Origin of the sequence: Pelagibacterium lacus (genome assembly GCF_003345525.1) — a bacterium.
GTDB lineage: Bacteria > Pseudomonadota > Alphaproteobacteria > Rhizobiales > Devosiaceae > Pelagibacterium > Pelagibacterium lacus.
Map to the genome: position 1 here is coordinate 1 of NZ_QQNH01000022.1, position 45,806 is coordinate 45,806.

49 protein-coding genes and 1 other RNA gene are annotated in these 45,806 nt (G+C 65.5%); 16 read left to right on the forward strand and 34 right to left on the reverse strand.

The features are described from left to right. Positions 1-73: 73 nt before the first annotated feature. From DVH29_RS12825 to DVH29_RS12835, 4 genes are all read right to left on the reverse strand, one after another. Positions 74-1,696 (reverse strand): ABC-F family ATP-binding cassette domain-containing protein, encoded by a 1,623-nt coding sequence (locus DVH29_RS12825; RefSeq protein ID WP_114646587.1) that lies wholly within the window; start codon positions 1,694-1,696, stop codon positions 74-76. A gap of 74 nt (positions 1,697-1,770) precedes the next feature. Beyond that, a complete protein-coding gene (locus DVH29_RS12830; protein ID WP_114646588.1) occupies positions 1,771-2,883 on the reverse strand; it encodes a THUMP domain-containing class I SAM-dependent RNA methyltransferase in 1,113 nt (370 codons plus the stop codon). Between the two features lie 89 nt (positions 2,884-2,972). After that, a complete protein-coding gene (locus DVH29_RS16435) occupies positions 2,973-3,110 on the reverse strand; it encodes a hypothetical protein (protein ID WP_158541665.1) in 138 nt (45 codons plus the stop codon). Between the two features lie 51 nt (positions 3,111-3,161). Next, positions 3,162-3,593 (reverse strand): DUF4168 domain-containing protein, encoded by a 432-nt coding sequence (locus DVH29_RS12835; protein ID WP_158541666.1) that lies wholly within the window; start codon positions 3,591-3,593, stop codon positions 3,162-3,164. A 258-nt stretch (positions 3,594-3,851) separates the two neighbouring features. On the opposite strand from DVH29_RS12835, the gene DVH29_RS12840 reads away from it, so the two are divergent. Further along, positions 3,852-5,024: a benzoate/H(+) symporter BenE family transporter gene (locus DVH29_RS12840; RefSeq protein WP_114646631.1), complete on the forward strand. Its 1,173-nt coding sequence runs from the start codon at positions 3,852-3,854 to the stop codon at positions 5,022-5,024. Between the two features lie 37 nt (positions 5,025-5,061). Here the strand turns inward: DVH29_RS12840 and DVH29_RS12845 are convergent, their stop codons facing one another. From DVH29_RS12845 to tolQ, 13 genes are all read right to left on the reverse strand, one after another. Further along, positions 5,062-5,784 (reverse strand): outer membrane protein, encoded by a 723-nt coding sequence (locus DVH29_RS12845; RefSeq protein ID WP_147276089.1) that lies wholly within the window; start codon positions 5,782-5,784, stop codon positions 5,062-5,064. Positions 5,785-5,888: 104 nt separating this feature from the next. Then, a complete protein-coding gene (glmM, locus tag DVH29_RS12850; protein WP_114646591.1) occupies positions 5,889-7,232 on the reverse strand; it encodes a phosphoglucosamine mutase in 1,344 nt (447 codons plus the stop codon). 94 nt (positions 7,233-7,326) lie between these two features. Then, complete coding sequence (locus DVH29_RS12855) at positions 7,327-8,178, reverse strand: class I SAM-dependent methyltransferase (protein ID WP_114646592.1); 852 nt, start codon at positions 8,176-8,178, stop codon at positions 7,327-7,329. Positions 8,179-8,256: 78 nt separating this feature from the next. Then, positions 8,257-10,029 (reverse strand): methyl-accepting chemotaxis protein, encoded by a 1,773-nt coding sequence (locus DVH29_RS12860; RefSeq protein ID WP_114646593.1) that lies wholly within the window; start codon positions 10,027-10,029, stop codon positions 8,257-8,259. 169 nt (positions 10,030-10,198) lie between these two features. Beyond that, the gene (locus DVH29_RS12865; RefSeq protein WP_158541667.1) at positions 10,199-11,188 is read right to left on the reverse strand and encodes an ABC transporter substrate-binding protein; all 990 of its coding nucleotides are present in this window, start codon (positions 11,186-11,188) and stop codon (positions 10,199-10,201) included. A 128-nt stretch (positions 11,189-11,316) separates the two neighbouring features. After that, entirely contained in the window at positions 11,317-13,254 is a 1,938-nt protein-coding gene (gene ftsH / locus DVH29_RS12870; RefSeq protein ID WP_114646595.1) for an ATP-dependent zinc metalloprotease FtsH, read from the reverse strand. 161 nt (positions 13,255-13,415) lie between these two features. Continuing rightward, positions 13,416-14,654 (reverse strand): tRNA lysidine(34) synthetase TilS, encoded by a 1,239-nt coding sequence (gene tilS, locus DVH29_RS12875; RefSeq protein WP_158541668.1) that lies wholly within the window; start codon positions 14,652-14,654, stop codon positions 13,416-13,418. After that, the gene (ybgF, locus tag DVH29_RS12880) at positions 14,648-15,613 is read right to left on the reverse strand and encodes a tol-pal system protein YbgF (protein WP_147276090.1); all 966 of its coding nucleotides are present in this window, start codon (positions 15,611-15,613) and stop codon (positions 14,648-14,650) included. The genes tilS and ybgF overlap by 7 nt, the downstream gene beginning before the upstream one ends. 156 nt (positions 15,614-15,769) lie before the next feature. Next, positions 15,770-16,273, reverse strand: a complete 504-nt coding sequence (pal, locus tag DVH29_RS12885) for a peptidoglycan-associated lipoprotein Pal (RefSeq protein ID WP_114646598.1) — start codon at positions 16,271-16,273, stop codon at positions 15,770-15,772. A gap of 176 nt (positions 16,274-16,449) precedes the next feature. Next, the gene (gene tolB, locus DVH29_RS12890; protein WP_439331625.1) at positions 16,450-17,775 is read right to left on the reverse strand and encodes a Tol-Pal system beta propeller repeat protein TolB; all 1,326 of its coding nucleotides are present in this window, start codon (positions 17,773-17,775) and stop codon (positions 16,450-16,452) included. A 155-nt stretch (positions 17,776-17,930) separates the two neighbouring features. Further along, positions 17,931-19,115, reverse strand: a complete 1,185-nt coding sequence (gene tolA / locus DVH29_RS12895; RefSeq protein WP_114646600.1) for a cell envelope integrity protein TolA — start codon at positions 19,113-19,115, stop codon at positions 17,931-17,933. A gap of 3 nt (positions 19,116-19,118) precedes the next feature. Further along, a complete protein-coding gene (gene tolR, locus DVH29_RS12900) occupies positions 19,119-19,577 on the reverse strand; it encodes a protein TolR (RefSeq protein WP_114646601.1) in 459 nt (152 codons plus the stop codon). Then, the gene (gene tolQ, locus DVH29_RS12905) at positions 19,577-20,281 is read right to left on the reverse strand and encodes a protein TolQ (RefSeq protein WP_114646602.1); all 705 of its coding nucleotides are present in this window, start codon (positions 20,279-20,281) and stop codon (positions 19,577-19,579) included. Before tolQ ends, tolR begins: the two co-directional genes overlap by 1 nt. Before the next feature lie 303 nt (positions 20,282-20,584). On the opposite strand from tolQ, the gene DVH29_RS12910 reads away from it, so the two are divergent. Next, positions 20,585-21,013, forward strand: a complete 429-nt coding sequence (locus DVH29_RS12910; protein ID WP_114646603.1) for a CHRD domain-containing protein — start codon at positions 20,585-20,587, stop codon at positions 21,011-21,013. A gap of 30 nt (positions 21,014-21,043) precedes the next feature. Here the strand turns inward: DVH29_RS12910 and ybgC are convergent, their stop codons facing one another. Genes ybgC through ruvC form a run of 7 tightly spaced genes read right to left on the reverse strand, consistent with a single transcriptional unit; the run spans position 21,044 to position 24,840 of the window. Then, positions 21,044-21,478, reverse strand: coding sequence for a tol-pal system-associated acyl-CoA thioesterase (ybgC, locus tag DVH29_RS12915; RefSeq protein WP_114646604.1), 435 nt, complete (start codon positions 21,476-21,478; stop codon positions 21,044-21,046). Continuing rightward, positions 21,475-21,978, reverse strand: a complete 504-nt coding sequence (locus DVH29_RS12920; RefSeq protein ID WP_245944981.1) for an NUDIX hydrolase — start codon at positions 21,976-21,978, stop codon at positions 21,475-21,477. Before DVH29_RS12920 ends, ybgC begins: the two co-directional genes overlap by 4 nt. Continuing rightward, a complete protein-coding gene (gene ruvB, locus DVH29_RS12925) occupies positions 21,971-23,011 on the reverse strand; it encodes a Holliday junction branch migration DNA helicase RuvB (protein WP_114646605.1) in 1,041 nt (346 codons plus the stop codon). Before ruvB ends, DVH29_RS12920 begins: the two co-directional genes overlap by 8 nt. Next, positions 23,008-23,412: a type II toxin-antitoxin system VapC family toxin gene (locus tag DVH29_RS12930; RefSeq protein ID WP_158541669.1), complete on the reverse strand. Its 405-nt coding sequence runs from the start codon at positions 23,410-23,412 to the stop codon at positions 23,008-23,010. Before DVH29_RS12930 ends, ruvB begins: the two co-directional genes overlap by 4 nt. Beyond that, positions 23,399-23,662, reverse strand: a complete 264-nt coding sequence (locus DVH29_RS12935; protein ID WP_114646607.1) for an AbrB/MazE/SpoVT family DNA-binding domain-containing protein — start codon at positions 23,660-23,662, stop codon at positions 23,399-23,401. Before DVH29_RS12935 ends, DVH29_RS12930 begins: the two co-directional genes overlap by 14 nt. A 60-nt stretch (positions 23,663-23,722) precedes the next feature. Beyond that, entirely contained in the window at positions 23,723-24,340 is a 618-nt protein-coding gene (ruvA, locus tag DVH29_RS12940) for a Holliday junction branch migration protein RuvA (protein WP_114646608.1), read from the reverse strand. After that, complete coding sequence (gene ruvC, locus DVH29_RS12945; protein ID WP_114646609.1) at positions 24,337-24,840, reverse strand: crossover junction endodeoxyribonuclease RuvC; 504 nt, start codon at positions 24,838-24,840, stop codon at positions 24,337-24,339. The genes ruvA and ruvC overlap by 4 nt, the downstream gene beginning before the upstream one ends. Positions 24,841-25,029: 189 nt before the next feature. Between ruvC and DVH29_RS12950 the strand changes: the two genes are divergently transcribed. After that, positions 25,030-25,848 carry a GGDEF domain-containing protein gene (locus DVH29_RS12950; protein ID WP_158541670.1) on the forward strand — a complete coding sequence of 273 codons (819 nt, stop codon included), beginning with the start codon at positions 25,030-25,032 and terminating at the stop codon, positions 25,846-25,848. 40 nt (positions 25,849-25,888) lie between these two features. Here DVH29_RS12950 and DVH29_RS12955 read toward each other — a convergent pair whose 3' ends face one another. The 6 genes from DVH29_RS12955 to DVH29_RS12980 form a co-directional block, all read right to left on the reverse strand. Next, positions 25,889-26,635, reverse strand: coding sequence for a YebC/PmpR family DNA-binding transcriptional regulator (locus DVH29_RS12955; protein ID WP_114646611.1), 747 nt, complete (start codon positions 26,633-26,635; stop codon positions 25,889-25,891). 106 nt (positions 26,636-26,741) lie between these two features. Beyond that, positions 26,742-27,560: a TIGR00282 family metallophosphoesterase gene (locus DVH29_RS12960; RefSeq protein ID WP_114646612.1), complete on the reverse strand. Its 819-nt coding sequence runs from the start codon at positions 27,558-27,560 to the stop codon at positions 26,742-26,744. Next, positions 27,557-28,147: a 5-formyltetrahydrofolate cyclo-ligase gene (locus DVH29_RS12965; protein ID WP_245944982.1), complete on the reverse strand. Its 591-nt coding sequence runs from the start codon at positions 28,145-28,147 to the stop codon at positions 27,557-27,559. Before DVH29_RS12965 ends, DVH29_RS12960 begins: the two co-directional genes overlap by 4 nt. Before the next feature lie 26 nt (positions 28,148-28,173). Beyond that, positions 28,174-28,330, reverse strand: a non-coding RNA gene (gene ssrS, locus DVH29_RS12970) — 6S RNA. 78 nt (positions 28,331-28,408) lie between these two features. Next, a complete protein-coding gene (locus DVH29_RS12975) occupies positions 28,409-28,798 on the reverse strand; it encodes a cell division protein ZapA (protein ID WP_114646613.1) in 390 nt (129 codons plus the stop codon). Continuing rightward, positions 28,791-29,087, reverse strand: a complete 297-nt coding sequence (locus DVH29_RS12980) for a DUF4164 family protein (protein WP_158541671.1) — start codon at positions 29,085-29,087, stop codon at positions 28,791-28,793. The genes DVH29_RS12975 and DVH29_RS12980 overlap by 8 nt, the downstream gene beginning before the upstream one ends. Positions 29,088-29,279: 192 nt before the next feature. Here DVH29_RS12980 and tkt point away from each other — a divergent pair, with 192 nt between their 5' ends. Both tkt and gap read left to right on the forward strand, forming a co-directional pair. Next, positions 29,280-31,259 carry a transketolase gene (gene tkt, locus DVH29_RS12985; protein WP_114646615.1) on the forward strand — a complete coding sequence of 660 codons (1,980 nt, stop codon included), beginning with the start codon at positions 29,280-29,282 and terminating at the stop codon, positions 31,257-31,259. A gap of 73 nt (positions 31,260-31,332) precedes the next feature. Beyond that, complete coding sequence (gap, locus tag DVH29_RS12990) at positions 31,333-32,340, forward strand: type I glyceraldehyde-3-phosphate dehydrogenase (RefSeq protein ID WP_114646616.1); 1,008 nt, start codon at positions 31,333-31,335, stop codon at positions 32,338-32,340. Positions 32,341-32,373: 33 nt separating this feature from the next. On the opposite strand, the gene DVH29_RS12995 is transcribed toward gap, so the two are convergent. Further along, positions 32,374-32,856 (reverse strand): hypothetical protein, encoded by a 483-nt coding sequence (locus tag DVH29_RS12995; RefSeq protein ID WP_114646617.1) that lies wholly within the window; start codon positions 32,854-32,856, stop codon positions 32,374-32,376. A 119-nt stretch (positions 32,857-32,975) separates the two neighbouring features. Here DVH29_RS12995 and DVH29_RS13000 point away from each other — a divergent pair, with 119 nt between their 5' ends. From DVH29_RS13000 to DVH29_RS13040, 9 genes are all read left to right on the forward strand, one after another. Next, positions 32,976-34,181 (forward strand): phosphoglycerate kinase, encoded by a 1,206-nt coding sequence (locus tag DVH29_RS13000; protein ID WP_114646618.1) that lies wholly within the window; start codon positions 32,976-32,978, stop codon positions 34,179-34,181. A 131-nt stretch (positions 34,182-34,312) separates the two neighbouring features. Beyond that, the gene (locus tag DVH29_RS13005; RefSeq protein ID WP_114646619.1) at positions 34,313-35,335 is read left to right on the forward strand and encodes a class I fructose-bisphosphate aldolase; all 1,023 of its coding nucleotides are present in this window, start codon (positions 34,313-34,315) and stop codon (positions 35,333-35,335) included. A gap of 107 nt (positions 35,336-35,442) precedes the next feature. After that, positions 35,443-35,988 carry a thiamine phosphate synthase gene (locus tag DVH29_RS13010; protein ID WP_158541672.1) on the forward strand — a complete coding sequence of 182 codons (546 nt, stop codon included), beginning with the start codon at positions 35,443-35,445 and terminating at the stop codon, positions 35,986-35,988. After that, positions 35,985-37,055 carry a tetratricopeptide repeat protein gene (locus DVH29_RS13015; protein ID WP_114646621.1) on the forward strand — a complete coding sequence of 357 codons (1,071 nt, stop codon included), beginning with the start codon at positions 35,985-35,987 and terminating at the stop codon, positions 37,053-37,055. The genes DVH29_RS13010 and DVH29_RS13015 overlap by 4 nt, the downstream gene beginning before the upstream one ends. A gap of 102 nt (positions 37,056-37,157) precedes the next feature. Further along, positions 37,158-37,721, forward strand: a complete 564-nt coding sequence (gene efp, locus DVH29_RS13020; RefSeq protein ID WP_114646622.1) for an elongation factor P — start codon at positions 37,158-37,160, stop codon at positions 37,719-37,721. Positions 37,722-37,765: 44 nt separating this feature from the next. Continuing rightward, positions 37,766-38,557 (forward strand): inositol monophosphatase family protein, encoded by a 792-nt coding sequence (locus DVH29_RS13025; protein ID WP_114646623.1) that lies wholly within the window; start codon positions 37,766-37,768, stop codon positions 38,555-38,557. A gap of 149 nt (positions 38,558-38,706) precedes the next feature. After that, complete coding sequence (locus tag DVH29_RS13030; RefSeq protein WP_114646624.1) at positions 38,707-39,714, forward strand: flagellar motor protein MotA; 1,008 nt, start codon at positions 38,707-38,709, stop codon at positions 39,712-39,714. 9 nt (positions 39,715-39,723) lie between these two features. Beyond that, positions 39,724-40,746, forward strand: a complete 1,023-nt coding sequence (locus DVH29_RS13035) for a peptidoglycan -binding protein (RefSeq protein WP_114646625.1) — start codon at positions 39,724-39,726, stop codon at positions 40,744-40,746. A gap of 23 nt (positions 40,747-40,769) precedes the next feature. Then, on the forward strand, positions 40,770-41,162 hold the full coding sequence (locus DVH29_RS13040) for a GFA family protein (RefSeq protein ID WP_114646626.1): 393 nt from the start codon (positions 40,770-40,772) through the stop codon (positions 41,160-41,162). Positions 41,163-41,338: 176 nt separating this feature from the next. Here the strand turns inward: DVH29_RS13040 and DVH29_RS13045 are convergent, their stop codons facing one another. Beyond that, positions 41,339-43,174 carry an ABC transporter transmembrane domain-containing protein gene (locus tag DVH29_RS13045; protein WP_114646634.1) on the reverse strand — a complete coding sequence of 612 codons (1,836 nt, stop codon included), beginning with the start codon at positions 43,172-43,174 and terminating at the stop codon, positions 41,339-41,341. 176 nt (positions 43,175-43,350) lie between these two features. On the opposite strand from DVH29_RS13045, the gene rpmE reads away from it, so the two are divergent. Then, positions 43,351-43,575 carry a 50S ribosomal protein L31 gene (gene rpmE / locus DVH29_RS13050; protein WP_114646627.1) on the forward strand — a complete coding sequence of 75 codons (225 nt, stop codon included), beginning with the start codon at positions 43,351-43,353 and terminating at the stop codon, positions 43,573-43,575. Between the two features lie 59 nt (positions 43,576-43,634). On the opposite strand, the gene rcdA is transcribed toward rpmE, so the two are convergent. Both rcdA and DVH29_RS13060 read right to left on the reverse strand, forming a co-directional pair. Continuing rightward, complete coding sequence (rcdA, locus tag DVH29_RS13055) at positions 43,635-44,150, reverse strand: protease adaptor protein RcdA (protein ID WP_114646628.1); 516 nt, start codon at positions 44,148-44,150, stop codon at positions 43,635-43,637. A 303-nt stretch (positions 44,151-44,453) separates the two neighbouring features. Then, positions 44,454-44,636: a DUF1192 domain-containing protein gene (locus DVH29_RS13060; protein WP_114646629.1), complete on the reverse strand. Its 183-nt coding sequence runs from the start codon at positions 44,634-44,636 to the stop codon at positions 44,454-44,456. Positions 44,637-44,700: 64 nt separating this feature from the next. On the opposite strand from DVH29_RS13060, the gene DVH29_RS13065 reads away from it, so the two are divergent. Beyond that, positions 44,701-45,702 carry an NAD(P)H-quinone oxidoreductase gene (locus tag DVH29_RS13065; RefSeq protein WP_342769896.1) on the forward strand — a complete coding sequence of 334 codons (1,002 nt, stop codon included), beginning with the start codon at positions 44,701-44,703 and terminating at the stop codon, positions 45,700-45,702. The last annotated feature ends 104 nt before the right edge of the window (positions 45,703-45,806 follow it).

Here is a 45,806-nt window from a genome sequence, read left to right on the forward strand (position 1 = left end):
CGCGCGACCCACTTCCTAAGCTTCTTGCAACTCGCCGCAGCAATGCTGTGGATGCGATGAATGTCGATTCAGCCTAGTGCCGCAGGCCCGGGGCCTCCTGTCCCGTGCTGGCGACATATTCGCGATAGCCGCCGCCGAAGGTGCGGATGCCATCGGGGGTGACCTCAAGCACGCGATTGGACAATTCGGACAGGAAATGCCGGTCGTGGGAGACGAACAGCATGGTGCCCTCATAGGTCGACAAGGCCTCGATCAGCATCTGCTTGGTGGCGATATCGAGATGGTTGGTGGGCTCGTCGAGGACGAGGAAATTGGGGGGATCGAACAGCATCATCGCCATCACCAGCCGGGCTTTCTCGCCGCCCGACAACACGCGGCACTTCTTTTCCACCTCATCGCCGGAAAAGCCGAAACACCCCGCCAAAGCGCGCAAGGGGGCCTGCCCGGCCTGGGGGAATTCGGCCTGCAGCATGTCGAAGATCGAAAGATCGCCCTCCAGCCGGTCCATGGCATGCTGGGCGAAATAGGCCATCCGCGTGCTGGGCCCGCGCGAGACGCTGCCCGCATCGGGCTCGGCCGCCCCGGCCACCAGCTTCAGAAGGGTCGACTTGCCCGCCCCGTTCACCCCCATGATGGCCCAGCGCTCCCGGCGCCGCACATGGAAATCGAGCCCGTCATAGATGACCTTGTCGCCATAAGCCTTGGAGACGCCCTTCAAAACCGCCACGTCCTCGCCCGAACGCGGGGCGGGGCGGAACTCGAACACCACGCGCTGGGCGCGCTTGGGCGGCTCGACCCGGTCGATCTTGTCGAGCTTTTTCACCCGGCTCTGCACCTGCGCCGCATGGGAGGCGCGCGCCTTGAAGCGCTCGATGAAGGCGATCTCCTTGGCGAGCATGGCCTGCTGGCGCTCGAACTGGGCCTGCTGGTTGCGGTCGGCGATGGCCCGCTGCTCCTGATAGAATTCGTAGTCGCCGGTATAGGAGGTGAGCGTGCCGCCATCGATCTCGATGATCTTGTTGACCACCCGGTTCATGAAGGCCCGGTCGTGCGAGGTCATCAGGACCGCGCCGGGGAAGGACTTGAGGAACTCCTCCAGCCAGATGAGGCTTTCCAGATCGAGATGGTTGGACGGCTCGTCCAGCAGCAGCGCATCGGGCCGGGCGAGGAGAATGCGAGCCAAGGCCACGCGCATCTTCCAGCCCCCCGACAGCGCGCCCACATCCCCATCCATCATGGCCTGGGAAAAGCCCAGCCCGTCGAGCACGTCCCGCGCCCGCCCGTCCAGCGCATAGCCGTCGAGCTCCTCGAACTGCTCGGTCACCTCGCCATAGCGGGCAATGATGGCGTCCATGGCGTCGGCCTTATCGGGATCGCCCATATCGGCTTCGAGCTGGCGCATCTCGGCGGCCAGCGCCGCCACCGGACCGGCCCCCTCCATGGTTTCGGCCACCACCGAGCGGCCAGACATCTCGCCCACATCCTGGGAGAAATAGCCGATGGTCGTGCCGCGATCGATGGAGACCTGCCCCTCATCGGGGCTTTCCTCGCCGGTGATCATGCGGAACAGCGTGGTCTTGCCCGCCCCGTTCGGCCCCACAAGCCCGATCTTTTCCCCCTTCTGGAGCGCCGCCGACGCCTCGATGAAAACGATCTGCCGGCCGTTCTGCTTGCCGATATTTTCGAAACGGATCATGGGAGCCTCTGGGCGGACGGAATTGCGCCCGCCCGTAAATCATCTCCGGAACGGCAACGCAACAGGGCTGTTGCCTATGGCAGGGGATCGGTGCGGTAGAGCGCGATGCGCAGCCCGTTATTGTCGATGCTCTGGCCCGGCGGGTGGAAGGGCAGACCCGTCGCCCGCACCAGCCCGGCATCGGTCGCCACCAGCCCGACGCGCCAGCCGGAAAACCGGCGCAGCAATGTATTGCCCAGAGCGGCATAGAGCCCGCCGAGCTTGCCCTTGCTGCCCAGGCGCGCGCCGAAGGGCGGGTTGACGATGACGAGGCCGGGCGGGCTGTCCGGACGCTCCAGGTCCTTGACCGGCATGTGGAGAAAGGCCGTGGTGCCGCTGACCCCGGCCCGCTCGGCATTGGCGAGACTCATGCGGATGGCGCCGGCGTCGCGATCGCTGCCGCGATGGACGATGTCGCTGGCGCGCTCCTCATGGGCGGACCGGATGGCAGCGAAGGCTTCGGGATTAAAACTCCGGAAGTGCTCGAAGGCGAAGGCACGGGCCCGGCCGGGCGCCAGACGGCGCGCCATCTCGGCGGCCTCGATGACGAAAGTGCCCGATCCGCACATGGGGTCGAGCACCGGCTCGGTGCCGCGATAGCCGCATTGGCGCAGCAGCAGCGCCGCGGTGGTCTCCCGCATGGGGGCAGCGTTGACCTCCGGCTTGGCGCCGCGCTTGTGCAGCGGCGCGCCGGAGGTGTCGAGGCTGAGCGTGCACAGATCGTTTTCGATCCGCACCATGACGCGCAGGCCCTCCTTGCCGCTCTGCGCGCCGATGGCGTCGATGATGGCCCCTTCGATGCGCTGGGCGGCGGCCCCGCTGTGATAGATCTTCGATTTGCGGCAGCTCGCTTCCACCGCGATGACGGCGCCGGCCGGCAGATAGCCCGCCCAATCGACCCGCCGCGCCTTCTTGTCGAGCTGCGCCAGATGGGTAACCGGGAAGCGGGCGATGCGCGCCAGCACCCGCACCGCGCCGCGCAGCAGGTAATTGGCGCGCCAGATCTCGGGCCATCCGCCCATGAGGACGACGCCGCCCGTGACGGCCTCGGGGGCGGGAAAGCCGGCTTCGACGGCCTCGGCGCGCAGGGCGGCCTCGAGGCCGGGAGCGGCGACGAGGAAAATCTCGAAAGGATCGGAATGGGTCATGGCGCTGTCTTAACCATAGCGCCGACGACAATCGAGCGCTTAATCGCACGCCCAAAAGCAAGAAAGGCGCCCGAAGGCGCCTTTCCAAATCAGAGAGCCGGGGTTTCCGGCGCCGGCGTGGTCACGCCGGGGTCCGCGGGCGGCACACCGCCATCTGGCGGCGGCGCATCGCAGGCCGCAACGGCCAGCATGAGGGGCAGAGCAAGAACTGCAAGAAACTTCTTCATTTCAGTCTCCATTGTTTCAGGGGTTAAATGAACAGAGTGCGCGCGGGTTCCCTATTGCGCGACATTTGCATCGACTTCGGCCTGAATCCGGTTCGCCAATGCTTCGTCGGACTGGGCCGCAGTCAAAATCGCGTTGTAATCATCGACTGAGAGCCCCTCGACACCCTCGACGGCGGCCGCCATCTGCTGCTGGGCATCCATTTGCAGCGTCATCCGCTCCTCGTCCGAGGCGGCGGCCTGCATCTGCTCGTCGAACGACATGCCGATCTGCATCACCTGCACATAGGCAGCGGCGAAGGCAGTAATCTGGCTATCGCTGAATTCGGCGCTGGGCGCCGGGGTTTCCAGATCGAGCGGCGCCAGCGGCGCTTCCTCGGCTGGGGGCGCGGGAACCTCGACGTCCTGCGCGATGGCGGCAGCACCCCCGGCCACACTGAGGGCCAGGGCAGAAATCACAGCCGTCATCTTGGTCTTGATGGTCATTACTCGTCCTTTTCCGTTCGGTTGGAACGCCTCTCGGAGACGAACACCTTTCGATCGTGCGCGTTGTTTGCGTTGACGGGGAGCAGCCTGCTCATGCACGATGACGAAAATGTGATCATTTGTTTTTTGGTTTGTTATCATGCCTTTAGAAGGTCAGACTGGCGGGGACGGCGCGGGACTCAAGCCGTTTTGCCCCCGATGGGGCAGGAACGTGGCAGCGCGCCGGACGGGGGAGAATTCGTGACCGCACGCAACAAGATGACGCTCATCCAGCCGATCTTCGCCGGCATCCTCGCCTCGACCGTGGGCTTTGCCAGCACCTTCGCCGTGGTGCTGCAGGGGTTCGCCACGGTGGGCGCCTCGCCGGAACAGGCCGCCTCGGGGCTGTTCGCGCTCTGCCTCGCCATGGGCCTGCTCGGCATAGGGCTCAGCTTTGTGACCAGGATGCCCATCGCCATCGCCTGGTCGACCCCCGGCGCCGTGCTGCTGATCTCCACCGGCGCCGTGGAGGGCGGGTTCGCCGCGGCCACCGGCGCCTTTATCGGCGCGGCCGTGCTGATGGTGGTGAGCGGGCTGTGGCGGCCGTTCGGGCGCGCCGTCGCCGCCATCCCCATGCCGCTGGCCGCCGCCATGCTGGCCGGCATCCTGTTCGAGCTCTGCCTCGCGCCGGTGAAGGCGGTGGCCGAACTCCCCCTCCTCGCCCTGCCGGTGGTGCTGGTGTGGATCGTCCTGTTGCGGGTGGCGCGGCTCTGGGCCGTACCCGCCGCCGTGCTGGTCGCGGCCATTGCCATCGCCATGACCTCGGATCTGCCGCCGGACGTCTTCTCGGGCGCCTTCCCGACCCCGGTCTGGGTGACGCCGGTCATCACCATCGACGCCATGATCGGCATCGCGCTGCCGCTCTTCGTCGTGACCATGGCGTCCCAGAACATTCCGGGCCTCGCCGTGCTGCGCAGCAATGGCTACGACCCCGAGCCGGCGCCGATTTTCGTCTCCATCAGCGTGGCCAGCGGGCTGGGGGCGCTGATCGGCGGGCACATGATCAATCTCGCCGCCATCACCGCGGCGCTCTGCGCCGGGCCCGACGCCCATCCCGACGTCAAAAAGCGCTATATCGCCGCCATCGCCGGGGGAATGTTCTACGTGGCGCTGGCCTTCGGCGCCGGCGTGGCGGCGGCCTTCGTCGCGGTGGCCCCGGCGATCCTCATCGAAGCGGTGGCCGGGCTGGCGCTGATCGGCAGCCTCGCGGCGGCGCTGCAGGGGGCGGTGGCCAATGAGGAGTTCCGCCTCTCAGCCGTGGTGACTTTCCTCACCGTCGCCTCCGGCCTCACCCTGTTCGGGATCGGCGCCGCCTTCTGGGGCCTGGTGGCCGGCGGGGCGGTGCATATGCTGCTCGCCTACAAGGGCAAAAAAGAAAGGGACGGCCGATGAGCCGTCCCCCAAATAGTCGATCGCAGGTCGGAAATATTCAGAACCGATAGCGCATCGTGGCCCGCACTTCGTGGAACAGGGCATTGTCCACGGTGTAGCGGGGCGTCGAATTGGCATTGGCGATCTGATGGATATAGAGGCCGCGATAGCCCAGATCGGCCACCAAAGCACCGAAATCATAGCCCACGCCCGCCATGCCGGCCGCCGCGAGGCTGGTGTTGGAGCCGCGCGGCCCCCAGGCGCCATCGGAAACCCGCGATTCGTTGAAGGCGGCGCCAACGCTGGCGCCCACATAGCCGAACATGCCGCCGGCGGCGGTCAAGCCCTGCCCGCCTAAGCCGAAATCATAATAGGCGTTGGCCAGCACGATGGTCGAGCGCAGTTCAAGCTCGTGATCCACGCCGGCCACATCGGCAATCATGCCGTTATTGGCCAGGTAGTCGCCGGTGACGTCGACGCGCCAGCCATCGCCGCTTTCCCAGCCCGCGCCGATGCCGGCGCTGTAGCCCCAGCCCAGCGAGGTGATGGAGAACACGTCCCCGGTATCGGGATGGTTGGCTTCCCAGGCCCAGCCCGCATTGCCCGCCACGCTGCCGCGCAGATAGAACGAGCCCTTGAGCCCTTCATCGACCGGTGGGATATAAGGGGGAATATAATCCTTATAGACCGGATAGTCGAACGAAACAGGATCGGCAGCGAAAGCTGCGGTGGACAATATTGCCGAAAGACCTACGGCAAATGCGGCGGTCAGCTTTTTCATTGCACTTCCCAAGCAAGACGGATCAACCGATTTGTCTTCAACTTAGGACAAGTGTGTTAAAACGCGCTTAACCGTAAGGCTTAACCCTAAATGCCGGGAAATCGTCAGGCAACCCGCCCGATCGCGGTGACGATTTCGTTAACCACCTGGGAAACCAGCGCCGCGTCGTCCCCTTCGCCCATGACGCGGATGACCGGTTCGGTGCCCGATTCGCGGATGATCAGGCGGCCCGACTTGCCCAGCCGCGCCTCGGCCTCGAGGATCAGCTCCTTGACCGATTTGTCTTCCAGCGGCTTGCCGCGCTGATAGCGGATATTCTGCAGCAATTGCGGCACCGGATCGAAGCGGTGGCAGACTTCGGAAACCGGCTTGCCCTCCTGCTTGACCACGGCCAGCAATTGCAGCGCCGCCACCAGTCCGTCGCCTGTGGTGGTGAAGTCGGAAAGGATGATGTGACCCGACTGCTCGCCGCCCACATTGTATCCCTTGCCGCGCATGGCTTCGAGCACGTAGCGGTCGCCCACCTTGGTGCGCTCGAGCAGCAGCCCCTGCCCTTCGAGATAGCGCTGCAGGCCCAGATTGGACATCACCGTGGCGACGATGCCGCCACCCACCAGCTGGCCGCGCTCATGCCAGGAGGTGCCGATCACCGCCATCACCTGATCGCCATCGACCTTGCTGCCCTTCTCGTCGACGATCAGCACCCGGTCTGCATCGCCGTCCAGCGCGATACCGATATCGGCGCGCAATTCCTTGACCTTCTCGATCAGCGCGCCCGGAGCGGTGGAGCCGCAATTGTCGTTGATGTTGTAGCCATCGGGGTCGTCGCCGATGGTGATGACCTCGGCGCCCAGTTCCCACAGCACTTCGGGCGCGGTCTTATAGGCCGCGCCATTGGCGCAATCGACGACGACGCGCAGGCCGGTGAAATCGATGTCGCGCGGCAGGGTACGCTTGGCATATTCCACATAGCGCACCCGCGCCTCCTCGACCCGGCGCGCTCGACCGATCCGCTTGCCGCGCGCCAGGCGCTCGGTGAGGTCGGAATCGATCAGATTCTCGATCTCCGCCTCGAACCCGTCGGAGAGCTTGAACCCGTCGGGCCGGAACAGCTTGATGCCATTGTCCTCGAACGCATTGTGCGAGGCTGAGATCATCACCCCCACATCGGCGCGCATGGAGCGGGTCAGCATGGCGACGGCGGGGGTCGGCATGGGCCCGAGCAGCAGCACATCCATGCCCACGGCGGTAAAGCCCGCGGTCAGCGCGTTCTCGATCATATAGCCCGAGCGCCTTGTATCCTTGCCGATCACCACGCGATGGGCGTAGTCGCCGCGCTTGAAGGCAAGACCTGTCGCCATGCCGACCCGCAAAGCGAGCTCGGGGGTCAGCTTGGGTCCGTTGGCCAGGCCGCGAATACCATCCGTGCCGAAATATTTCCGTGCCATGGGGAGAGAACTCCGTCTGTCGATTGCGGCCGATACTACACCCAGGCGGCAGGCAAGAAAAAGCCGCAGCCGAAAACGCGGTAAAGAGCGGCGATCAAGCGATGCTTTTGAGCAACAAGAACCGGTAGGTATTGACCTTCTCGAACGCTTCCGGCGAGCGATAATCGGCCTTGAGGCGGGCGATTATGTTCTCGCGCTCGGATGCGGGGACGAAAATCTTGTAGAGCCAGCCGGCGATGCGATAGAGGATTGGCCGCTTCGTGGCCAGCAAGTCCTGGATCTGGGCGATCGCAGGAGCGAGAAAGCCGCGATAGACCTGCTGGTCGACCGCCATGGACTGGGCCGCGCTCCAGGTGACGTCGTGATCCTCGACGATGTCGAAGCCGTGCCGGGCGATGGCCTCGAGAAACCGCGAATAGCGGTGCCCGCCGCCCGGCTGGCGTCCGCCCTCATAGGCGTCGGACCGGAAGCAATCGGCGATGACCACATGGCCGCCGGGGACGAGGATGGCCTTGAGCTTGGCAAGGCTCGCATCCAGGTCGACATATTGGAAGCTCTCGGAAAACAGGCAGATGTCGAACGGACCGGTGCCGGTGAAATCCTCGAACCGGGTTTCGTGCACCGGCGCGGCGGGGCCGAGCTTTTCCGCCGCGACTTCCGCCTGGAGATGACTGGGCGTGATCATTTCGAGCGCATAGCCCTTTTCGACCAGCACCCTGGCCATCTCTCCGGTGCCCCCGCCGATATCGAGCAGCCGGGCCGGCGGCGGCGGGATGAGGCTCAGGAGCTTCTCGACATAGCGCTCCTGCGCCATGCGCAATTGCGGAATATTGGGGCGTTCGCCCGGCTCCCACAGCCCGTAGTGCAGCCAGGGACTGTCGGCGAAGGTCCGGGCCACATGGACATAGAGGTCCAGCCCTTCGGTCTTGGTATCGATCTTTGCCACGCATGCGTCTCCGTTTGGCCCTCTGGGTAAAGGTCCAATGGGGCAAAGACAAGATGGCTGCGAGGCGTTTGCGCCGCTTTAGAACTCGTTCCACTCGGCCTGCACGGCCGCATTGCCATGGGTCATCAGCTTGACGCGCTTGGCCGGGCGCGCCTCGGGCACGGGGGAAGCCAGCGGGGAATCGGGCAGGCTGAACACCGCCACAATGCCGTCGAGCGCCATGGCCTGCCCCTCGGTCTGCTCCACCGCCGCATTGGTTTGTTCCACCAGCGCCGCATTGTGCTGGGTCATCTCGTCGAGTTGGCGCACCGCGACATTGATCTCCTCGATGGCTGCCGACTGTTCGGCGCTGGCGGTGGCGATGGCCTCGACCAGTTCCGAACTCTGCCGCGCGGCATCGAGGATGCGCCCCAGCCGCTCGGCCGCCTGCTCGACCAGCCGCGTGCCGCCGGTGACTTCGCCGACGCTGGCTTCGATCAGCGCCTTGACCTCCGAGGAGGCGTCGGCGGCCGATTGTGCCAGCCGGCGCACTTCCACCGCCACCACGGCGAAGCCCTTGCCGGCTTCCCCGGCCCGCGCCGCCTCCACCGAAGCATTGAGCGCCAGGAGATTGGTTTGGAAGGCGATGTCGTCGATCATGCCGATGATGTTGGAGATTTTCGCCGAGGAGGCCGAAATCCGCTGCATGGCGGCATTGGCTTCCGCCATCACCGCGCCGCCCTCCGTGGCCGATTGCGACAGCGCGCGGGTGTTTTCCGCCGCGTTGCGGACATCCTCGGCGCTGCCGGATACCGCGCTGGCCAACTGGTCCATGGTGGCCGAGGTTTCCTCGATGGTCGCCGCCTGGCGCGTCGTGCGCTCGGACAGGTCATTGGCGCCCGACAGCAGCTCGCTAGTGGCGGTCTTGACCGTGCGCGAGGTCGAGCGCAATTGCGCGACGATGTCGATGAGCCGGGCCAGCGTCGTATTGTAGGCGACGCGCAGGGCCTCGTATTGCCCGGAGAAGCTCTGGTCGACCCGACCGGAGAGATCGCCCTCCGCCATGCGTTCGAGGCTGCCGGTCAGGAGGTCGATGATCCCCTCGGCCCGCTTGCGCTCGGTGATGTCGGTGGCGAACTTGATGACCCGGACCGGCCGGCCCTGCGGATCAAGGACCGGATTGTAGCTGGCCTGAATCCACACCTCCCGGCCGCCCTTGCCGAGCCGCTTGAATTCGCCGGCCACATATTCCCCTTCCCGCAGCCGGGTCCAGAAGCGGGCATATTCGGGGCTGGCGGCATAGTCGGGGTCGCAGAACATGGCGTGATGCTTGCCGGCGATCTCGTACCTGGCATAGCCCAGCGTCGAGAGGAAATTCTCGTTGGCGCCGATCACCATGCCGTCGAGGGTGAATTCGATCACCGCCTGCACCCTGCCGATGGCGGCGACCTGCGCCGCATGGTCGGCGGCGAGCAGCTTGCGCGCCGTGATGTCGGTGGCGAACTTGACGATCCTGGTCGGCTTGCCGGCCTTGTCGAGCACCGGATTGTAGCTGGCCTGAATCCAGATCTCCCGCCCGCCCCTGGCGATGCGCTGGAACTCGTCGGCGTGGAAGCGCCCCTCGGCCAGATGCTTCCAGAACATCCGATAGGCCTCGCTCGCCGCGTGCTCGGGCGTGACGAACAGGGAATGGTGCTTGCCGACGATCTCGTCGAGCCCATAGCCCATGACGGAGAGGAAATTGTCATTGGCCCACAGGATGGTGCCGTCGAGGGTGAATTCGATCACCGCCTGCGAACGGTTGATGGCGTCGAGCTTGGCCTGTGCCTCGGCCGGATGGGTCGGGCCGCGTCTGGTAAAAGGTGTAAACATTGAAAGTTCCCCCCGAGCCCTGCCGGGCTGTTTACTGCTCTCGTCCCTCGCTCAAGAGTTACCCATGATCGTTAAACCGCGGTTTACGGATGGAATTCGCATATTTACTTAAGTTGCATAAAAAAAGGGCCGCACGGGGCGGCCCTTCGAAACGCGTGCATGGAGGCCGTCATTCGGCCTGTGTGGCGGGGTCCCCATCGGCTGCGGCAGCGAGTTGCGCCGGGAGGATATCGAGCAGATAGCCCAGGGATAAGGGGGTTTGCCAGCTCATGGCGGCATAGGCGAGCCCGTCGCCGTCATCGAGCCAGACCGTGCGGCCCTCGCGGGCGATATCGAGGCTTTGATAGACCGGCATGGCCTCGAGCACATGCTGCTCGCTGTCGGCGGGATTGGAGATCGGGAATACCGCGACATCCATTTCCAGGAGGTCGATGTTTTCCGCGCTGATGTCGATACGGTTGTCCTCCTGCGCCAGCGCCTCCAGCGCCGGCGGGAACACCAGCCCCAGATCGGTCAGGAACGTGCTGGCCAGATCGTTAGGGCCCCAGGCGGTGAAGGTGCCGTCGCCATTGTAATAGATATTGGTGCCGGTCTTGCCTTCGAGCTCGGGATATTGCGCCCGCACCTCGGCATAGCGCTCGGCAAATTCGGCGACGATGGCGTCGGACTTCTCGGTATTGCCCGAGGTCGCCTGATCGATGATGGCCAGCTCGGCCTGCCAGGGCGCGGCCCAGGCATCAAAGCCGGCCGGATTGGCGACCACCGGGGCGATGGCCGACAGGCGCTCATAGATGTCCTCGTCCAGCCAGTAATAGGTGGCGACGATCAGATCGGGGTCTTGGGCGAGAACCCATTCATAGTTGATGCCGTCCCCGCTCATCACCTCGGGCTCTGCGCCCAGTGCGATCCGCGCCTCGTCGGCCCATTCGAAGGTGGCGAAGGGCTTGTTGCGGAACCATTCCTTGACCCCGACCGGGGCGATCCCGAGCGCATAGAGGAAATCCTGTTCGTGCAAGCCCACCGAGACGACGCGCTGGGGCTGCTGCTCGATGGTGGTGCTGCCATAGAAATGGTCGATGGTGACAGGGAAATTCTGCGCCAGAGCCGGAGCGGCCAGGGCGGTGAGCGCGACCAGAGCGGCGCCCGCGATCTTGAACATGAAAGGCTCTCCCAAAGATAGGCCCACTTTCATGATTATTATGACTGGAGCTGTCAAGATAATTGCGCCGCAATGAAAAAGGGCCGCCCTTGCGGACGGCCCTTTTCCGGAACACGGAACGGATGGGGTCAGGTGCCCGGCTGCGGCTCGAAACCGGCATCGGGCTCGTCCTGCTCGCCGGTCTTTTTCTTGTGCGACTTGCCGGCCTTGGGCACGCCGGTCGATTTGGGCGTGTTGTCGGCGTCGATGTCGCGCACCGGCTGCTTGCCGTCCATCAGCCCGCGCAATTCGTCGCCGGTGAGGGTTTCGAATTCCAGCAGCGCCTGGGCGATGGCCTCGAACTGGTCGAGATTGTCGCGGATCATGTTGCGAGCCGTGGTCTCGCCCTCTTCCACCAGCTGGCGCACTTCCTCGTCGATCAGCTTGGCGGTTTCATCCGACATGTGCTGGGACTGGGTGACCGAATGGCCGAGGAACACTTCCTGGTCATTGGACTTGTAGCGCACCCGGCCGAGCCTTTCGCTCATGCCCCATTCCATGACCATGGCCCGGGCCAGATTGGTCGCCATCTGGATATCGCCCGAGGCGCCGGAGGTGACCTTTTCGGCACCGAACTTGTAGATTTCGGCCTCGCGCCCGCCAAACGCCATGGCCAGTTGCGCCACCGCCTTTTCGCGGCTGAAGGAATAGGTGTCCTTTTCCGGCAGCGACATCACCATGCCCAGCGCGCGGCCACGCGGAATGATGGTGGCCTTGTGGATGGGGTCGAGGATCTTGTTGAATTTGAGGCTGATCAGCGCATGGCCGGCCTCATGATAGGCCGTGAGCTTCTTTTCCTCGTCGGTCATCGCCATGGTGCGGCGCTCGGCGCCCATCATGATCTTGTCCTTGGCATCCTCGAACTCGGCATGGGTGACGAAGCGCTTGTTGCGCCGCGCCGCCATCAGGGCCGCCTCGTTGACGAGGTTCATGAGGTCCGCGCCGGAAAAACCGGGCGTGCCGCGGGCCAGCACTTTGAGATCCACATCGGGAGCCAGCGGAACCTTACGGACATGCACCTTGAGGATACGCTCGCGCCCGCCGACATCGGGATTGGGCACCACGACCTGACGGTCGAACCGGCCCGGACGCAGCAGCGCCGGATCGAGAACGTCGGGACGGTTGGTCGCCGCGATGAGGATTATGCCCTCATTGGCCTCGAACCCGTCCATCTCGACCAGCAACTGGTTGAGCGTCTGTTCGCGCTCGTCATTGCCGCCGCCGAGACCCGCGCCGCGCTGGCGCCCGACCGCGTCGATTTCGTCGATGAAGATGATGCAGGGCGCGTTCTTCTTGGCCTGCTCGAACATGTCGCGCACGCGGGACGCGCCGACGCCGACGAACATCTCGACGAAGTCGGAACCCGAAATGGTGAAGAAGGGCACATTGGCCTCGCCGGCCACCGAACGGGCCAGCAGCGTCTTGCCGGTGCCCGGAGGGCCGACCAGCAGCACGCCGCGCGGAATGCGCCCGCCAAGGCGCTGGAACTTGCCCGGATCGCGCAGGAACTCGACGATCTCCTCAAGGTCCTGCTTGGCTTCCTCGACGCCGGCCACGTCCTCGAAGGTCACCTTGCCCGAGGCCTCGGTCAGCATCTTGGCGCGGCTCTTGCCAAAGCCCATGGCGCCGCCGCGTCCACCGCCCTGCATCTGGCGGATGAAGAAGAACCAGATGGCGATGAGGACGATGAAGGGCAGCCAGCTCGACAGCAGGATCGACCAGAAGGGCGAGCCTTCCGGCGCCCGGGCGGTGATCTGCACATTGTGGTTTTCCAGCCGCTCGACCAGATTGGCCCCGGCCGGGATGGTCACCTCGAACCGCGTGCCCTCATTGGTGCGGCCTTGCACGACATTGTCGACGATGGTCACCTCGGCCACGCGGCCATTGTCGATATCGGTGATGAACTGGCTATAGGTCCGCTCCGTTGTGGAAACCGTCCGGGTCGAAGATTGGAAGACCTGGAACAGCCCCAACAGCATGAAGAGGATCACCAGCCAGATAGCCAAGTTACGAAAATTTCCGTTCATCAATCCTGTCCTGTCGGGCGGGGGACGCCCGTGGGGGTTGTGGCGCCGGTCGCGAGCGGCGCATGGCACACCAGTGCACGCAATAGGTTGTCATCGAATGTAAGGCCGTCATTCAGGCGATACAAGGGCGCCGATCCTGCTTGGTTCCGTTTGCCGCAGTTTCAATGCCAAGCGGTTAACATCGGCCCTGCAATCGAAAGGCCGGCCTCAAAAACATGGCTTCCGATGGCGAGAATGGCGCCGTCCTCGGCGCGCACCACCGGCGCCGCATGCAGCGCCGCCACCGGCACCGCCAGCGGCTGGGCGAGCAGGTCCTCGAAGCGCTCCCGCGTCAGGAGCGCGGCCGGCGTGACGGTTACGGCGCGCGCGGGGGCGGTGACCGTGAAGCGGTTGTCCCACCGTCCCGACTGTCCCGGCGTGAGCAAGAGGGAGCCGGCGTCCATGCGCCCGGCCTCGCGGTAGACGAGAATGGCGTCGGCGCGCGGGGCGATGACGGCTCCGCCGAGGGTCAATGCCGTCCCCGGCTCATTCCGCAGGCGCGCGGCCATCGCCTCGACGGGCGCGAGGGCGCGCAAATCCTGCCCCGAGGCGGCGGCGATGGCGACAGCCAGGGCGCGGATGGCGGTTTCCGCATCCGCAGCGCCAAAAGCCTCGCGGGCGATATGGGCCACGCCCAGGAAATCGACATGGCAATGGGCGGCGATGAACTGGCGGGCCGCCGATTGCGCCTGCGCCTCGATCCGCGCCATGCGGCCGGCAAACTGCGCCAGCCGGGCGTCGGTGAGCCCCAGACGGCCCAGATCGGGGAGGATGTCGCGCCAGCGGGTGCGCTCATAGGCGCGATCGAAATTGGACGGATCGCGGGCCGGGACGAGGCCGGCATGCTCGACCAGGGCGGCAAGGGCGTCGGGATCGGTGTCGAGCAGGGGGCGGAACAGCGCCACCGCTTCCACCTCGGCGAAGGGCGCCATGCCGGCCAAGCCGGCAACCCCGCTGCCATGGGCGAGGCGCATGAGCACGGTTTCGGCCTGATCGCGGCGATGATGGGCGGTGAGGAGAAGCGTGCTGCCATCCTGCGCCATCGCCTCCCCCATCAACCGGTAACGCGCCTCGCGCGCCGCCGCCTGACGCCCGGTGGCGGGCTTCGGCGCGTCCCAGACGAGGATGCGGGCTTCGAGCCCCAGCCGCTCGGCTTCGCGCGCCACCATGGCGGCCTCTTCCGCCGCCTCGGGGCGCAGCCGGTGATCGACGGTGTAGACCACCGCCCGGGGCTTGCCCTCCGCCGGCGCCCATTCGGCGAACAGCAGCATCAGGGCCAGGGAATCCGCGCCCCCGGAGACCGCGAGCGCGATGGATGTCTCACGCCTGATGGGCGCGAAAATCCGAGCCGGGTCTAGCACCCGGCCGTGGCCTGCTCGGCGACGACCCGGTCGCGGAACACCTGCGGGGCGTCGGGATAGCGGCGCAGCACTTCGCCATAGGTGCGGCAGGCGGTGTCGAATTCGCCGGCCCCATGCAGCGCCACGCCCAGATTGAGCAGCAGGTCGCGGGCCCGGGTCGAGGTGGCATAGGTCTCGAAGCCGGTCAGCAACACCTCGGTCGCTTCCCCATAGGCCCCGCGCTGGATTAGCGTTTCGCCCAGCCAATAGGTGGCATCGGGGGCCTGCGGATGATCGGGGAAGGCGTCGACGAACTGCCGGAACTGGTTCTCGGCAAAGGCATAGTCGCCCTGCACCACCGCCTCGTAACCCGCCATGTACTGGGCGTTGGCATCGCCCTCGTTGAGCGGGGTGGCGTTGGGGTCGAATTCGAGGTTGAGCGGCGCGGAGGGCTGGGTGGAGCCCAGGGGGCCTTCCGGCGCGCCGAGCACCGGCCCGCTCTCGCCGAACACGTCCGAGGCGTAGAGATTGTTCTCGTCGCCCATTTCCTCGGGGCCGATCAGGTCGGAATCGCCGACCAGCGGATCGATGACCGTGGGAACCGAAGGCTGGGGCTCGATGGAACCGGCCGGACCGGTCTGCGGCGACGCCGGGGCAGCGCTTTCGCTGCCCACTGGGGCCGCCGCGTCAGCTTCCCCCGAGCCACCGCCTTCCAATTGCTGGAAGCGGAATTCATTGTCCTGCTGCAGGCGTTCGAGCAGGCTCTGGAGCTGGGTGAGCTGGAACTGCAGGCCCTCGATCTGGCCGGAATTGACCCGCGCCTGCTCCTCGAGCTGGTCGAGACGAATCTGCAGCGTGGCGAGGTCGTTGCCCTGGCCCTGCCCCACCACCGTCATCGAGACGGTCAAGAGCCCTGCCGTGGCGGCGATGATGGCGCCCCGGCGCCATCGGGCGCCCAGCGCTGATAAAGTGTGTAGCACGTCTAAAATCTCCTTCTGCGAGCCATGTGGCCAACGCGAACCGGGCAATCAAGGATGCGCCATTAAAACAGTTTTCTACCAAAGAAGAAGCGCCGGGACCTTATACGCGGTCCCGACGCCCCATGCCTCCAGTTTGGCGGAGCGGTATGTGGCCGCTCAGTTTGTCAAAACCGTGACGGCGCGCCGGTTCTGGCTCCAGCACGAAATGTCGTTGCAGATCGCCACCGGCCGTTCCTTGCCATAGGACACGGTGGAGAGGCGGTTCTGCGGAATGCCGAGCGAGGCGAGGTAATTGACCACCGCGCTGGCGCGGCGGGCGCCGAGGGCGATGTTGTATTCGCGCGTGCCGCGCTCGTCGGCATGGCCTTCGATCACGATGCGGTATTGCGGATATTGCTGCAGCCACTGGGCCTGCTTTTGCAGGGTGGACTGGGCATCAGATGTCAGGAGCGAGGAATCGGTCTCGAAGAACACCCGGTCGCCGACCGAGACGAGGAATTCCTGCTGGCTGCCGGGGGTGCCGGCCCCCATGCCGCCCTCGCCGGGCGCCATGTTGCCGACACCGGTGGTCGGGGTTCGGGCACAGGCGGCGACGGCAACGAGCAAGACCGCCATGAGCAGGCCTTTGCCAAAACGAAGAAGGGGCAGGGTCGTACCCATAGCGAGGAGCTCCAGAAAAGGAAAAATCGTAGTTACCGGATTTACCACGCGTTATCTTAATAGCGCGTGATCTCCTATGGTTAATCAACGCGTAATCGGGCGCAATTGCGGCATCCAGACAGCAGGGCCGCGTCCCGAATGGAGACGCGGCCCGACTGTTGCGCAAATGCAATCGCTTAGCTCAGCAGCGGCCCCCAGGCCGGGTCCGAGGCATAGCCCTGGGTGGCGACGCGCCGCTCGTTGCGCCCCCAGATGTCGATGGCATAGAGCGAGGGGCCGTCATTGCCGCCCGGATCGCGGAAATACATCAGCACCCGGCCATTGGGCGCCCAGGTCGGGCCCTCCGCATGGTAGGAGCTGGCGAGAATCCGCTCGCCCGAGCCGTCCGGCGCCATGATGCCGATCTGGAACTGGCCGCCCGACTGGCGCGTGAAGGCGATGTAATCGCCCTTGGGCGACCAGACCGGGGTGGAATAGGAGCCGTTGCCGAACGAGATGCGGTCTCCACTCCCGCCGCCGGCGCCCATCACGTAAATTTGTGGCCGCCCGCCGCGGTCGGATTCAAAGACGATGCGCGATCCGTCCGGCGAATAGGAGGGGCCGGTATCGATGGCCGAGCCGGTGGTGAGCTGTTGCGGCTGACCGCCGGCCAGGTCGATGGCATAGATATTGGTCGCGGCGCCATTGGTGACCGAGAAGGCCAGCCGGCGCCCGTCGGGCGAAAAGCGCGGCGCGAAATTCATCTGCCCGAACCGGCCCAGCGCCTGGGTCTGCCCGGTGCCCAGGTTGAGGATGAAGATGCCCGAGGAGGTGGGGCCGTCGAACACCATATAGGCGCAGAGCTGGCCATTGGGCGACAGCCGCGGGGTGATGGCCGGCCGCGAGCCATCGGTCAGATACTGCACGTTGGCGCCATCCTGATCCATGATGGCGAGGCGCTTGACGCGGTTGGCCTTGGGGCCGCTTTCCGCAACGAAGATCACCCGGGAATCGAAATAGCCCGATTCCCCGGTCAGCCCGGTATAGATGGCGTCCGACGCCATATGGGCGATGCGGCGCCAGGAATTGGGATCGGTGCCATAGGATTTTCCGGTGACCTGCGCCCCCGCCGTGGTGTCCCACAGGCGCAGGCTCGACTGGATCTGGCCGGCCCGCTCCACATTGCCCATGACCAGCGCGTCGGCGCCCGTGGTGCGCCAGGCGTCGAAGGCCGGGGTCTGGTTGGGATCGCCCACCTGCTGGGGATAGCCGGCCGGATCGATGAGACGGAACAGGCCCGACCCGGTGAGGTTGTTGCGCACCACCTGCGCCACCTCGGCCCCGAAGGAGGGGTCGCCCGAGGCGAAATTGGGCACCGCGATGGGCATGGGGGTGAAATTGCCCCCGGTCACGGTGATCTGAAGCTGGGCGAAGGCGGGGCTCACGGCCAGCATCGCGGCGCTGGAGAGCCCCAATTTGAGCGCGGCTCTGCGGGTCATCACATTCATACACTCAGTCTCCATGTTGGGCGGCGCCTTCGACGCCGTCTGCCTGCGATCCGGAGGTCCAACCGGAGAGGCCGTTCAAGGTTGCGCCGCCTAAAACCAAATCGTGTCCGAATGGCGATAGGCGGGATGATTTACGCATCACTATGGCTTTTTGATCACGCTTGCTGTCCTCACATCGCCACATCGCGCGGATCGAATGTCACGTCGACCTCCTGCCAGCTATCGTATTTCTCGGCCGGCAGCATGGTGTAGGGGCTGCACTGCTGCACGGCGCGCTGTGCCGAGAGCGCCGTCGCCCGGGTCAGCTCGTCCGACAATTGCGACAGGATCTGGGGCGTGCCGCTGACCGATCCGTCGCGATTGAGGTTGACCAGCAGGCGCACCGTGAGGCCCGGCGTCGACTGGGTGGCGATCGGCGGCTGCCAGCACCGGCGCATGGCGGCGGCCAGCGCCGCGGCCTCGGACTGGGTCAGCGTCGCCGAGGTGCCGGTGGGTGCGCCAAGCGATTGCTGCCCGCCCTGCCCCGTGGTGGTGCCGCGCGAGGTCTCGTTGTTGATGATGTCCTCGATGCGATCGGCGACATTGGTCGAGCTCGGGCTGGTCGGCTGGTTGGGCGGCGTCGGCGGCGTGGGGCGCGGTTGCTGCTGCTGTTGCTGTTGTTGCTGCTGCTGGGCAGCCGCGGCGGCGCGCGCGGCTGCGGCCTGCTGCTGGGCGAACTGCTCGCGCAACTGGGCGATATTGGTGGCGCGCGGCGGAACCGGCGCCGCCGGCTGCGGCTCGGGCTCGGGTTCCGGCTGAGGGGCCGGGGTCGGCTCCGGCGTGGGCTCGGGTATGGGTGCGGGGGTGGGCTCGGGTTCCGGCACAGGCTCGGGCGCCGGCACGGGCTCCGGAACCGGAGTGGGCTCAGGTTCGGGCGCCGGCTCGGGTTGCGGCTGCGGCTCGGGACGCGGAATCGGGGTCGGCGCCGGAGCGGGCTCAGGAGCCGGCTCGGGCTCGGGAACCGGCTCGGGCTCGGGTTCCGCCTGCGGCTCGGGCGCGGGGGCGGATTGGATGGTCGGGGCGGGCGAAGCGTCCGGGGTGATCTCGGGGGTCGGCTGGTCTTCCGTCGTATTGCCGGTCCGCTCGGCGATCTGGGCTTCGATTTCGGTCTCCACCGCCGACGGGGTCTCGAGATCGACGGTCTCGCTTTGCAGCGTGCCCACGGTGATGTTGGAAAATTCGTCGATCGGGACCAGGTCGACCGAGATCGCCGATTCCATGCTCGGATTGAGCCGGTCCACGCTCGACAGATGCACGAGGCTGAGCGCAAGGACGGTCACATGGCCGATAACGGAAACGGTGGTCCCGACCCGCATGGATTATTGACCCGTGTTCGAGGAGTCGGCCTGCTGCGTGATCAGCCCGATCCGTGAATAGCCGGCCGAGGAAAGCGTGCCCATGACGCGCATCACCGAGCCGTAATCGGCCGAGGTATCGCCGCGGACATAGATGCGGTCCTCGGTGCTTTGCGCCAGCGCGGCGACGGCGGCGACCAGCCCCGAGGCTTCCACCGCGTCCTCGCCCACAAAGATTGCCCCATCGGGGGTGACCGAGACGGTGATTGGGGTGCGCGGGGTTTCCATTTCGCCGGCCGAGGACTGCGGCAGGTCGACGGCGACACCGGCCGTCATCATCGGCGCGGCGACCATGAAGACGATGAGCAGCACCAGCACCACGTCCACGAACGGGGTGACGTTGATCTCGCTCATCATCTTATTGCGCTGGCCGCGACGCCGGCGTCCGCCGCCCCCGCCCCTGCCTGCAACACCCATGCCCATTACTTGCGGCTCCGCGCTTCGAGCTGGCGGCCCAGAATGGCCGAGAATTCATCGGCAAAGCCTTCGAGCCGGCCGATGAGCTTGTTGGCGTCGCCCGAAAGCTTGTTGTAGGCGATCACCGCCGGAATGGCCGCCACCAGCCCGATGGCCGTGGCGAACAGGGCCTCGGCAATCGGCCCGGCCACGACGCCAAGGCTGGCGCTCTGCGAGGCGGCGATGGAGGAAAAGGCGTTCATGATGCCCCAGACGGTGCCGAACAGCCCGACAAAGGGCGCCGCCGATCCGACCGTGGCGAGAAAGGGCAGCCGGCTTTCGAACTGCTCGCTCTCGCGGGCGATGGCCACGTCGAGCACCTTGTCGAGCCGCGCCTGCACGCCGACATAGCTCGACGCCTGCTGCTCATGGCTGCGCTTCCACTCCTTCATGGCGGCGACGAATACCGAGGCGAGCCCGCCCGTGGGGCGCTGCGAAAGCGTCTGGTAGAGCTCTTCCAGCGACTGCCCCGACCAGAAGGTGCGCTCGAACTGGTTCATGTCGCGCCGGGCGCGCGTGAACATCAGGGATTTGTCGATGATGATCGCCCAGCACCAGATGGAGGCGGCCAGGAGCCCCAGCATCACGAATTTCACGACGATATCGGCCATCAAGAACAGGCCGAGGGGCGAAAAATCGGTATGCGCGGCCGCGCTGCCCACTGCGTCCATAGCTTCCATATTCACTCTTCCTCGGAGAAAAATCCTTGCCGATGGGTGCCCCGCCGCCAGCAATACCCCGATGCGATGACGGTCAAATTTGTCAAAAGTGAGAGACAAATGCCCGCCATCGCCCGGCTGCGGCGCGGCGCGAGCCAAACGCCATATTTATGGTCAAGGAATGGTTAACAAACCCTCATGACCCGGCAGCGGCTCGCACAGATGTGAGAGGAACGCTGCAATCGGTGCCGCGTTTATCGGATGCGCCGGGGTGCTGTCGCGCACGGCGCGCCTTTCACCATGAGGAGGATAATCATGAAAATCGCCCCCATTCTCGGTGCCGGCCTTGCCGCACTGATGCTTTCGGCCGCTCCGGCCTATGCCGAAGTGACCAATTTCACCGCCCAGCTCGCCGCATCCGCCGATGTCACGGACTCGAGCGGCAGCGGCTCGTTGGAAGCCACCTATGATTCCGACACCATGGAGTTCGCCTGGACGATAACCTATGATGGGCTGACCGGTCCGGCCAACGCCGCCCATTTCCACGGCCCCGCCGCCGAAGGCGAGGATGCCGGCCCCATCGTGCCGATCTCGGGCGCGCTCGACAGCCCCATCGAGGGCAGCGCCACGCTGAGCGAGGAGCAGGCCACCCAGCTCATGGACGGCCTGTGGTATTTCAACATCCATACCGAGCAATATCCCGGCGGCGAAATTCGCGGCCAGGTGACGGCGGAAGCGATGTAATCCGAGACAGGTCCCCTGCCGGAAGGAGGGTCACGGCCCCCCTTCCGTCCTTGCCTCCAGAAGTCGGCGCAGCGCCGCCGGCAGCCGGGCCGCGCCCCCACTGGTTCTGATCGCCACCACCAGCACCTCGGCCCGCGTGATAGCCTCGCCCTCGCGGAACAGCGCCTGCCGCAGGCCCAGCTTGGCGCCTGAGACCGTCGCCACCTCGGTGGTGATTTCGAGCAGGTCGTCGATATGGGCCGCGCCGAGGAAATCGATCGCCATCGACCGCACGGCAAAGGCGATGCCCTCCTGGGCCAGTTCCCGGTGATGGATGCCCAGATCGCGCAGGAATTCGGTCCGCGCCCGCTCGAAGAATTTCAGGTAGGCCGCGTGATAGACATTGCCGGAAAAATCGGTGTCTTCGTAATAGACGCGCACCGGAAAGCGATGCGTGCCGCCAGTGCCGGTTCCGCCGGCGGTCACGAGGCCCGCTCGTCATGGGCGATATGCACGGGCGCGCCCAACTCGCCCATCCGGCCGCGCAGGCGCGCGGGCTGGAAATTGATCGCATCGAGGCTGGCGGATGCCATGGGCACCCATTTGAATTCGAGCCTTGCGTCCCCGTCCTCGCAGAAATGGCACACCCCGCCGTCCTCGCGGAACGGGAAGCGGTCCGGCAACGTGACGTCGTAATAGAACCCGATTTCGTGGAAGCGGCGGCCGCGGTCGACGAAGAAATTCTCCATGACGAAGCGCAGCGACCCCACCTGTGCAGTGACGCCCAGCTCCTCCTCGATCTCCCGCGCCAGCGCGACGGCGCTTTCTTCCCCCAGTTCGATCCGCCCGCCGGGCAGGGACCAATGGCTGTCCCAATGAGCCCGGTGCACGAGAACGTGCCCGGCCCGCACCGCGATGCCGGCCACCCGGAAATTGAAGCGCCCGCCCGCCATATCGACGCTGATCATCTCGCGCGCGTCACTCATCGCCGTTCTCCTCGAAGAGGCTCGCCTGCAGGCCAACGAATCCCTGCGGAACCGCGTAACCCATATGCTGGAAGGAGAGCGCCGTCATCATGCGCCCGCGCGGCGTGCGCTGGATGAAGCCCTGTTGCAGCAGATAGGGCTCGACGATCTCCTCGATGGCGTCGCGTGGCTCGGACAGGGCGGCGGAGATGGTCTCGATGCCCACCGGGCCGCCGCCATAGAATTCGGCGATGGTCTGAAGATAGCGCCGGTCCAGCTGATCGAGCCCCCTGGCGTCGACGTCGAGGCGCAGCAGCGCGCGGTCGGCCACCGTGCGGTCGATCTCGGCGGCGCCCTCGACCAGCGCGAAATCGGTGACCCGGCGCAACAGCCTTCCGGCGATGCGCGGAGTGCCGCGCGACCGGCGGGCCACTTCCATCGCCCCGTCCGGGGTCATGGCCATGCCCATCAGCCGCGCCCCGCGCTCGACGATCCGGACCAGTTCCTCGGGGGTATAGAAATTGAGCCGCACCGGAATACCGAACCGGTCGCGCAGGGGCGTGGTGAGCAGCCCGGCCCGGGTGGTGGCGCCGACCAAGGTGAACTTGGCCAGATCGATCCGCACCGAGCGGGCGGCCGGCCCCTCGCCGATGATCAGATCGAGCTGGAAATCCTCCATGGCCGGATAGAGGATTTCCTCCACCGCCGGGTTGAGGCGATGGATTTCGTCGATGAACAGGACGTCGCGTTCCTCGAGATTGGTGAGCAGCGCCGCGAGATCGCCCGCCTTGGCGATCACCGGGCCAGAGGTGGCGCGGAACCCCACGCCCAGTTCGCGGGAGATGATCTGGGCCAGGGTCGTCTTGCCCAGCCCCGGCGGGCCGACGAACAGGACGTGATCGAGCGCCGCCTGGCGCTGGCGCGCCGCCTTGATGAACACTTCGAGATTGGCCCGCGCCGCCTCCTGCCCGATGAACTCGGAAAAACCCGAGGGGCGAAGGGAAACATCGAGACTGTCGTCGCGGCCCGCCGTGGCGTCGGTGATATCGGTCAAGAACGAAATTCTTCCACAAGTGTCATGAACGGCAAACGAGCGGCCTTTTGATCAAAGGTCACCGTGGTTACGCACCCAGCCTCGCGGTTCCTGACCGCGACGAGCGCATCGGCAAAATCACATCCATTTGCTTGCGCGAGACATAGAGCCTCCAGACAAAGTCCCCGATCGGCGCAAACGAATTCCCGCATGTCGAGCAATGTTTCAAGAGTCGCAAGCGCCGTTTCCCGGCCGAACCTGTAGGTGCGAGTCAAAACCCATACGAGTTCGACCAGTACCGTATCGCCCAGATAGAGGCCATCGTCACCGGCTTCGGCCACCAGCCGCTCGGCGCGCTTGTAGGTTATCTCTTCATCCGCCGTCAGCCAGCGGACGAGAACATTGATGTCAATCCCGATCAAGCGACCGTTCACTCCGTTCCCGGACCGCCTCGGCGATGCCCTCGTCCATCTCTTCGACCGACATCGCCCGCATGCCGGGACGGTGCAGCATGCCGGCAAAATCGGCCGCTCTCAAATTACGCGGCCGCAATTCATACCGCCCGCCGACCTTGACGAAATCGACCTTGTCGCCGGCCTTGAGGTTAAGGTCCTCCCGAATCTCCTTGGGAAGCGTCATCTGTCCTTTTGACGTCAACGTTGCCGTGCTCATAGCGCCACCTTCATTCCTTACTTTCCATAAATAGTAAGGAAACAACAAAATATCAAGGAATCAACTGCTCAATTCCCGCAGACCCAGCCGGATCAGCTTTTCGGTCGCCACCTCCTCGCCCTCCTTGGCGACCACGCGGGCCACGGCGCCGGAGGCCTGGGCCTGGGCGTAGCCGAGATTGACGAGGGCCGAGACCGCATCGGACACATTGCCGCCGGCCAACCCATCCCCGAGCGCGGTCTGCAACCCGATGACGCCCGCATCCACCGCGCCGATGGCGGGCGCCTTGCCCTTGAGCTCGGAGACGAGGCGCTGGGCGAGCTTGGGGCCGACGCCCGGCGCCCGGCCCATCATCGCCTTATCCTGCAAGGCGATGGCCGAGGACAGGTCGGACGGCGAGAGCGTCGAGAGGATGGCCAGCGCCACGCGCGAGCCCACCCCCTGCACCGTCATCAGGAGCTTGAACCAGTTCTTTTCCGCCGGCGTGGCAAAACCATAAAGACGGATCATGTCCTCGCGCACGATCATTTCGATGAACAGGGTCGCCGCCTCGCCCACCGCCGGCAGGGCCTGCAGGGTGCGGCCCGAGCAATGGGCTTCATAGCACACCCCGCCCACATCGATCAGCGCCGTGTCGTCGCCAAGGCTGTCGACGATCCCCTTGAGCTTGCCGATCATGCCGATCTCGCCAGCTTGCGGTGCTGCCGGTGATGGGCGTGGCAGATGGCGATGGCCAGCGCATCGGCCGCGTCGGCCGATTTGAAGTTGGCGGCGGGCATCAGCGTCCTGACCATCAGTTCGATCTGCTTTTTCTCCGCATGGCCGGTGCCGACCACGGATTTCTTGACCAGATTGGCCGAATATTCGCCGACCGGCAGGCCCATGGAGGCCGGGGTCATCACCGCAATGCCGCGCGCCTGCCCGAGGAGCAAGGTCGAGCGCGCGCCGGCATTGACGAAGGTCTCCTCCACCGCAGCCTCCTGCGGATGGTGCTCGGCGATGAGGCGCATCAGCCCTTCATGCAGGTGAACCAGCCGCAGGGCGAGGTCCTGATCGACCGCCGGCGTGAGCACGCCGCAGGCGATGAAGCGCAGCCGGTTGCCCTCGCTCTCGATGATCCCCCATCCGGTGCGCCGCAGGCCCGGATCGATCCCTATGATTCGCACCACGTCCAACATGCTCCGAGCCTATCCAATCGCGCCCACGCTACCAAGCACAAAGTGAACAAACCAAAAACATCGCCGATCGCGGCTGCAAGATTTCCCCAGAAAGCGATGCCTGGCATTTTCAGCAATGCGGCAACCTCGCGTTCACCGAATTCCCCTAGGGTGGCGCCGGACGCAGAACTTCAGGACACATTATCGATCATGGCGCGTAGTGGTCGCCTGCCCGCGCAGGCCTGGGCCAGCATCAGCTGGCACACGTTACGTCACATGGCCGTGGCCGTCGTGGCCTCGGTCATCATTTCCCATCTGATTCTGGGCACCCTGTCCCAGGGCATGGACGCTTTCGGGCTGACCGCCGCCATCGTCGCCCCGCTGGCGCTTGGCGGGCCCATGGTCTTTTACACGTCGCTCAAGCACTATCAGCTCGAAATGGCCTATCGCGCCCTCGAAGACACGGCGTCCAAGGACAGCCTCACCAAATGCCTCAACCATGGCGCCTTTGTCGACGCGGTCGGCGCGGCCCTCGCCGCCGGCGACAAGGGGGGCGCCCTGCTGGTCGCCGATGCCGACCATTTCAAGTCGATCAACGACAGGTTCGGCCACGCAAGCGGCGATGCGGCCCTCAAGCTGATCGTCTCGGCCATCCGCTCGGTACTGGGGAGCAAGGACCTTCTGGGCCGCCTGGGCGGGGAGGAATTCGGCATCTACCTGCCGGAGGCCACTTCCGCGCAGGCCCAGCGGGTTGCCGATACCATCAGACAAGCCATAACGCGGATCGAATTCGGCAACGAGAGCGAGAGCTGCGTGCTGTCGGTCAGCATCGGCGGCGCGGTGGCCACCCAGGCCATGGCCTTCAACGATCTGTTCCGCCTCGCCGACGAGCAGCTCTACAAGGTCAAGGCGACCGGGCGCAACAACAGCGATATCGTCCTCATCCCGCCCCGCCCGGCCAATGGGACGGCAAGCCTCGGCACCAACGACACTGCGGGGCTGGACGCAAAAAAGGCGGTGGGGGCATAGGCCCCGACCGCCCGTCGCACATGGCTGGTCCGTCCCGGCCTCAGGCCGAGAGCGTCGCCATATCCTCTTCGCTCATCTCGAAATTGGCATAGACGTTCTGGACGTCGTCATCGTCGTCGAGATTGTCGATCATGCGCATCAGGCTGGCGCCCTTTTCCGCGTCGACCGGGGTAAGGGTCTGGGGCCTGAACACCGGCTTGACGCTTTCCGCCTCGCCCAGCGCGGCCTCGAGCGCCCCCGACACGTCGCCGATATCCTCGAAGGCGCAATAGATGGTGTGGCCGTCCGCATCGCTCTGCACGTCGTCGGCGCCGGCCTCGATGGCCGCTTCCATCACCTTGTCCGCATCGCCGGCACTGGCGGGGTAGTAGATTTCCCCGACCCGGTCGAACATGAAGGCCACCGAGCCGCTTTCCCCCAGGGCACCGCCGGCCTTGGAGAATATGGCGCGCACGTTCGATGCGGTCCGGTTGCGATTGTCGGTCAGGGCCTCGACGATCACCGCGATGCCGCCCGGGCCATAGCCCTCATAGCGCACCTCGTCATAGTTCTCGCCGTCTCCGCCCTGCGCCTTCTTGATGGCGCGTTCGATATTGTCCTTGGGCATGGACTGGGCCTTGGCGTTGTTGATCGCCAGGCGCAGGCGCGGGTTCATCGCCGGATCGGGCATGCCCGCCTTGGCGGCAACGGTGATCTCGCGCGCCAGCTTGGAGAAGATTTTCGACCGCACGGCGTCCTGACGGCCCTTGCGGTGCATGATGTTCTTGAACTGTGAATGGCCGGCCATGGTCGGACAGTTCCTCGTCGCTAACTCGAATTGGAATGGCCGCGCTTATAATCGCGCGGGCGGTGAAAATAAAGACGGGGCGCCAACAAAGCCGTTGCCCCGACCTTCAGGCGAAATCGGGATGGGCCTGGGCGAGGGAACCGCCGATACGCACGGGCAGGATCTGCCGCACCAGCCCCGAGCGCGGTTCCGTCTCGATGGCGACGCCGCACAGGGTCGCTTCCCCCTCGGCCGGCGTGAAGCGGGTGGTGGCCAGCCCGGTGAGGAAGCGATTGATCGGCTCCTCGACCTCCATGCCGATGACGCTGTCATAATCCCCGCACATGCCCGCATCGCTGAGAACCCCGGTGCCGCCCTTCAGAATGCGGTGGTCGGACGTGGGAATATGGGTATGCGTGCCCACCACCAGCGAAACGCGGCCGTCGAGATACTGGCCCATGGCGCCGATCTCCGAGGTGGCCTCCACGTGGAAATCGACGACGATGGCATCGGCCTGCTCGCCCAGGGGGCAGGCGGCGATGGCGGCATCGACGGCGCGGAACGGATCGTCCATGGGCGGCATGAACACCCGCCCCAGCGCCTGCACCACCAGCACCTGATGGCCATTGCGGCCCGTGACCATCGCCGCCCCGCGTCCCGGCGCGCCGGGAGGGAAATTGATCGGGCGGATCAGGGTTCCGTGCCGCTCGATGGCGGTCATCATCTCGCGCTGGTCGAAGGCATGGTCGCCCAGCGTCACCACATCGGCGCCCGCATCGCGCAGCATTTCGAAATGACTTTCGGTGAGCCCGCGCCCATGGCTGGCATTCTCGCCATTGACGATGACGAAATCAAAGCCATGGCGCGCGATGAGACCGGGCAGGCGCTCGGAGACCGCCTCGCGGCCGGCCCGGCCCATGACATCGCCGAGAAACAGCAGTCTCATGCGTTCTCGAAACGGGTGAGCCCCGCTTCGGTCACCAGAATGTCGAGGGGGCGGTCATGGTCGAAACGGGGGATGAAATCGAGCTCCTGGCCGGAAAAGGCATAGCCGACCAAAAGGGGCGTCTTGCTCATATGGGCCAGCGTCCGGTCGTAATAGCCGCGGCCATAGCCGAGCCGCGTCCCCTTCCGATCGAAGGCCAGGAGCGGTATGACGACGATATCGGGCTCGACGACCGGTGCGGTCTCGGCCGGGGCAAGAGTGCCGAAACCGGAAGGATAGAGCGCCTGCCCTTCTTCCCACAGCCGCAGTTCGAGCGGGCTGTCCTCGCCCAGCACCACAGGCAGGGCGACGGGCTGGCCGGAATCCACCAGCCGGGTGAGGAGCGGCTTGCAGTCGATCTCGTCCCGGATCGGCCAGTAGAGGGCGACGATCTGGTCCCTTGAGAGGGGCACGCCCTCGAGAAAACCGTCGGCCGCGGCTTTCGCACTGTCGGCGCGGTCCGCCTGGGGTATGGCGGCGCGGCGGGCAAGAGCCTCTTCGCGCAATGTGGCCTTGTGCTCTTCGCGCTGGGCGTCTTGGTCCGTCAAGCCTTGCGGTCTCCTCCAGATAAATCAGGTGCCACCCTGGCCGTGGGATGTGTCGATCCCGGGAACCTACTCACGTAGGTGGGCGCCATGTGTCCAGGCCCACGGGCCCGGTCAGGGACAGCTCCCTTTAGGATCGATAAGGCCCCGGGGATGCAGTATCCTACACGCACCGGGCAGCCGGATTCATATAGGCCTTCTTGCGCGCGCGGCAAAGGGGCGACGACACTTTATCTGCGGGGACCGGCAGCGCCCGGCAGGCGATCAGGAACCGGACCGGGCCTGCGCGTCCTGGCCGGCGCCGTCGACGGCGGTGGCGATGGATTCGATGCGGCGCGCCACGTCCGAGAGCTTGGCGGCGAATGTGGCTTCCATGGATTCGGCTTCCGCCGCCACGTCATTGCCGGCCTTGGTGACGGTCTGGAGTTCGGCGCGCAGCGTGTCGAGCTTGCGCTCGGCCTCGACCAGTTCGTCCACCACCGCGATTCCCGCCATCACGACGAGGCGATTGTCGCCGATCTCCCCGAACGTCTCCTTGTATTCCTCGATATAGCGGTTGAACCGGGCCGCGAGGGAGGACAGATGCGTCTCCTGCCCGTCCTCGCAGGCCATGCGGAATTTGCGGCCGTTGATTTCGACGCTGACTTCAGCCACGCAGTTCTCCTTGTTCCAGCACCGATCTGACGGTGTCCATCGCTTCGCTGAGGCGCCTGGAGACCTCCTCTGCGGTCTCATCGAGCCGGTCGGCACGCGCCGTGGCGCGGTCGAGGTCGCCGGCCAGCCGCGCGCGGTCGGCGGCGAGCCGCTGGGTTTCCGCCTGGAGCTGGCCCGTCGACCGGGTGCGCGCCGAGAGGGAGCGCACCGAGGTGTCAAGCCTGTTGAGGGCGCGGTCAATCCGCTCGATGGCGGCGGCGAAACTCTCTCCGGGCGATGACGATGACACGTGCGGCGTCCTTCGAATCCTTTGGCTTGGCCCTCCACCATAGCCCAGAAAGTGGCGGAATTGGCAAGACCTGCCCCCCGCGCCAAGATTGACTCGAAGGACGGACCTGTTATGTGTCTGCTCGCGCTCCGCCCTCGACCGACCGGGCCGGCGTCACGCCGTTTTCTCACAACCTATTCGCGCGGGATACTCATGACAGACAGAGCCCAACACGATGCCATGGCAAATGCCATTCGCGCCCTTTCCATGGACGCGGTCCAGGCCGCCAATTCCGGCCATCCCGGCCTTCCCATGGGTGGGGCCGACATCGCAGCGGTTCTGTTCTCCAAGATCATGAAATTCGATCCCAAGGCGCCCAACTGGCCCGACCGCGACCGCTTCGTCCTCTCGGCCGGCCACGGTTCCATGCTGCTCTATTCCGCGCTCTATCTCCTCGGCTACGAGGACATGACGCTCGAGGACATCAAGAACTTCCGTCAGCTCGGCTACAAGACCGCTGGCCACCCCGAATACGGCCATGCGGACGGCATCGAGACCACCACCGGCCCGCTCGGCCAGGGCCTCGGGAATGCCGTGGGCATGGCGATCGCCGAAGCCAAGCTGAACGCCGAATTCGGCCGCGACCTCGTCGACCACTACACCTATGTCTATGCTGGCGACGGCTGCCTCATGGAGGGCATCTCCCAGGAGGCCATTTCGCTGGCCGGGCATTTGAAGCTCAACAAGCTCATCGTCATCTGGGACAACAACAACATCACCATAGACGGCAAGGTCTCGCTGGCCGATTCCACCGACCAGCGCAAGCGCTTCGAGGCCTCCGGCTGGGCGACCATGGACATTGACGGCCACGATCCCGTCGAGATCGAAAAGGCATTGAAGGACGCGCAGGCTTCCGACAAGCCGGTGCTGATCTCCGCCCGCACCACCATCGGCTTCGGCTCGCCCAACAAGGCCGGGACCAGCAAGGTGCACGGTTCCCCGCTCGGGGACGAGGAACTCGCCGCCGCCAAGAAGCAGCTCGGCTGGGCCTATGGTCCGTTCGAGATCCCGGCCGAGATCCTCGATGCCTGGCGGCAGGCCGGCGGTCGCGGCGCCGAGGCGCGTACCGCCTGGACCGAGCGTCTCGACGCCACCGCCTCCGAGACCAGGAGCGAATTCGAGCGCCGCATGCGGGGCGAACTGCCCGCAGCCTTCAAGCCGGCCATGGCCGCCTACAAGAAGAAGCTCGCCGAGGACAAGCCGAAAAAGGCCACCCGTGCCTCCTCCCAGGATGCGCTGGAAGTGCTCAATGGCGCAGTGCCCGAAACCATGGGCGGCTCCGCCGACCTCACCGGCTCGAACAACACCGACACCAGCCAGACCCTGCCCTATTCGGCCAGCGACTATTCCGGCCGCTACGTCCATTACGGCATTCGCGAACACGGCATGGTCGCGGCCATGAACGGCATCGCCCTGCATGGGGGGCTGTACCCCTATGGCGGCACCTTCATGACCTTCTCGGATTATTGCCGTCCCTCGATCCGCCTCGCCGCCCTGATGGGCATCCGGGTCGGACTGGTCATGACCCATGACTCCATCGGCCTGGGCGAAGACGGCCCGACCCACCAGCCGGTCGAGCATCTGGCCGCGTTGCGGGCCATTCCCAACCTTCTGGTGTTCCGGCCCGCCGACGCCATGGAAGCGGCGGAATGCTGGGAGATCGCGCTGGAGCGGACCCAACAGCCCTCGCTGCTGGCGCTTTCGCGGCAGGGCCTGCCCGCCCTGCGCACCGAATATTCGGATGAAAACCTGTGCTTGCGCGGCGCTTATACCATCTGGGGCGATGACAATGCCGATGTTGTGCTCTTCGGCACGGGCTCGGAAACCCAGCTCGCCGTGGAAGCGGCCAAGGAACTGACCGAAGAGGGCATTTCGGCCCGCGCCGTCTCGGTGCCCTCGATGGAACTGTTCCACGCCCAGCCCGACGACTACAAGGCCTCGGTGTTCGGCAAGGCCCGGGCCCGCGTCGCGGTCGAGGCGGGAATCGAACAGGGCTGGGCCAAGCTGCTCGGCGCCACCGGACGCTTCGTGGGCATGACTGGGTTCGGCGCCTCGGGCGAGATCTCCGCCCTTTACAAACACTTTGGGATTACGACCAAAGCCGTTGTTGATGCGGCCAAGGCGCAACTCTAAGACAACACTCCAAAGGGCGCCCCGGCGCCCTTATTTCCTCGTGCTCGCATAGCAATACTCAAGGAGTAGCTCCATGACCGTTCGCGTCGCCATCAACGGGTTTGGTCGCATCGGCCGCAACGTCCTGCGCGCCATCATCGAATCCGGCCGCACCGACATCGAAGTGGTCGCCATCAACGACCTCGGCCCGGTCGAGACCAATGCCCATCTGATCCGCTACGATTCGGTGCATGGCAGGTTTCCCGGCACGGTGACGGTTGCGGGCGACACCATCGATGTGGGCCGCGGCCCCATCAAGGTCACCGCGGTGCGCAACCCCGCCGAACTCCCCCATGGCGAGATGGGCGTCGATATCGTCCTCGAATGCACCGGCATCTTCACCAGCAAGGAAAAGGCCTCGGCTCATATCGAGGCCGGCGCCAAGAAGGTGATCGTCTCCGCGCCCGCCGACGGGGCCGACATGACCGTGGTCTATGGGGTCAACCATCACCTGCTCGCCCCCGAGCACACGGTGATCTCGAACGCCTCGTGCACCACCAACTGCCTCGCGCCGGTCGCCTATGTGCTCAACGAGGCGGTGGGGATCGAAAAGGGCTTCATGACCACGATCCACTCCTATACCGGCGACCAGCCCACGCTGGACACCATGCACAAGGACCTCTACCGCGCCCGCGCCGCCGCCCTGTCGATGATCCCCACCACGACCGGCGCCGCCAAGGCCGTGGGCCTCGTGCTGCCCGAACTGAACGGCAAGCTCGACGGCACCTCGATCCGCGTGCCGACCCCCAATGTCTCGGTGGTCGATTTCAAGTTCATCGCCAAAAAGACCACCTCGGTCGAGGAAATCAACGCGGCGATCCAGACCGCTGCGGAGGGCAAGCTCAAGAACATCCTCGGCTACACCAACGAGAAGCTGGTATCGATCGACCTCAACCACGACCCCCATTCCTCGATCTTCCACATGGACCAGACCAAGGTGATGGACGGCAATTTCGTGCGCATCCTCACCTGGTACGACAATGAATGGGGCTTCTCCAACCGCATGAGCGACACGGCGGTGGCCTTCGGCAAGACGCTGTAAGCCGCAATCGTCCCGGCTGGAGCCCCTCGGGCTCTAGCCGTTCTCCGCGACGCATTGCGCCACATAGGTCAACGCCGCGAACGAACCGCGCAGCGGGATTTCGGCGATGGTGAGCTCGGGCGCCGAGACCGAGAGGGTTTGGCCGCGCCGCAGCGCGTCGATCAGCGCCGCAGCCATGGCGGAGTCGCCCGGCTCGGTGCGATAGAAAAATATCCGTCCCTCTTCCGCCGTGACGGGCAGCGTGAACACCGCGCCATCGATCACGAAATCGAGCTCCGGCGGAGCGTCGACGAAGGGCTCGATCCCCGCCGCCGGCTCCAGTTGCAGGAAGACGGCTCCGGCATCGTCGAGACTGTCGCCGGCGCAGGAGAGGCTGACATGGCCTATCTGCGCGCTTCCGCCTCCGGCGGCGAAGCTCCCCATGTTATAATGGCCGCCCCAGACCGGGGCCGGCTGGGCGAGTGCGGGAACGGGAAGAACCGCGCCGAGGACGAGGAGCGCAAGGAGAGACTTCATGATAGCATTCCCTTGTGTGGTCGGGCCGAACGGCGCGGCGATGCGGATCTGCCCCGCTCGGCTCTTCCGCCCCGCGCCTCACTCTGCTACCCAGTAACGCAAAGAAAAAAGGTGCAGGCATGACCACCGCTTTCAAGACCCTTGACGATTTCAATCTCGACGGCAAGCGCGTACTGGTGCGGGTCGATCTCAACGTGCCCACCAAGGACGGCAAGGTGACCGACGCGACACGGATCGAGCGTGTGGCCCACACCATCCAGGAAATCGCCAACAAGGGCGGCCTGCCCATACTCCTCGCCCATTTCGGCCGTCCCAAGGGCAAGCCGAACCCCGAGATGAGCCTTGAAGTCGTGGTGCCCGAGCTTCGGCGCATCATCGGCAAGCCGGTCCATTTCGCCGCCACCGACTGGACCGACCTCACCGAAGCCAAGGACGTGATCGCCCGGGCCGAACCGGGCTCCGTGGTGCTGCTCGAAAACACCCGATTCGCCGCCGGCGAGGAAAAGAACGATCCCGAACTGGTCGACATCATGGCCGGGTTCGGCGACCTCTACGTCAACGACGCCTTTTCCGCCGCCCACCGCGCCCACGCGTCGACCGAAGGGCTGGCCCACAAGCTGCCCGCCGCGGCGGGCCGCGCCATGGAAGCCGAGCTGAAGGCGCTCGAGGCGGGGCTGGGCACGCCCAAGAAGCCGGTGATCGCCATTGTCGGCGGGGCCAAGGTCTCCACCAAGATCGACCTGCTCGAAAACCTCGTCTCTAAGGTCGAGGCGCTGGTGATCGGCGGTGGCATGGCCAATACCTTCATCTACGCCCTGGGCTATGACGTGGGCAAATCGCTGTGCGAGCGCGATTTGAAGGAAACCGCGCTGCGCATCATGGACAAGGCCGCCGATGCCCATTGCGCCATCATCCTGCCCATCGACGGCGTGGTCGGCTGGCATTTCGAGGCCGACACCCCCTCGCGCGTCTATGGGCTGGACGCCATCGACAAGGACGGCATGGTGCTCGACGCCGGGCCGCAATCGGTGGAAAAGATCAAGGCCGCCATCAACGAGGCCAAGACCATCGTCTGGAACGGGCCGCTGGGCGCCTTCGAGATCGCGCCCTTCGACAAGGCCACCGTCGAGGTCGCCCGCCATGCCGCCGAACGCACCCGCAAGGGCCAGCTCGTCTCGGTGGCCGGGGGCGGCGACACCGTGGCGGCCCTCGCCCATGCGGGCGTCAAGGACCAGTTCACCTATGTGTCGACGGCCGGCGGCGCCTTCCTCGAATGGATGGAAGGCAAGCCCCTGCCCGGCGTCAAGGCGCTGACCCGGGAATAGACGGACCGGGCGGCCAGAGGTTCCCCGAGGCCGTCTCATCCGTTCGTCCAATAACCGAACGTCTAATCGATTGTGACGGCGCTGATCGGGTATTTTGCGCGCATCTTCACATTCATGGGGTTACGCGTCCGATGTCTCGACTGAGCGAGATTGCCCACCAGCTCGTTGCACCCGGCAAGGGTATTCTGGCCGCCGACGAATCCACCGGCACGATCAAGAAGCGGTTCGATAGCATCGGACTGGAATCCACCGAAACCAATCGCCGCGACTACCGCGAAATGCTGTTCGGCGCCGACGAGGCGATGAGCCAGTACATTTCCGGCGTCATCCTGTTCGACGAGACCATCCGCCAGTCCGCCGCCGACGGCACCCCTTTCGTCGACATGCTGCGGGCCAATGACTGCCTGCCCGGCATCAAGGTCGATACCGGCGCCAAGCCCCTCCCGGGCTTTGACGACGAGACGGTGACCGAGGGCCTCGACGGGCTGCGCGAACGGCTCAAGGAGTATGCACAGATCGGCGCCGCCTTCGCCAAATGGCGCGGCGTGATCGGCATCGGCCCCAACAAGCCCACCCGCGCATCGGTCCATGCCAATGCCCATGCGCTGGCCCGCTATGCCGCGCTCTGCCAGGAAGCGGGCATCGTCCCCATCGTCGAGCCCGAGGTGCTGGCCGACGGCAAGCCGGGCGACCACACCATCGACACCTGCGAGAAGGTCACCACCGATACGCTGGGCGAGGTGTTCGAACAGCTCCGCCTCGCCGGCGTGGCGCTCGACGGCATGATTTTGAAGCCCAACATGGTGATCCCCGGCGTCAACGGCCCCAAGGTCTCGGTCGAGGAAGTGGCCGAACGCACCGTGCGGACCTTGAAGGCCACCGTGCCGGCCATCGTGCCGGGCATCGCCTTCCTCTCGGGCGGCCAGACCTCCGAACAGGCCAGCGCCAATCTCTCGGCCATGCACCATATCGGCAAGCTCCCCTGGGCCCTGACCTTCTCCTATGGCCGCGCCCTGCAGGCCGAGGCGCTGCAGGCCTGGGGCGGCAACGCGGAGAACGTCGAGGCCGCGCGCCGCGCCTTCATCCACCGCGCCCGGATGAATTCCCTCGCCTCGCTGGGCGAGTGGGCACCCGAACTCGACCGGGCCGCCTGATAAACGCCCCATAGTCTTCCCAAGCCCCAAGGGACGCTGTAGGAGAGCAGCGTCCCTTTTTCGTCATGGTTTGGCGGCAAGGGAGGCTCAACTTCGATTGGGGTTCCATGGCATCGGATATCTTCCTCGTCGCATCGCCCGCCATCACCGCCAACCGGCTCTCAGCCGAAGTCGCGCGCACGGGGGCGACCGCGCTGCTGCTCAGGATCGGCGAAGGCGAGGACGATCTTGCCTATGCCGCGCGCGCCAAGGCGCTGGCCAAGGCCATCCAGGTCCATGATTGCGCGGTCCTGCTCGACAACCGTCCCGACCTGGTGCGCCGCGCCTATGTGGACGGCGTGCATATGAGCGGCGGCATCAAGGCGCTGCGCGAGGCGATCGCCGAGCTCAAGCCCGATTTCATCGTCGGCACCGGCGATATCGGCTCGCGCCACGAAGCCATGCTGCGCGGCGAACTGGAGGTCGACTACCTGATGTTCGGCGACCGCGACGATGGCGAAGGCCGCGAGATGGCGCAATGGTGGGCCGAGACCTTCGAGATCCCCTCGGTCTATTGCGCCGCCCCGGGTGAGGACAATAGCGGCCTTGGCACCGAATTCATCGCCTATGAGGAGGCGGACTGGGCGGCGATCGCCGGGGAGGCGACGCCATGAGGCGCGAGCCCCTGCTCATGGCGGCCCTCCTGGCCCTTGCCCCCCTGCCCGCCATGGCGCAGAGCCAGCAGATGGACCAGGCGCTCGATATTTCGCGCCTGCTGCTCAACCCGCCCGAGGGGGTGGACCTCGCCTATGGCGCCTTCCAGCGCGGCTATTATCTTACCGCCCTGCGGCTGGCCGAAAAGCGCGCCGCCCAGGGCGACGCCGTGGCCCAGACGCTGATCGGGGAGATCTATGCCAACGGGCTCGGCGTCTCCCAGAACATCCCGCGCGCCATCAGCTGGTACGCCCAGGCCGACCAGAACGGGGATATCCAGGCGACCTTCCAGCTCGCCCTCATCTACCAGAGCGGCACCGGCGTCTCCCAGAACCGCACTCGGGCGGCGGAGCTGTTCCGCAAGGCGGCCGATGGCGGGCATATGGCGGCCAAATACAATCTGGGCCTGCTCCATGTGGAAGGCATCTATGCCAGCCCCGATCTCAGCGAAGCCGCCGAACTGATCGGGGAAGCCGCCGAGGCGGGGCTTCCCGAAGCGCAATATGATTTCGCCATCATGCTGCTCGAAGGCGCCGGCATCGCCCCCGACACCGAACGCGCCCTCGACCTGCTCGAGCAATCGGCCCAGCAGGGGCTGGCCGAAGCCCAGGTGGAATATGCGACCTTCCTCTATATGGGCGCGCGCGGCGCGCGCGACGCCCAAGGCGCCGCTGGCTGGTACGGACGCGCCGCAGAACAGGGCAGCGCCGTGGGCCAGTCGCGCTACGGCCTCATGCTGGCCGCCGGCGAAGGCGTCGACCGCGACCTGGAAGCGGCCGCCATGTACCGCGCCCTGGCCCGCCGCCAGGGGCTCAACGATCCCCAGCTCGATGCCGCCCTGCGCGGCGCGGACCCGGCCAGCCTCGCCGCCGGCGAGACCCGGGCGCGCTACTGGCCCGGCCTGCCCCCGTCGCAGCAGCCGGCGGGCATCGCGGTGGACGAGGGAACGCTGGTCATGCCTCAGCCCCTGCCCCAGGCGCTCGAAGGCCTGCCCCCGGCCCTCGAAGACATCGTCGCCAATCCATGAAACGCTTGAACGCGGCCCTGTTCTGAGGCAAAAGCCAGCCATCCCCACTTTCCGGCCCGAGCGCGCACTGCCACGGGCGCGCAACCGCAAAGAACGATACCCATGAAGATCAACGGAAACGAAATCCGCCCCGGCAATGTGATCATGCACCAGGACAAGCTCTGGGTGGCGGTCAAGGTCGATCACGTCAAGCCCGGCAAGGGCGGCGCCTACGCCCAGGTGGAGCTCAAGGCCATCATCGAAGGCACCAAGCTCAACGAGCGCTTCCGCTCCGCCGAGACCGTGGAGCGCGTGACCCTCGAACAGCGCGATTTCCAGTATCTCTACCAGCAGGGCGACGCGCTGGTGTTCATGAACACCGAAACCTACGAGCAGATCGAACTGCCCACCGATTTCGTCGGCGAGCGCGCCGCCTTCCTCCAGGACGGCATGATGGTCACCGTGGAAATGTATGAGGACAAGCCGCTCGGCATCAAGCTCCCCGCCCAGGTGATCCTCGAAGTGACCGAGACCGAACCGGTGGTGAAGGGCCAGACGGCGGCCAATTCCTTCAAGCCGGCCATCCTCGAAAACGGCGTCAAGACCATGGTTCCGCCCTTTATCGGCACCGGCCAGAAGATCGTGGTCGATACCGACGAAGTGACCTATATCCGCCGCGCCGACTGACCGGGCACCCCGCCGGACCCCCTCTCATATTTTAGGATACCCCCATGGCCCGCTCAGCTCTGATGAACATCATGGTCAATGCCGCCCTCAAGGCCGGCCGGGGGCTGATCCGTGATTTCGGCGAGGTCGAGAACCTCCAGGTGTCGCGCAAGGGTCCGGCCGATTTCGTCACCGTGGCCGACAAGCGCGCCGAAAAGGTGGTGATGGACGAACTGATGAAGGCCCGTCCCACCTATTCCTTCCTCATGGAGGAAGGCGGGGAGATCAAGGGCACCGACGGCATGCACCGCTGGATCATCGACCCGATCGACGGCACCACCAATTTCCTGCACGGCGTGCCGCTGTTCGCCGTCGCCATCGCCCTCGAACGCAATGACGAGATCGTGTCCTCGGTGATCTACAACCCGGTGATGGACGAGCTCTTCACCGCCGAAAAGGGCAATGGCGCCTGGCTCAACAACCGCCGCCTGCGCGTGGCCGGACGCCGCTCCCTCGCCGACGCGCTGATGGTCACCGGCATCAATTCGCAAGGGCGCGCCCTTGACGCGCTGCAATTGCGCCAGCTCGCCCACGTCACCCCCGCGGTGGCGGGAATCCGCCGCTCGGGTTCGATCTCGGTCGATCTGGCCTGGCTGGCGGCGGGCCGCTTCGACGGAGTCTGGGAAGCCGGGCTCAAGCCCTGGGACGTCGCGCCGGGCCTTCTGATGGTGCGCGAGGCTGGCGGCTTCGTCACCGACTATGCCGGCGGCACCGCCTCGATCGCCAATGGCGAGGTCGTGGCCGGCAACGAGGTGATCCAGGCCGCCCTGCTCAAGGCGCTGCAGGCGGTCAAATAACCCTGCGCCCACAGGGTTCTGCGCGCGGTTACTTTTTCTTAACCATCGTCCATGTCATTGTCAGGCCAGCATGGTCTGACTAAGCTGGCGCGTGATTTGACACGCCGCGCCGCTTCGAACCAGTGGCGATGCCAGGAGCCGGCCCTTTCATGACGCAGCAGACCTACGACCCCTATCACCTCGCCAGCCCGATGGTCTATCTCATCAAGATGGTGATCTTCCTCGTGCTGGTCGCCATGGTGGGCATCATCCTCATGGCCCAGTTGATCGATGCCTTCTGGTCCTCGCCCTTTCTCAACGGGCTGATCGTCTTCACCCTGCTGGTCGGCATCATTCTCAGCTTCCGGCAGGTGGTGCGGCTGTTCCCCGAGGTCAATTGGGTCAATTCCCTGCAGGAGGGCAATGCCAGCACCCTGCGCCGCGCCCCCCGCCTCCTGGCCCCGGTCGCCGCCATCATGCGCGACAAGCTCGGCGAGACCATGCTCACCCCGGCCTCCATGCGCTCGATCCTCGATTCGATCGGCATCAGGCTCGACGACGCCAAGGAGACCTCGCGCTACCTGACCGGCCTCTTGGTCTTTCTCGGCCTTCTGGGCACGTTCTACGGCCTGCTGGAGACCGTCGCCTCGGTGGCCGAGGTGATCCAGGGCCTCGACGTCACCGCCGGGGACAGCGCCACGGTCTTTTCCAATCTGCGCGAGGGGCTCGAAGCGCCGCTGGGCGGCATGGCGACCGCCTTCTCGTCCTCGCTGTTCGGCCTTTCCGGCTCGCTGATCCTGGGCTTCCTCGACCTGCAGACCGGGCAGGCCCAGAACGCCTTTTATACCGATCTCGAAGACTGGATGAGCTCGATGACCGAGCTCGACCATCCCATCGCCACCATGCAGGCCAACAATCTGGGCGTCTCCAACACCGAGATGCAGCAGATGTTCGAGCGCCTGGGCGCCACCATGCAGACCCAGAATTCGTCGCAGAACGCCATCCGCGCCATGGCCGAACTGGCCAAGGGGATCGACGGGCTGGTCAAGCACATCCGGGCCGAGCAGGAGGATTTGCGCGCCCATATCGCCGAGCAGTCCGAGGTCAACCAGCGCCTCACCCGCCTGATCGACACCCTGTTGCAGGACACCGACCGTCCGCGCGACGGCCACAATTAGAGTCCCGCCATGCCCCTTGCCCGACGCGGCTCCGAACGCCCCAATTTCTGGCCCGGCTATGTCGATGCGCTGACCAATCTGCTGCTGGTCATCATCTTCCTCCTATCCATGTTCATGATCGCCCAATTCTTCCTCAATCAGGAAATATTGGGCCGCGATTCCGCCCTTTCCCGGCTCAACGCCCAGATCGCCGAGCTGACCGAATTGCTGCAGCTCGAACGCGCCGGTTCCGAGGAACTGGAGCTCTCCATCGCCTCGCTCTCGGCCACGCTCACCGGCCTCGAAGCCGAACGCGACTCGCTGGCCGGGCAATTGGCCGGGCTGGGATCGAGCGCCGGGGAATATGAAACCGCCATCGCCGGCCTCGAGGCCGAACTCTCCGAGGAGCGCGAACTCTCTTCGGAAGCCCAGGCGCAGGTGGCGCTGCTCAACCAGCAGCTCGCCGCCCTGCGCCAGCAGATCGGGGCGCTGGAAGCCGCCCTCGAAGCCTCCGAGCTGCGCGACAGCGAAAGCCGCACCCAGATCGCCGATCTGGGCCGCCGGCTCAACGTGGCCCTCGCCCAGCGCGTGCAGGACCTTTCGCGCTACCGCTCGGACTTTTTCGGCCGCCTGCGCGAAATCCTCGAAGGACGCTCGGACGTCCAGGTGGTCGGCGACCGCTTCGTCTTCCAGTCCGAAGTGCTGTTCGACGCCGGGCAGGCCAATATTTCCCCCGAGGGCCAGGCGCAGATTTCCGGACTGGCCGAGGCCATTCTCGAGCTCGAAACCGAAATCCCCGCCGACATTCCCTGGGTGCTGCGCATCGACGGTCACACCGACCGCCGCCCCATCGCGACGGCGCAGTTCCCCTCCAACTGGGAGCTTTCGGCGGCCCGCGCCATTGCCGTCGCCAAGCTGCTGGTGCAGCAGGGAGTGTCGCCCAATCGCCTCCTCGCCGCCGGCTTCGGCGAATACGCGCCGCTCGATCCCGGCGACACCGACGAGGCCTATCGCCGCAACCGGCGCATCGAATTCAAGCTGACAGAGGGGTAATCTCTCCTCGGAAAGGCCCGGCCATGCAACGCTTTACCGGAGGATGCCTGTGCGGCGACGTCCAGATTGTGGCCACCGGCCAGCCGAACCGGGTCGGGCTGTGCCATTGCCTCGACTGCCGCAAGCATCACGGCGCGCTGTTCTACGCCGCCGCCATATTCCCCGAGCACGCGGTGACCATCGCGGGGGAAACGCGCAACTATGCCGGGCGCTTCTTCTGTCCCCGTTGCGGGTCGTCCGTCTACGCGCGGACCGAAAACGAGATCGAGGTGCATCTGGGCACCCTCGACGCCCCCAACCAGCTGATGCCCAGCTATGAAAGCTGGGTCATCCGCCGCGAGGCCTGGCTGCCACCCTTCCCGCTCGCCCGGCACTATGACCGCGACCGCCAACCTACCCCCGATCAGGATGTCTGATACCGAGAGTCAGCGCCCCCCTCATCCGACCGCTTCGCGGCCACCTTCTCCCACCAGGGGAGAAGGAAAAAGGGGGGCTGGGCCTGCCAAATGAGCCCCCTTCTCCCCTGGTGGGAGAAGGTGGATCGGACCGCTAGGTCCGAGACGGATGAGGGGGGCGCTGAGGTTGCGGCGACCTACTCCGCCACAGCCGCGTCAGTGAGCCGGAATTGCAGCTTGGCAAGCTCCGCATAGCGGCCGCCCTTGCGCACCAGTTCGTCATGGGTGCCCTGATCGATGAGGCAGCCCTTTTCCAGAACCAGAATGCGGTCGGCGTTGCGGATCGTGGCGAGGCGGTGGGCGATGACCAGGGTGGTGCGGCCCTCCATCAGCCGCTCCAGCGCCTTCTGCACCAGATGCTCGCTTTGGGCGTCGAGGGCCGAAGTGGCCTCGTCGAGCAGCAGGATGGGCGCGTCCTTCAAGAGCGCGCGGGCGATGGCCACACGCTGCTTCTGCCCGCCCGAGAGCATGACCCCGCGCTCGCCCACCATGGTGTCGAAACCATTGGGCAGGTCCTCGACAAAGCCGGTGACCAGCGCCGCATCGGCGGCGGCGCGCACATCCGCCATATCGGCATCGGGCTTGGCGAAACGGATATTGTCGGCAATGGACCCGGCGAAAATCACCGGCTCCTGATCGACCGAGGCGAAGCGGCGGCGCAGATCGGCCATGTCGGCATCGCGCACATCGATGCCGTCGACCAGGATGCGGCCGCTGCCCACATCGTAAAAGCGCTGCAACAGGGCAAACACCGTGGACTTGCCGGCCCCCGACGCACCGACCAGCGCCACCGTCTCGCCGGGCGCGACGGCAAAGGAGAGGTCCGAGAGGATCGGCGCCTCGTCGCGGGTCATATAGGCAAAGCTCACATGGTCGAACGCCACCCTGCCCTGCGGCGGAACCGGCATGAGGACCGGATCGGTCCGAAGCGGCAGGCGCGAGCGGGTGTCGAGCAGCTCCATCAGCCGTTCGGTGGCGCCCGAGACCTGCTGCAGGGTGCCGAACAGATCGCTCATATTGGTCAGCGCCGAGGTGGCGATCACCGCATAGATGGCGAACTGGGCCACCTCACCCACGGTGATCATGCCGGCGAACACGGCCTGCGAGCCCAGCCAGACCAGGCACACCATGGCCACCATCGAGACGAACATCACCACTCCGATGAGGAAGGAGCGGTTGAGCAGGCGCTTGAGCTCGGCGCGATAGGTGGTTTCCGAATAGCTCTGGAACAGTTGCTGCTGGCTTTCCTCCTGCACGAAGGATTTGACGGTTTTGACCGAGGACAGGGTCTCGGTGATCATGGCCGAGAGATCGGCCAGCGTATCCTGGGTGAAGCGCGACACCTTGCGCATCCGCTTGCCCATCAGCACCAGCGGGATGACGATGAGCGGGATGACGAGGATCACCCCGAGGGCGAGCTGGAAATTGGTCCAGAACATCATGGCCACGGCGCCGAGCATCAGGATCAGCGAACGCAGGGCGAGCGAGGCGGACGAACCGATGGCGCTGCGGATCACCGCCACGTCGGCATTGAGCCGCGAGGTGAGCTCGCCCACCCGGTTGACGTCGTAAAAGGTCGCGTCGAGCGTCAAAAGGTGCCGGAACACGTCCTGGCGCAGATCGGCGATCACCCGCTCACCGATCACCGAGATGAGGTAGAAGCGCGCGCCCGCCGAGACCGCCATCACCGCGCCGATGACGATGATCAGCCAGGCATAGGAGGACACGACATCGAAATTTTCGGTGACGAATCCTTCGTCGATGAAATTGCCGGCGAAATAGGGAATCGACAGCGAAGCCACCGCGGCGATCACCAGGAAGGCGAGGGTCAGGGCGAGACGCACCGGATAGCGCCCCAGATAGGCCGTGAGGCGCCGCAGGGGCTTGAGCGAGGTGGCCCTCGTCCCGGCCTTGAGGCGGGGCAGTTCCTGGCCCGTTGCGGTTTCGGTTTGCGTGCTGTGTGTATCGGACATGAAGTCGCCTGGATCGATTTTGCGGCCTAGATACGCCTTGAGAGCCGGAACGGCAACCATGGAGGGCGAACGCCGCCTCTTGCGCTGGCGGCCGCCTTTGGGTAAAAGGCCGCCAACCAGTTTCATGATGATCATGTCCGGGCGCCGCAGCGCCCGTTTGATTTAGGGCCCGAGCAATGAAAAAAGACATCCACCCCGACTACCACTTCATCACCGTGGCGATGACCGACGGGACCACCTACAAGACCCGTTCGACCTATGGCAAGGAAGGCGACACGCTGACCCTCGACATCGACCCCACGACCCACCCGGCCTGGACCGGCGGGTCGTCGCGCCTGGTCGACCGTGGCGGCCGCGTCTCGCGCTTCAAGGAAAAGTTCAAGGGCATTCTGGGTTCGTAAGACCCGATCGCTCGAACAGACGAAAAACCCGACCTTGCGCCGGGTTTTTTATTGGCCTTCTACCCGCCGAACGCCGCCTTGAGCCGATCCATCTGCGAGGCAAGGGCATTCTCGCCCTGGGCCTCGGCCGGCAATTCCTCGCCGCGTTCGATGCGGTCGAACTTGACCACGCGGGCGAACAGCCGGTCGCCCTTGCCGATATAGGCCTGCATCCTGTCGGGCATCTCATCCCATCCCGGCCCGCCGCGATCCGATGGCAGGGCGGAAAACTTCACCTTCGATTTCTCGCTCAACGCCTGCTCGGGCGAAATCTCGCCCTCATTGACGGCTCGTTGCAGCAGCAGCCAGGAGGCGAGCTGCATCAGCCGCGTGGTGAGGCGCATGGATTCGGTGGCGTAGAGGAACGACGCTTCGCGGCTCAGCCCCCTGCTCTCGGCGCGGCCCTCGCCATCGAGATAGGCGGCCACCTCCTCGATCAGCCCCATGCCTTCGCGATAGAGCAGGTCGAACCCTCCCGAGGTCAAAAGGCGGGGCGTCAGCGCGACGGCGTCGTTTCCAGACCTCGCTTCATCCACGCGGATGCTCCTTTCCGGTTCGGCATTGCGGCCGGCAGTCTAGGGGCAAATGGGCAAAAGGTCATTAACGGCCGCCGGCGACCTTCAACTAGGATTAACGCCGTCCGGTTCCGGAAAAGAAAAAGAGCCGTCAGAAGAACGGCTCTCGAAAGTTAACAGGGAGGCGTCAAACAGAGGGAAGGAACCGCTCTGAGAAACTCCAGCAAAAACTGGATAACCAAGTTCTAAACCGAAAACGTAAAATTTGAGTTAACGCGACTCGGTTCTTTAACCTTACCGCCGGCTTGACGCCGAAGGGCCCGATCAGAACTTGAAAACGGCGTCGGCGGCGCTGCGGCTGGCGGTCTTGGTGGCGATCGCCGCTTCCAGCCGGGCGATTTCGTCCTTGAGAAGGCCGATCCGCTGTTGCAGCTCGTCCACCGACAGCGTATCGAGCGCCATCCCCAATTCATGGGCCGGAACAGGGAGAACCCGATCATCGTCCATCAATATCCCTCCACCAAGCAAATTTGCTCTTGGCCCATTTTGGCGCGCGTTTAAGATGGCGTCCATGACAATTGCCGATCAAATGCAAGCCATCGCGATCGCCCGGCCCGGCGGGCCGGACGTGCTCACCCTCACCACCGTGCCGACACCCGCGCCCGCAAAGGGCGAGATCCTCATCCGGGTCGCCGCGGCCGGGCTCAACGGCCCGGACCTCATGCAGCGCCAGGGCGCCTATGATCCGCCTCCGGGCGCTTCGCCCCTCCCCGGCCTCGAAGTATCGGGAACCGTAGCGGCGCTCGGCGAAGGAAGCGGGAGATTCGCCCTGGGTGATGCGGTGGTGGCACTGACCAATGGCGGCGGCTACGCGCACTATGTCGCGGTGCCCGAGGGTCAGGTCCTCCCCCGCCCCTCGGGCTGGACCGATATCGAAGCGGCCACCCTGCCGGAAACCCTCTTCACCCTGCAACAAACGCTGATCGAGCGGGCCGGCCTGGCACGTGGGAAAACCGTCTTGGTCCATGGCGGGGCCGGCGGCATCGGCGCGACAGCGATCCAGCTCTGCCGTCTCTATGGCGCCGACGCGCTGGCGACGGTCTCGAGCCCCGACAAGGCCGATTATGCCCGATCCATGGGCGCCGCCCACACCATCGACTATACCGCCGAGGATTTCGTCGCCCGCGCCAAGGAGCTGACCGATGGCCGGGGAGTCGATATCGTCATCGACATGATCGGCGGCGAATATGCCAACCGCAATCTCAAGGCCTCGGCCTATGGCGGCCATGTGCTGCAACTGGCGCTCAAGGGTGGCGCCCGGGCCGAGATCAATCTCGGGCTCGTGCTGATGAACGCCCTCACCCTTTCGGGTTCGACCCTGAGGCCTCAGACGAGCGCCACCAAGGCCCGCCTCGCCGAGGGCCTGCGCAAGACGGTCTGGCCGGCCATCGCGGACGGGACGATCCGGAAGCCCCGCATCCGCAGCTTCCCCATGGCCGAGGCCGGAGCCGCGCATGCGGCAATGGAGGCCCGCGACCATTACGGCAAGATCGTCCTCGAATTCCCCGCATGAGCGACCGGCCGATCGTCCCCCGAACTTGGGGGATTGTTCATGTTGGACTCGCGAGTTGCTTTCGCGCGAGGAAGATGTCGAGAGTGATGTGGAGCATTTCGAGT

Bases quoted from the DNA above. Each gene is read 5' to 3' on its own strand.
- DVH29_RS12825 (WP_114646587.1), bottom strand. From the start codon at position 1,696: ATGATCCGTTTCGAAAATATCGGCAAGCAGAACGGCCGGCAGATCGTT.
- DVH29_RS12830 (WP_114646588.1), bottom strand. From the start codon at position 2,883: ATGACCCATTCCGATCCTTTCGAGATTTTCCTCGTCGCCGCTCCCGGC.
- DVH29_RS16435 (WP_158541665.1), bottom strand. From the start codon at position 3,110: ATGAAGAAGTTTCTTGCAGTTCTTGCTCTGCCCCTCATGCTGGCCGTT.
- DVH29_RS12835 (WP_158541666.1), bottom strand. From the start codon at position 3,593: ATGACCATCAAGACCAAGATGACGGCTGTGATTTCTGCCCTGGCCCTC.
- DVH29_RS12840 (WP_114646631.1), top strand. From the start codon at position 3,852: ATGACGCTCATCCAGCCGATCTTCGCCGGCATCCTCGCCTCGACCGTG.
- DVH29_RS12845 (WP_147276089.1), bottom strand. From the start codon at position 5,784: ATGAAAAAGCTGACCGCCGCATTTGCCGTAGGTCTTTCGGCAATATTG.
- glmM (WP_114646591.1), bottom strand. From the start codon at position 7,232: ATGGCACGGAAATATTTCGGCACGGATGGTATTCGCGGCCTGGCCAAC.
- DVH29_RS12860 (WP_114646593.1), bottom strand. From the start codon at position 10,029: ATGTTTACACCTTTTACCAGACGCGGCCCGACCCATCCGGCCGAGGCA.
- DVH29_RS12865 (WP_158541667.1), bottom strand. From the start codon at position 11,188: ATGTTCAAGATCGCGGGCGCCGCTCTGGTCGCGCTCACCGCCCTGGCC.
- ftsH (WP_114646595.1), bottom strand. From the start codon at position 13,254: ATGAACGGAAATTTTCGTAACTTGGCTATCTGGCTGGTGATCCTCTTC.
- pal (WP_114646598.1), bottom strand. From the start codon at position 16,273: ATGGGTACGACCCTGCCCCTTCTTCGTTTTGGCAAAGGCCTGCTCATG.
- tolB (WP_439331625.1), bottom strand. From the start codon at position 17,775: ATGGAGACTGAGTGTATGAATGTGATGACCCGCAGAGCCGCGCTCAAA.
- tolA (WP_114646600.1), bottom strand. From the start codon at position 19,115: ATGCGGGTCGGGACCACCGTTTCCGTTATCGGCCATGTGACCGTCCTT.
- tolR (WP_114646601.1), bottom strand. From the start codon at position 19,577: ATGGGCATGGGTGTTGCAGGCAGGGGCGGGGGCGGCGGACGCCGGCGT.
- tolQ (WP_114646602.1), bottom strand. From the start codon at position 20,281: ATGGACGCAGTGGGCAGCGCGGCCGCGCATACCGATTTTTCGCCCCTC.
- DVH29_RS12910 (WP_114646603.1), top strand. From the start codon at position 20,585: ATGAAAATCGCCCCCATTCTCGGTGCCGGCCTTGCCGCACTGATGCTT.
- DVH29_RS12920 (WP_245944981.1), bottom strand. From the start codon at position 21,978: ATGAGTGACGCGCGCGAGATGATCAGCGTCGATATGGCGGGCGGGCGC.
- DVH29_RS12935 (WP_114646607.1), bottom strand. From the start codon at position 23,662: ATGAGCACGGCAACGTTGACGTCAAAAGGACAGATGACGCTTCCCAAG.
- ruvA (WP_114646608.1), bottom strand. From the start codon at position 24,340: ATGATCGGCAAGCTCAAGGGGATCGTCGACAGCCTTGGCGACGACACG.
- ruvC (WP_114646609.1), bottom strand. From the start codon at position 24,840: ATGTTGGACGTGGTGCGAATCATAGGGATCGATCCGGGCCTGCGGCGC.
- DVH29_RS12950 (WP_158541670.1), top strand. From the start codon at position 25,030: ATGGCGCGTAGTGGTCGCCTGCCCGCGCAGGCCTGGGCCAGCATCAGC.
- DVH29_RS12955 (WP_114646611.1), bottom strand. From the start codon at position 26,635: ATGGCCGGCCATTCACAGTTCAAGAACATCATGCACCGCAAGGGCCGT.
- DVH29_RS12960 (WP_114646612.1), bottom strand. From the start codon at position 27,560: ATGAGACTGCTGTTTCTCGGCGATGTCATGGGCCGGGCCGGCCGCGAG.
- tkt (WP_114646615.1), top strand. From the start codon at position 29,280: ATGACAGACAGAGCCCAACACGATGCCATGGCAAATGCCATTCGCGCC.
- gap (WP_114646616.1), top strand. From the start codon at position 31,333: ATGACCGTTCGCGTCGCCATCAACGGGTTTGGTCGCATCGGCCGCAAC.
- DVH29_RS12995 (WP_114646617.1), bottom strand. From the start codon at position 32,856: ATGAAGTCTCTCCTTGCGCTCCTCGTCCTCGGCGCGGTTCTTCCCGTT.
- DVH29_RS13000 (WP_114646618.1), top strand. From the start codon at position 32,976: ATGACCACCGCTTTCAAGACCCTTGACGATTTCAATCTCGACGGCAAG.
- DVH29_RS13005 (WP_114646619.1), top strand. From the start codon at position 34,313: ATGTCTCGACTGAGCGAGATTGCCCACCAGCTCGTTGCACCCGGCAAG.
- DVH29_RS13010 (WP_158541672.1), top strand. From the start codon at position 35,443: ATGGCATCGGATATCTTCCTCGTCGCATCGCCCGCCATCACCGCCAAC.
- DVH29_RS13015 (WP_114646621.1), top strand. From the start codon at position 35,985: ATGAGGCGCGAGCCCCTGCTCATGGCGGCCCTCCTGGCCCTTGCCCCC.
- efp (WP_114646622.1), top strand. From the start codon at position 37,158: ATGAAGATCAACGGAAACGAAATCCGCCCCGGCAATGTGATCATGCAC.
- DVH29_RS13025 (WP_114646623.1), top strand. From the start codon at position 37,766: ATGGCCCGCTCAGCTCTGATGAACATCATGGTCAATGCCGCCCTCAAG.
- DVH29_RS13030 (WP_114646624.1), top strand. From the start codon at position 38,707: ATGACGCAGCAGACCTACGACCCCTATCACCTCGCCAGCCCGATGGTC.
- DVH29_RS13035 (WP_114646625.1), top strand. From the start codon at position 39,724: ATGCCCCTTGCCCGACGCGGCTCCGAACGCCCCAATTTCTGGCCCGGC.
- DVH29_RS13040 (WP_114646626.1), top strand. From the start codon at position 40,770: ATGCAACGCTTTACCGGAGGATGCCTGTGCGGCGACGTCCAGATTGTG.
- DVH29_RS13045 (WP_114646634.1), bottom strand. From the start codon at position 43,174: ATGTCCGATACACACAGCACGCAAACCGAAACCGCAACGGGCCAGGAA.
- rpmE (WP_114646627.1), top strand. From the start codon at position 43,351: ATGAAAAAAGACATCCACCCCGACTACCACTTCATCACCGTGGCGATG.
- DVH29_RS13060 (WP_114646629.1), bottom strand. From the start codon at position 44,636: ATGGACGATGATCGGGTTCTCCCTGTTCCGGCCCATGAATTGGGGATG.
- DVH29_RS13065 (WP_342769896.1), top strand. From the start codon at position 44,701: ATGACAATTGCCGATCAAATGCAAGCCATCGCGATCGCCCGGCCCGGC.